The organism is Thermodesulfobacteriota bacterium, from assembly GCA_025062045.1.
Taxonomy (GTDB): Bacteria; Desulfobacterota; Syntrophorhabdia; order Syntrophorhabdales; family JANXAF01; genus JANXAF01.
In genome coordinates, this window is sequence record JANXAF010000003.1 from 1 (window position 1) to 56,094 (window position 56,094).

63 protein-coding genes, 2 tRNA genes and 1 pseudogene (1 of these 66 only partly in view) are annotated in these 56,094 nt (G+C 43.2%); 36 read left to right on the forward strand and 30 right to left on the reverse strand.

Features of this window, described 5'->3' with window-relative positions; all coding sequences use genetic code 11:
• Positions 1-145: 145 nt before the first annotated feature.
• The 5 genes from NZ583_02790 to gmd all read right to left on the reverse strand — a co-directional run bounded on the left by NZ583_02790 (position 146) and on the right by gmd (position 4,876).
• Positions 146-1,168 carry a glycosyltransferase gene (locus NZ583_02790; protein ID MCS7280542.1) on the reverse strand — a complete coding sequence of 341 codons (1,023 nt, stop codon included), beginning with the start codon at positions 1,166-1,168 and terminating at the stop codon, positions 146-148.
• 4 nt (positions 1,169-1,172) lie between these two features.
• Entirely contained in the window at positions 1,173-1,313 is a 141-nt protein-coding gene (locus NZ583_02795) for a hypothetical protein (GenBank protein ID MCS7280543.1), read from the reverse strand.
• A gap of 71 nt (positions 1,314-1,384) precedes the next feature.
• The gene (locus tag NZ583_02800; protein ID MCS7280544.1) at positions 1,385-2,311 is read right to left on the reverse strand and encodes a peptidoglycan-binding protein; all 927 of its coding nucleotides are present in this window, start codon (positions 2,309-2,311) and stop codon (positions 1,385-1,387) included.
• A 99-nt stretch (positions 2,312-2,410) separates the two neighbouring features.
• A complete protein-coding gene (locus tag NZ583_02805; GenBank protein MCS7280545.1) occupies positions 2,411-3,604 on the reverse strand; it encodes a GDP-L-fucose synthase in 1,194 nt (397 codons plus the stop codon).
• A 108-nt stretch (positions 3,605-3,712) separates the two neighbouring features.
• Positions 3,713-4,876 carry a GDP-mannose 4,6-dehydratase gene (gene gmd / locus NZ583_02810; protein MCS7280546.1) on the reverse strand — a complete coding sequence of 388 codons (1,164 nt, stop codon included), beginning with the start codon at positions 4,874-4,876 and terminating at the stop codon, positions 3,713-3,715.
• Positions 4,877-5,212: 336 nt separating this feature from the next.
• Between gmd and yihA the strand changes: the two genes are divergently transcribed.
• On the forward strand, positions 5,213-5,815 hold the full coding sequence (yihA, locus tag NZ583_02815; GenBank protein ID MCS7280547.1) for a ribosome biogenesis GTP-binding protein YihA/YsxC: 603 nt from the start codon (positions 5,213-5,215) through the stop codon (positions 5,813-5,815).
• Here yihA and pyrE read toward each other — a convergent pair.
• From pyrE to NZ583_02830, 3 genes are read right to left on the reverse strand one after another with little or no spacing between them, the layout of a single operon-like run.
• Positions 5,812-6,360: an orotate phosphoribosyltransferase gene (gene pyrE, locus NZ583_02820; protein ID MCS7280548.1), complete on the reverse strand. Its 549-nt coding sequence runs from the start codon at positions 6,358-6,360 to the stop codon at positions 5,812-5,814. The genes yihA and pyrE overlap by 4 nt on opposite strands.
• On the reverse strand, positions 6,353-6,919 hold the full coding sequence (locus NZ583_02825) for a macro domain-containing protein (protein MCS7280549.1): 567 nt from the start codon (positions 6,917-6,919) through the stop codon (positions 6,353-6,355). Before NZ583_02825 ends, pyrE begins: the two co-directional genes overlap by 8 nt.
• A gap of 9 nt (positions 6,920-6,928) precedes the next feature.
• On the reverse strand, positions 6,929-8,293 hold the full coding sequence (locus NZ583_02830; GenBank protein MCS7280550.1) for a UTP--glucose-1-phosphate uridylyltransferase: 1,365 nt from the start codon (positions 8,291-8,293) through the stop codon (positions 6,929-6,931).
• 159 nt (positions 8,294-8,452) lie between these two features.
• On the opposite strand from NZ583_02830, the gene arsB reads away from it, so the two are divergent.
• From arsB to NZ583_02875, 9 genes are read left to right on the forward strand one after another with little or no spacing between them, the layout of a single operon-like run.
• Complete coding sequence (gene arsB / locus NZ583_02835; GenBank protein ID MCS7280551.1) at positions 8,453-9,550, forward strand: ACR3 family arsenite efflux transporter; 1,098 nt, start codon at positions 8,453-8,455, stop codon at positions 9,548-9,550.
• A gap of 51 nt (positions 9,551-9,601) precedes the next feature.
• Positions 9,602-9,814: a hypothetical protein gene (locus tag NZ583_02840; protein MCS7280552.1), complete on the forward strand. Its 213-nt coding sequence runs from the start codon at positions 9,602-9,604 to the stop codon at positions 9,812-9,814.
• A gap of 15 nt (positions 9,815-9,829) precedes the next feature.
• Positions 9,830-10,897, forward strand: coding sequence for a Xaa-Pro peptidase family protein (locus tag NZ583_02845; GenBank protein MCS7280553.1), 1,068 nt, complete (start codon positions 9,830-9,832; stop codon positions 10,895-10,897).
• A 9-nt stretch (positions 10,898-10,906) separates the two neighbouring features.
• Positions 10,907-11,473, forward strand: a complete 567-nt coding sequence (efp, locus tag NZ583_02850; GenBank protein MCS7280554.1) for an elongation factor P — start codon at positions 10,907-10,909, stop codon at positions 11,471-11,473.
• The gene (tmk, locus tag NZ583_02855; protein MCS7280555.1) at positions 11,474-12,094 is read left to right on the forward strand and encodes a dTMP kinase; all 621 of its coding nucleotides are present in this window, start codon (positions 11,474-11,476) and stop codon (positions 12,092-12,094) included.
• Positions 12,063-13,037, forward strand: coding sequence for a DNA polymerase III subunit delta' (locus tag NZ583_02860; protein MCS7280556.1), 975 nt, complete (start codon positions 12,063-12,065; stop codon positions 13,035-13,037). The genes tmk and NZ583_02860 overlap by 32 nt, the downstream gene beginning before the upstream one ends.
• Positions 13,034-13,849 (forward strand): stage 0 sporulation protein, encoded by an 816-nt coding sequence (locus NZ583_02865; GenBank protein MCS7280557.1) that lies wholly within the window; start codon positions 13,034-13,036, stop codon positions 13,847-13,849. Before NZ583_02860 ends, NZ583_02865 begins: the two co-directional genes overlap by 4 nt.
• Positions 13,846-15,375, forward strand: coding sequence for a methionine--tRNA ligase (gene metG, locus NZ583_02870; GenBank protein ID MCS7280558.1), 1,530 nt, complete (start codon positions 13,846-13,848; stop codon positions 15,373-15,375). The genes NZ583_02865 and metG overlap by 4 nt, the downstream gene beginning before the upstream one ends.
• Positions 15,372-15,662, forward strand: coding sequence for a DUF721 domain-containing protein (locus tag NZ583_02875; protein ID MCS7280559.1), 291 nt, complete (start codon positions 15,372-15,374; stop codon positions 15,660-15,662). Before metG ends, NZ583_02875 begins: the two co-directional genes overlap by 4 nt.
• Before the next feature lie 7 nt (positions 15,663-15,669).
• On the opposite strand, the gene larC is transcribed toward NZ583_02875, so the two are convergent.
• The 7 genes from larC to trmD are packed head-to-tail and all read right to left on the reverse strand — an operon-like array spanning position 15,670 to position 20,148.
• Positions 15,670-16,833: a nickel pincer cofactor biosynthesis protein LarC gene (gene larC, locus NZ583_02880; GenBank protein ID MCS7280560.1), complete on the reverse strand. Its 1,164-nt coding sequence runs from the start codon at positions 16,831-16,833 to the stop codon at positions 15,670-15,672.
• Positions 16,830-17,573: a nickel pincer cofactor biosynthesis protein LarB gene (gene larB, locus NZ583_02885; protein MCS7280561.1), complete on the reverse strand. Its 744-nt coding sequence runs from the start codon at positions 17,571-17,573 to the stop codon at positions 16,830-16,832. The genes larC and larB overlap by 4 nt, the downstream gene beginning before the upstream one ends.
• Positions 17,570-17,929 carry a YraN family protein gene (locus NZ583_02890; protein MCS7280562.1) on the reverse strand — a complete coding sequence of 120 codons (360 nt, stop codon included), beginning with the start codon at positions 17,927-17,929 and terminating at the stop codon, positions 17,570-17,572. The genes larB and NZ583_02890 overlap by 4 nt, the downstream gene beginning before the upstream one ends.
• Entirely contained in the window at positions 17,926-18,504 is a 579-nt protein-coding gene (locus tag NZ583_02895) for a ribonuclease HII (GenBank protein ID MCS7280563.1), read from the reverse strand. The genes NZ583_02890 and NZ583_02895 overlap by 4 nt, the downstream gene beginning before the upstream one ends.
• A complete protein-coding gene (gene rplS, locus NZ583_02900; protein ID MCS7280564.1) occupies positions 18,504-18,851 on the reverse strand; it encodes a 50S ribosomal protein L19 in 348 nt (115 codons plus the stop codon). The genes NZ583_02895 and rplS overlap by 1 nt, the downstream gene beginning before the upstream one ends.
• On the reverse strand, positions 18,848-19,417 hold the full coding sequence (locus tag NZ583_02905) for an RNA methyltransferase (protein MCS7280565.1): 570 nt from the start codon (positions 19,415-19,417) through the stop codon (positions 18,848-18,850). Before NZ583_02905 ends, rplS begins: the two co-directional genes overlap by 4 nt.
• Positions 19,414-20,148, reverse strand: coding sequence for a tRNA (guanosine(37)-N1)-methyltransferase TrmD (trmD, locus tag NZ583_02910; GenBank protein ID MCS7280566.1), 735 nt, complete (start codon positions 20,146-20,148; stop codon positions 19,414-19,416). Before trmD ends, NZ583_02905 begins: the two co-directional genes overlap by 4 nt.
• A gap of 62 nt (positions 20,149-20,210) precedes the next feature.
• Here trmD and NZ583_02915 point away from each other — a divergent pair.
• The 5 genes from NZ583_02915 to NZ583_02935 all read left to right on the forward strand — a co-directional run bounded on the left by NZ583_02915 (position 20,211) and on the right by NZ583_02935 (position 23,168).
• A tRNA-Met gene (locus NZ583_02915) sits at positions 20,211-20,284 on the forward strand.
• 22 nt (positions 20,285-20,306) lie between these two features.
• On the forward strand, positions 20,307-20,870 hold the full coding sequence (locus tag NZ583_02920; protein ID MCS7280567.1) for a hypothetical protein: 564 nt from the start codon (positions 20,307-20,309) through the stop codon (positions 20,868-20,870).
• Positions 20,871-20,893: 23 nt separating this feature from the next.
• Positions 20,894-21,538, forward strand: a complete 645-nt coding sequence (locus tag NZ583_02925) for an MBL fold metallo-hydrolase (GenBank protein MCS7280568.1) — start codon at positions 20,894-20,896, stop codon at positions 21,536-21,538.
• 1 nt (position 21,539) lies between these two features.
• Positions 21,540-22,418, forward strand: a complete 879-nt coding sequence (locus tag NZ583_02930; protein MCS7280569.1) for a patatin-like phospholipase family protein — start codon at positions 21,540-21,542, stop codon at positions 22,416-22,418.
• Positions 22,419-23,168 carry a YdcF family protein gene (locus NZ583_02935; protein MCS7280570.1) on the forward strand — a complete coding sequence of 250 codons (750 nt, stop codon included), beginning with the start codon at positions 22,419-22,421 and terminating at the stop codon, positions 23,166-23,168. It begins immediately after the preceding gene.
• Here the strand turns inward: NZ583_02935 and epmA are convergent.
• A complete protein-coding gene (gene epmA, locus NZ583_02940; protein ID MCS7280571.1) occupies positions 23,158-24,102 on the reverse strand; it encodes an EF-P lysine aminoacylase EpmA in 945 nt (314 codons plus the stop codon). The genes NZ583_02935 and epmA overlap by 11 nt on opposite strands.
• A 45-nt stretch (positions 24,103-24,147) precedes the next feature.
• Here epmA and NZ583_02945 point away from each other — a divergent pair.
• Positions 24,148-24,239, forward strand: a tRNA-Ser gene (locus NZ583_02945).
• Here the strand turns inward: NZ583_02945 and NZ583_02950 are convergent.
• Positions 24,221-24,835, reverse strand: a complete 615-nt coding sequence (locus tag NZ583_02950; protein MCS7280572.1) for a hypothetical protein — start codon at positions 24,833-24,835, stop codon at positions 24,221-24,223. The two genes, NZ583_02945 and NZ583_02950, sit on opposite strands and share 19 nt — an antisense overlap.
• Entirely contained in the window at positions 24,810-25,583 is a 774-nt protein-coding gene (locus tag NZ583_02955) for a DUF364 domain-containing protein (protein MCS7280573.1), read from the reverse strand. The genes NZ583_02950 and NZ583_02955 overlap by 26 nt, the downstream gene beginning before the upstream one ends.
• Before the next feature lie 115 nt (positions 25,584-25,698).
• On the opposite strand from NZ583_02955, the gene NZ583_02960 reads away from it, so the two are divergent.
• The 14 genes and pseudogenes from NZ583_02960 to NZ583_03025 all read left to right on the forward strand — a co-directional run bounded on the left by NZ583_02960 (position 25,699) and on the right by NZ583_03025 (position 39,802).
• Positions 25,699-26,727 carry a radical SAM protein gene (locus NZ583_02960; protein ID MCS7280574.1) on the forward strand — a complete coding sequence of 343 codons (1,029 nt, stop codon included), beginning with the start codon at positions 25,699-25,701 and terminating at the stop codon, positions 26,725-26,727.
• Positions 26,728-26,867: 140 nt separating this feature from the next.
• Positions 26,868-27,221: an NADH-quinone oxidoreductase subunit A gene (locus tag NZ583_02965; GenBank protein ID MCS7280575.1), complete on the forward strand. Its 354-nt coding sequence runs from the start codon at positions 26,868-26,870 to the stop codon at positions 27,219-27,221.
• Positions 27,212-27,700: pseudogene (locus NZ583_02970) on the forward strand (NADH-quinone oxidoreductase subunit B). The gene NZ583_02965 and the pseudogene NZ583_02970 overlap by 10 nt, the downstream one beginning before the upstream one ends.
• Entirely contained in the window at positions 27,697-28,191 is a 495-nt protein-coding gene (locus NZ583_02975; GenBank protein MCS7280576.1) for an NADH-quinone oxidoreductase subunit C, read from the forward strand. Before NZ583_02970 ends, NZ583_02975 begins: the two are co-directional and overlap by 4 nt.
• Entirely contained in the window at positions 28,192-29,361 is a 1,170-nt protein-coding gene (gene nuoD, locus NZ583_02980) for an NADH dehydrogenase (quinone) subunit D (protein MCS7280577.1), read from the forward strand.
• Positions 29,358-31,301: an FAD-dependent oxidoreductase gene (locus NZ583_02985; protein MCS7280578.1), complete on the forward strand. Its 1,944-nt coding sequence runs from the start codon at positions 29,358-29,360 to the stop codon at positions 31,299-31,301. Before nuoD ends, NZ583_02985 begins: the two co-directional genes overlap by 4 nt.
• Before the next feature lie 54 nt (positions 31,302-31,355).
• Positions 31,356-32,342: an NADH-quinone oxidoreductase subunit NuoH gene (gene nuoH / locus NZ583_02990; GenBank protein ID MCS7280579.1), complete on the forward strand. Its 987-nt coding sequence runs from the start codon at positions 31,356-31,358 to the stop codon at positions 32,340-32,342.
• Between the two features lie 3 nt (positions 32,343-32,345).
• Entirely contained in the window at positions 32,346-32,756 is a 411-nt protein-coding gene (gene nuoI / locus NZ583_02995; protein MCS7280580.1) for an NADH-quinone oxidoreductase subunit NuoI, read from the forward strand.
• Position 32,757: 1 nt separating this feature from the next.
• Positions 32,758-33,267, forward strand: a complete 510-nt coding sequence (locus NZ583_03000; GenBank protein ID MCS7280581.1) for an NADH-quinone oxidoreductase subunit J — start codon at positions 32,758-32,760, stop codon at positions 33,265-33,267.
• Between the two features lie 2 nt (positions 33,268-33,269).
• Positions 33,270-33,578, forward strand: coding sequence for an NADH-quinone oxidoreductase subunit NuoK (gene nuoK, locus NZ583_03005; GenBank protein MCS7280582.1), 309 nt, complete (start codon positions 33,270-33,272; stop codon positions 33,576-33,578).
• A 7-nt stretch (positions 33,579-33,585) separates the two neighbouring features.
• Entirely contained in the window at positions 33,586-35,520 is a 1,935-nt protein-coding gene (gene nuoL / locus NZ583_03010; protein MCS7280583.1) for an NADH-quinone oxidoreductase subunit L, read from the forward strand.
• A 10-nt stretch (positions 35,521-35,530) separates the two neighbouring features.
• Positions 35,531-37,087: an NADH-quinone oxidoreductase subunit M gene (locus NZ583_03015; protein MCS7280584.1), complete on the forward strand. Its 1,557-nt coding sequence runs from the start codon at positions 35,531-35,533 to the stop codon at positions 37,085-37,087.
• Positions 37,087-38,535, forward strand: coding sequence for an NADH-quinone oxidoreductase subunit N (locus NZ583_03020; GenBank protein MCS7280585.1), 1,449 nt, complete (start codon positions 37,087-37,089; stop codon positions 38,533-38,535). The genes NZ583_03015 and NZ583_03020 overlap by 1 nt, the downstream gene beginning before the upstream one ends.
• A 37-nt stretch (positions 38,536-38,572) precedes the next feature.
• Complete coding sequence (locus NZ583_03025) at positions 38,573-39,802, forward strand: hypothetical protein (GenBank protein MCS7280586.1); 1,230 nt, start codon at positions 38,573-38,575, stop codon at positions 39,800-39,802.
• Between the two features lie 3 nt (positions 39,803-39,805).
• On the opposite strand, the gene NZ583_03030 is transcribed toward NZ583_03025, so the two are convergent.
• Genes NZ583_03030 through NZ583_03045 form a run of 4 tightly spaced genes read right to left on the reverse strand, consistent with a single transcriptional unit; the run spans position 39,806 to position 42,042 of the window.
• Positions 39,806-40,333 carry an isochorismatase family protein gene (locus tag NZ583_03030; GenBank protein MCS7280587.1) on the reverse strand — a complete coding sequence of 176 codons (528 nt, stop codon included), beginning with the start codon at positions 40,331-40,333 and terminating at the stop codon, positions 39,806-39,808.
• Between the two features lie 23 nt (positions 40,334-40,356).
• Positions 40,357-40,851, reverse strand: a complete 495-nt coding sequence (locus NZ583_03035) for an NAD(P)H-dependent oxidoreductase (protein ID MCS7280588.1) — start codon at positions 40,849-40,851, stop codon at positions 40,357-40,359.
• 8 nt (positions 40,852-40,859) lie between these two features.
• Positions 40,860-41,378: a hypoxanthine phosphoribosyltransferase gene (gene hpt, locus NZ583_03040; GenBank protein MCS7280589.1), complete on the reverse strand. Its 519-nt coding sequence runs from the start codon at positions 41,376-41,378 to the stop codon at positions 40,860-40,862.
• 7 nt (positions 41,379-41,385) lie between these two features.
• Positions 41,386-42,042 carry an MBL fold metallo-hydrolase gene (locus NZ583_03045; protein ID MCS7280590.1) on the reverse strand — a complete coding sequence of 219 codons (657 nt, stop codon included), beginning with the start codon at positions 42,040-42,042 and terminating at the stop codon, positions 41,386-41,388.
• 108 nt (positions 42,043-42,150) lie between these two features.
• Between NZ583_03045 and NZ583_03050 the strand changes: the two genes are divergently transcribed.
• The 3 genes from NZ583_03050 to NZ583_03060 are packed head-to-tail and all read left to right on the forward strand — an operon-like array spanning position 42,151 to position 46,389.
• Entirely contained in the window at positions 42,151-42,897 is a 747-nt protein-coding gene (locus tag NZ583_03050) for an alpha/beta hydrolase (protein MCS7280591.1), read from the forward strand.
• Positions 42,898-42,900: 3 nt separating this feature from the next.
• A complete protein-coding gene (locus NZ583_03055) occupies positions 42,901-44,406 on the forward strand; it encodes a carboxylesterase family protein (GenBank protein ID MCS7280592.1) in 1,506 nt (501 codons plus the stop codon).
• A 21-nt stretch (positions 44,407-44,427) separates the two neighbouring features.
• Entirely contained in the window at positions 44,428-46,389 is a 1,962-nt protein-coding gene (locus tag NZ583_03060; GenBank protein ID MCS7280593.1) for an acetoacetate--CoA ligase, read from the forward strand.
• A 73-nt stretch (positions 46,390-46,462) separates the two neighbouring features.
• Here the strand turns inward: NZ583_03060 and fni are convergent, their stop codons facing one another.
• The 8 genes from fni to ppcB are packed head-to-tail and all read right to left on the reverse strand — an operon-like array spanning position 46,463 to position 53,726.
• Positions 46,463-47,521 (reverse strand): type 2 isopentenyl-diphosphate Delta-isomerase, encoded by a 1,059-nt coding sequence (fni, locus tag NZ583_03065; protein ID MCS7280594.1) that lies wholly within the window; start codon positions 47,519-47,521, stop codon positions 46,463-46,465.
• Positions 47,518-48,096 carry a UbiX family flavin prenyltransferase gene (locus NZ583_03070; protein MCS7280595.1) on the reverse strand — a complete coding sequence of 193 codons (579 nt, stop codon included), beginning with the start codon at positions 48,094-48,096 and terminating at the stop codon, positions 47,518-47,520. Before NZ583_03070 ends, fni begins: the two co-directional genes overlap by 4 nt.
• The gene (locus NZ583_03075; GenBank protein ID MCS7280596.1) at positions 48,086-49,438 is read right to left on the reverse strand and encodes a UbiD family decarboxylase; all 1,353 of its coding nucleotides are present in this window, start codon (positions 49,436-49,438) and stop codon (positions 48,086-48,088) included. Before NZ583_03075 ends, NZ583_03070 begins: the two co-directional genes overlap by 11 nt.
• Positions 49,438-49,683, reverse strand: coding sequence for a phenylphosphate carboxylase subunit gamma (locus NZ583_03080; GenBank protein MCS7280597.1), 246 nt, complete (start codon positions 49,681-49,683; stop codon positions 49,438-49,440). The genes NZ583_03075 and NZ583_03080 overlap by 1 nt, the downstream gene beginning before the upstream one ends.
• Before the next feature lie 9 nt (positions 49,684-49,692).
• Complete coding sequence (gene ppcA / locus NZ583_03085) at positions 49,693-51,138, reverse strand: phenylphosphate carboxylase subunit alpha (GenBank protein MCS7280598.1); 1,446 nt, start codon at positions 51,136-51,138, stop codon at positions 49,693-49,695.
• A 21-nt stretch (positions 51,139-51,159) separates the two neighbouring features.
• The gene (locus NZ583_03090; protein MCS7280599.1) at positions 51,160-51,714 is read right to left on the reverse strand and encodes an HAD hydrolase family protein; all 555 of its coding nucleotides are present in this window, start codon (positions 51,712-51,714) and stop codon (positions 51,160-51,162) included.
• Positions 51,715-51,723: 9 nt separating this feature from the next.
• Positions 51,724-52,287: an HAD hydrolase family protein gene (locus tag NZ583_03095; protein MCS7280600.1), complete on the reverse strand. Its 564-nt coding sequence runs from the start codon at positions 52,285-52,287 to the stop codon at positions 51,724-51,726.
• 11 nt (positions 52,288-52,298) lie between these two features.
• Entirely contained in the window at positions 52,299-53,726 is a 1,428-nt protein-coding gene (gene ppcB / locus NZ583_03100) for a phenylphosphate carboxylase subunit beta (GenBank protein MCS7280601.1), read from the reverse strand.
• Between the two features lie 88 nt (positions 53,727-53,814).
• Between ppcB and NZ583_03105 the strand changes: the two genes are divergently transcribed.
• The 3 genes from NZ583_03105 to NZ583_03115 form a co-directional block, all read left to right on the forward strand.
• Positions 53,815-54,720, forward strand: coding sequence for a LysR family transcriptional regulator (locus tag NZ583_03105; GenBank protein ID MCS7280602.1), 906 nt, complete (start codon positions 53,815-53,817; stop codon positions 54,718-54,720).
• Positions 54,721-54,835: 115 nt separating this feature from the next.
• Positions 54,836-55,420 (forward strand): GPR1/FUN34/YaaH family transporter, encoded by a 585-nt coding sequence (locus tag NZ583_03110; GenBank protein MCS7280603.1) that lies wholly within the window; start codon positions 54,836-54,838, stop codon positions 55,418-55,420.
• An 11-nt stretch (positions 55,421-55,431) separates the two neighbouring features.
• Positions 55,432-56,094 carry the beginning of a PEP-utilizing enzyme gene (locus tag NZ583_03115; protein ID MCS7280604.1) on the forward strand. 1,191 nt of this gene lie beyond the right edge of the window, so only the first 663 of its 1,854 coding nucleotides appear in the window; the start codon lies at positions 55,432-55,434; the stop codon falls past the right edge of the window.

The window sequence follows — 56,094 nt, forward strand, 5'->3', positions numbered from 1 at the left end:
CAGTTCACTCCGAAAGGAAGGTAAAAAATGAGTCAAAACGATAGTGTAAAGTATCCCATCTGGCAGTTTAACACCTACACTCTCGTAGTTTGTAGAAACAAGTAGAATTTGCCGAAAAGGGAAGAATGCCTCGACAGTACCTGGATTAGAATGATCCCCACACTCTTTTGGGGCCTAACTGAAGTTTTCTAATGATTATTACCGCCCTGCGAAAAAGACGCTCGAATAGATTCAAGTACTTTTTGTTAACTATCAGCTCTTCTTCGTAGAACTGCTCGATATTTTTTCCGCTAATACCATGAGGATCGTAATCTACAAGAATTTCCGGAACAAAAAGAAATTTTTCGGATCTCAGTATCCTGGTCCAAAACTCGTAGTCCATCCGTAACCTTAATCCTGTGTCATAAAGCCCCCATTCCCTGAAGACGTCTGTCTTTATAAAGGATGCCTGATGCGAAATCATGGCCTTTCTGCAAAGGGGGGAATCATTCTCTACCGGTCTTTTGGGAATAGTACGCGAACCAAATTTAGCGAAAAAGGACAAAATCCTTTGACCACGAGTCAAATATCTTGCCACATAAGACAGAGCTTTTGGTGTAGTAAAGATATCACCGGCATTCAAAAAGTTGATATAGGTACCAAAAGAAAGTGTGATCCCTTTGTTGAAAGCATCTGCTATGCCGCTGTCCTTTTCACTGACCCAGTAATCGATGGAATGCTCATATTTGCGTATCACATCTACTGTCCCGTCTGTCGAACCCCCGTCTATGACCAGAAATTCGAAGTTTGGGTAGTCTTGAGAAAAAACGTTGAGAGCGGTCTTCTCGAAACCTTTTGCATTATTTAGTACAACCGTTACAACTGTTATTGATGGAAGCTCGTCCATTTGCGGGCCTAGCGATGACGGACCATTAGGTTCGTTCATACTTAAGGATGATGCGGCCTCTAATCTAGCGGCAAGATCCGGAGCTGCTTTGATAACCGGACATCCGTGGATATCGCAGAGATGCCAAACGCCGTCTACCTTCTTATATGAATGCTTAAAATACCCTTTTCTTCTTAACCCCCCTTCCCCTTTCCTTTTGGGATTTGGAGGAAGGAATGATCGTGTAAGAAACTTATCCTCCGGTCTCTGCCGGATGATTGGTCTTTCGGTGGTAATTAACAATCCTCTACCCCTTTTTCCATGTCTTTACAATCTTCTCAGCAGATCTTCCCACAACGTAGCCACCTATTCCAATTTCGAGAAGTGTCCACATATCAGGAGGGATCTCAAGCGAAGGAAGCCTAAAAAGAGGAGCAAATCGGAACAACCTCTTCGACGACCTTTAAAACCTTTTCAATTATTGGTCCAATAACGGCTAGTATACCAAGTAAACCCATCTTACACCTCCACCAGACGTATCATGAACTGTTCTTCCAAATCGTACCATACACCGTGTACAAACCCTCTTCCCCTTGCAATGCACATCTTTCTGTCATAAACATCAGTTTGCCACCTTGGATTTACCTGTTCTGATACCCTTTTTGCGATAAGTTCGAGCTTAATTGCCTCCTCTTGATCTTTAAGTTCAGACCTCAAATAAGCCTCAGTAGCTTTTTTTATTCCTCCACACTGAACGATGATGTCGAACATTAAAGCTATGGCCCTTTCTGTTTTGAGTCCATATTCACGGGAAAGATTTTGAGCTCTGTTGTATATTTTATTCGCGTGCCGCAACTGTATGTTCTGAAACTCCCTTGTTCTTCCAAGTTCTTTAAACATGCCACGCCATGGTTCGTATATGAAATGCCTTATGGGATGCTGAATGGAATTGGCAAACTCCATTGCGCTCTCTTTGTCTTTTAGAACCTCCTCGATAACCGTTATGTGCTCCCCGAATATTTCCTCCATCACATCTCTGTAATCTCTGAGCATGTCCTTAAGTAAGACCTGGAGCGATCCTTGACCGAAATTCCACTGGAGAGCCCCAAAACTTATACCTTGGCCGTCGAAATTACCAGTTATAGCGCTAAAACACTCAGGAGGAGGCCTTCCAGTCTCAAAAGTTCCCGTAAGCGTAAGGCACCTTAAGTCAAGGGGAAGGATCTCTGTCCTTGAAGGCTCTTCTTCGGAAAGAAGAAGAGAATATGTCTTCGGGCCGACTATTCCATCAACTTTTAAGCCGTTTTTCTTTTGGAATTTCCTTACTGCTAATTCTGTTGCTCCACCGAAAATCCCATCGATGGGCCCAGCATACAGTCCAAGATCTTTCAGTTTGGCCTGTAGTTTCCTTACGTCGTCACCGACGCTTCCGAGTCTTAGGATCACTTACTACTTTCTAGGAAGACCAGTCTATTTTTGGAAAATCTGTTAGAAGTTCGGGTACGTACGCGAGTGGGGTTACTTGAAAGTCCAAAAAGAGCCGAACTAAAAAACTTGTAACTGTGTCTGGGAGTCCAAATACCAAATATAAGTCTTCTTAATTCCTTCTTCTAGGGATATCCTCGGTTGCCACCCAAGATTCCTCATCCTACTTACATCTAAAAGCTTTCTTGGTGTTCCGTCGGGTTTTGAAAGGTCCTGATCAATCTCACCTTTAAAGCCCACAATCTCTTTTATTAGTTTTGCGAGATCCCTCACCAATAGATCTTCACCCGTTCCCACATTTACGAAATAGTCAGGAAGTTCGAAAGCCGGTTGAACAACTTTTTTATCCTTGTTTCTAGGATGAGAATAGCACATATCCCATGCATCTATCTCTTCCATTAGATAAGTGCAGGCATCCGCCAGATCATTGACATGTAAGAATTCTCGATAAACATTGCCCGACCCCCAGACAATTACCCTTACTTTATCCCTGTCCATCTTTATCCCGACCTCATCTAAGGCAGAAACGATACTCGATTTATCTTTAAAATCGATCCTTTTTTCGAGCCCGAACCCGATGGGGTACCTTTTAAGATCCCTCCTTATGCTCTCGAAGTCTCCATTCTCCAAAAGTTTTCCAAGATGGAACTTCCGGATAAGTGCGGGAATTAGATGGGACGTCTCCAAATTGAAATTATCGTTTGGACCATAAAGGTTCGTTGGCATGACGGAGATGAAGTTTGTCCCATACTGCTCGTTATAGTACCTCACGAGTTTTATCGCCGCAATTTTGGAGATCGCGTATGGTTCGTTTGTGGGTTCTAAACTTCCTGTAAGAAGATACTCCTCTTTCATAGGCTGAGGCGCATGTTTTGGATAGATACAAGATGAGCCAAGGTTTAAAAGCTTTTTCACACCGGTGGTGAATGATGCGCGAATCGTATGGAGGGCAATAGCCAAATTCTCATATAGGAACTCCGCTTTGTAAGTACTATTTGCAAGGATTCCTCCTACTTTTGCGGCAGCAAGAAAGACGTAATCCGGCTTATGCCGGAAAAAGAACTCTTCCGTCTCATCCTGTCTTGTTAAATCCAATTCGAAAAAAGAGACTCTTCCTTGCAAATCGGGGTCAGGTTTTTTTGAATAATAGTTCGAAATGATGTTTCTGTAACCTTTTTCTATGAGCCTCCTTATAAGCGCACTGCCTACCATTCCTGTCCCGCCCAAAACGAGGATTTTAGATTCTTTTCCGATGGCCATTAGTTAGCCCCTTACGGGTTCTTGAAGTTTAACACATATCTGATTGCGCCTATGGAAACAAGCATTTTCCGTTTTTGGACATGTTAACAAAGATTCTCCGAATTACCCACAACCGCTATTCGGAATATATGTCAGTTCGTGTCCAGTATAGAAAAACCCTTTCTCCTGACATGCTTTTATTCCCTTACCTGGAGGATTAAGGCCAAGCAGCTTCATATCGTAATCGACCATTATCATTATGAGCTCCTCAAAAGTTGTTCGGGGTTGCCAATTTAATCTCTCTTTAGCCTTTGTTATGTCAGCCCTTAGATGGTCTACTTCGGTTGGCCTAAAGTAGCGGGGATCGATCTCTATTACTATCTGAGATGGCTTAATGGGTAGTTCACCACAGGGGGAAACCGTATCACTCACAGATTTGACGATCCCTTTTTCTTCTATGCCACAACCTTTCCACTCTATTTCTATTCCGGCGTAAAAAAACGCCTTTTCTACAAATTCTCTGACCGAGTGGCTTTCCCCTGTGCCCACAACATAGTCATCAGGGCTATCCTGTTGAAGCATAAGGTACATCATTTCGACGTACTCAGGAGCAAAACCCCAGTCCCTCTTGGCGTTTAGGTTACCGAGATATAACTTTTTTTGCTTTCCTGCAAGAATGTGGGCAATCGCCCTCGTTATCTTTCTAGATACGAATGTTTCACCCCTTCTTGGGCTTTCGTGATTGAAGAGTATCCCATTACATGCAAAGAGTCCGTAAGCCTCTCTGTAATTGACTGTCATCCAGTATGCGTAAACCTTGGCAGCTGCGTAAGGACTTCTAGGACAAAAAGGTGTCTTTTCGTTTTGGGGTGGAGGAGATGCTCCGAACATTTCTGAAGAAGATGCTTGGTAGAACCTGGTTTTTATTCCGCTTCTCCTTATTGCTTCAAGAAGTCTTGTTGTGCCTAAAGCCGTTATGTCCCCTGTGTATTCGGGCATATCGAACGAGACACGAACGTGGCTTTGGGCTGCTAGATTGTAAACTTCATCTGGGCGGATGTTATATATGAGCTCGGTGAGCTCTCCCGAATCGGATAGGTCTCCATAATGTAGGAATAGTCTTGCGCCCGGGATGTGAGGATCGACGTATATATGATCTATTCGTGATGTATTGAAAGTACTTGCGCGGCGGATAAGCCCGTGTACCTCATAACCCTTCGAGAGAAGATACTCCGCAAGGTAAGATCCGTCCTGACCAGTGATTCCTGTTATTAAGGCCTTGGGCATGGTATTTCGACCCCTAGCTTACTCATTTTTGTAGTTTAGCTACACCTCCTGGCTTTTAAAGGCGGCCTGTTTTTGCCGTACAGCACAGAGAGCGTTATTCTCAAAGGAGCTAACGATCAAAAACACGAATCCTGCCGAAACAGACTCTTTTCTGGGCTGTTTTTTGGTCTTATGAAAAATTCGTAGGCTACCGCCATTCCCACTTTTGGGCTTATCCCTCAGGGAGAAAAGTAAGAAGTACAAGCCCATAAAACAGAAAAGATTTTACCACAAGGGGGTCTGAAATCAAGTTCTTTGCTGTTGAGTCGAAGAAAAAGTTTAGATAAAAGTAATTACGTGCGAATCCTAAACGCGGAGTTTCTAAAACGTATAGTTGATCACACAGAGAGAAGGTTCTGTCAAATGTTAGAGGTCGGATTTATAGGAAGATCAAACGTTGGCAAATCTTCCCTCATAAATTGTCTACTTTTGAGAAAGCTGGCGCGGACGAGCTCTTCTCCGGGTGCCACAAAAACTATAAACCTTTACAAGGCAGAGTACGAGTATAGAGGGAAAAAAAGCGTGATGATAATTTCAGATTTTCCGGGATTCGGATACACACGGATCTCAAAGAGTATATACGAGGGATGGGAAAGGATGATTGACTCTTACGTACAAAATAATCCCCTGTTAAAAAGGCTCATATGGGTTTTTGATGTTAGGCGAAACTTCGATGAACTCGACAGTCTGGCACTTAGTTGGCTCAATTTGAGAAATATCCCTTTCTCTTTTGCGGTCAATAAGATAGACAAGGTTTCTAAAAGCGAACTGGCGATAAGGAGAAGAGAATTTGAAAAGTTACTAGGTACTGTTCCAGTTTTTTTCGTTTCGGCCAAAGACAGGACAGGCAGGAAAGAGCTTTTATATCACATAGGGGATGTTATAAGTAGACCCTCTTAACTTTTGAGATCCTTTATAGTAAAGACGCTTCGAAACCCATAGCCTCTCGATTCGATTTCTTCTTTTCCACCTTCCTCCCTATCTATAAGTGCAATGATACCTTTTACTAGGAGGCCTTCTTTTTCGGCTATCTCCGCTGCCCTTACCGACGAACCACCTGTCGTTACAACGTCCTCAAGTATAACGACCTTTTCTCCTTTGACTAAATTTTTTCCCCCCTCTATCCATAGATTTTTGCCGTAACCTTTTGGTTCCTTTCTTATGAAAAAACCTTTAATAGGATCTCCCTTTGAATAAGCGTAAAGAACGGTTGCGCAAACCAAGGGATCTGCCCCTACACTCACACCACCAACAGCTGAGACATCACCCATTCTTTTTACCTCCTCGTACAGTATAAGACCCGTAAGGTACATTCCCTCAGGATTGAGAGTAGTTTCTCTCGCATCAATGTAATAGGTGCTTTTTTTTCCGCTTTTTAAGATGAACTCGCCCTCTTCATAGGATAAGGTTTTTAAAATTTCTAGTAGTCTTCTTTTTTCATCCATCTTTCTTCCCCATTAAAGTCTTTTCTAAACTCTCAAACTCGGAGAGGAAATGGTTGATTATCTCCTCATCCATGAGGTACACATTAATCTCTTTTAGGCTTACCCTTTTTTCCCGTACGAAGTTCCATATCTCTTCCGTTATGATCTTTGCGCACTCATCTTTTGGAAATCCAAATATTCCTGCACTTATTGCAGGCATCGATATCGATTTTAAGCCTCTGTCCTCTGCCATTTCGAGTGCACTTCTTACTGCGCTTCTTAGCTTGTTATGTTCATCCCCCTCCCCCCATCTTGGACCTACCGCATGGATCACATATTTTGCCTTGAGATTTCCCGCCGATGTTATTGCGCAAGAGCCGACAGGTACGTAACCGATTCTATCGCTCTCTTCTTGTATTATCTTTCCACCCTTTCTCACAATAGCTGCTGCAACTCCTCCTCCATGTTTGAGGTAAGAATTCGCGGCATTCACTATGGCATCTACGCTACTCTCTGTGATATCACCTTTTATTATCCTAAGGGTAGTATCCTTATAGGTTAGCTGCTTTATTACTTCCATTTAGACCTCCTATCCAATGTATGTATCCTTTTCTATCCTTAGATGTTTGCCTTTCAATTTTTCCGAGCACTCTTCAAAATCGAGGGCAAAAAGAGGGCTTATCTCAACGTAAACATCGCTTCTCACTTCAATCCCTATAGATTGTAACCACTTTTTATATAGATCAGACATCGCTTTCCTTGCAGCATGGGGCGATGATGGGCCATCTTTATCTTTTACAGGAGAGAATTCCTCTTCCCTTAAGACTTCCAAAGCGCAAACTTTATCTGCCCATCTGAAAGAATCGAAGACGAAGGTTTCAAATTTGACGACATCCATGTACCGTCCATCGATAAGTACTTTTTTTTCCGCTAAATGATAAGGTAGGTCGGAAAGATTCTCCTTAATCCTCCGTATGAATTCGATGGAAAATACATGCATGGCGGTATTTCCGGCCCAAAACTTTAATTCACCGTTTTCATCCCGCACTGAAGATAGATAGGGGCTGAGCTCAGAATACTCAATCACTGCGGGTTTTCCCGCAACCTTTAAATAGACTCCCATCTTTTCTCCTTCTCTTCTCCTTACAACCTTTATAGACACATCCGCACCATACATCCTGTGGTATCCCAAAAAAACAGGATCTGCAATCTTTACAAGGGGGTTGTCAACCTGAAAGTAGAAGAGATATTCGAATCCCTCATCACGGAGGGTATCCACGATTCCTAGCTCGCAGAGCTTTTTTATAGAGTTTCCGTGGCCATTGGGGCTAAAAAGCACCTCTGTCTCATTTTTTAAAACTATTTTCCCATCCCTCGTTAGGACGGGTAACATATCTTGCTCGAAGATGATGAGATCATCTTTTTCTAGCCCAAAAAACTTGTTATCTTCGAAGAAACGGTAGACCTCTACCGAGCTTTCAGGATTAGTCATGACAAGGAAAGGAATCCTCGTTTCATACTTTTTTGAGATGGCAAAAATTCTCTCGGCGAAAAGTTGGAAGAAAGTCTTGTTCTTAACCGGAGTTATAGAAAAAAAACCCTTTGGTGAATTAAGACCGAGTCTTGTTGCTTGTCCTCCCGCAACTAAAAGACAGGCTACTTTTTTTTGCTTCAAAAGCTCTTCTCCTAAAACCCTTGCCCTCCTTTCAGTGGCTCTTTCTTCGTCCTTTGAGGGACGTTTTATAACTTCTGGAGGCATTAGGTCTTTTAGACTTAGAGGTTCTTTTCTTTTCGATTTCTCCTCAGAGTAAATCTTATTTATGAAAGCAAAATCAACGCGTTTTAGGTTCTCCAAAAGTAGCTCTCTTTTTTTACCTGGAAGGGTAATTAAGTGATCTATTATGTGGGTCTGTCCATACTTTTCAAGGAGCCTTAAAATTCCACTCCCTTCCATAGGTACAAATAGATTATACCAGAGTCCCGTTCTTCTCAAAAAAAGAAAAAAATGGTGTTGACGCGGAAAGTTTGCACATGGTATCCGTCTATCCGAAAAGGTAGCCTCAACCCCGATCGCTTTTTATGATAGTGGCGAATCGAAAAAGGCGGAGGAGATATGGGGAATGAAGACTTGACAAAGAAACTTTCTCTCCTTGACAGATACCTTACGGTTTGGATATTTTTGGCCATGTCGGGCGGTGTATTTTTTGGCTATCTATTCCCGGGAATCGCTGAGTTTTGGGATAGATTTCAAGTAGATACGACAAATATACCCATAGCGATAGGCCTCATTCTCATGATGTATCCTCCCCTTGCTAAGGTTAGGTACGAGGAGTTAAGGGAGGTCTTCAAGAATGTTAGAGTTTTGACTCTTTCACTTATCCAGAATTGGGTAGTCGGCCCGATTGTCATGTTTATCCTCGCAATCGTATTTTTGCGAAACTATCCAGAATACATGGCTGGTCTTATAATGATCGGGCTTGCGCGTTGCATCGCCATGGTGATAGTCTGGAACGAGCTTGCGCAGGGAGATACCGAGTATTGCGCTGGCCTTGTAGCTTTCAATTCCATATTTCAAGTCCTTTTTTACTCTATTTACGCTTATCTTTTTTTAACTGTGCTACCACCTCTTTTCGGGTTCAGAGGGACTCTTGTGAATATCACGATCTCTCAGATAGCAAAAAGTGTCTTTATCTATTTAGGCATCCCTTTTATTTCCGGAATAATCACTCGTTTTAGCCTCGTACGGCTCAAAGGGAAAACTTGGTACCACGAGAGATTCATCCCCAAAATTAGCCCAATAACGTTGATTGCTCTCCTTTTCACTATAGTCGTTATGTTTTCGCTCAAAGGTGAGTACATAGTGAAAATACCTTACGACGTACTGATAGTAGCCCTACCCCTTTTTGCCTACTTTATAATAATGTTCATCGTGTCCTTCTTTATGAGCGGAAAAGCCGGAGCCCACTATGCGCAGGCAGCAACCCTCTCTTTTACGGCTGCCTCCAATAACTTTGAGCTTGCCATAGCGGTTGCTGTTGCAGTTTTCGGGATAGAGTCAGGTCAGGCTTTTGCGGCTGTAATAGGGCCCCTTGTCGAGGTACCGGTGCTTATAAATCTTGTAACCCTTTCTCTGTGGATCAAAAGGAGATACTTTAGGGTAGCAAAGGAAACCCCACTTGGCATCCACTACTATTTGGACCGTAATCCATAAGTTTTTAGTTTTGCTTGATTTTTCCCCATACTTGATTTTTAATTATCGTCCGTGGGAAGGGAGATCCTCTACTCAGTTACCCTAGCCGAGATATATCTCAAGCAGGGACTAAAACAGAAAGCTTTAGAGATTTACGAATATCTTTCGGCGATGCAGCCAGAAAGGGAAGACATAAGACTAAGACTGCTGGCGCTAAAAGGGGAACTCGAAAAGAAAGGAACCATATCAAAAATCAAAGAGATCGTCACAAGAAAGGTTTTATAGTCCTCAATTCAAGACATGAAAGCTCAAAGGATTGAGAAAGTAAAAGATCTGCTCTCGAAATACGGACTTGATGGGATCCTTTTGAAAAGTCCCGAAAACATCTTTTATCTTTCTGGATTTAGGGGCTCAGAAGGACTTCTTCTCGTAACGAGAGGAGATGTCTTCCTGATTACAGATTTCAGGTACATAACTTACGCGAAAGACTCTGTACAGGGTTTAATTGTATTGGAAAAAGGAAGAGAGAAAGATCCTCTCCCGGAAATCGTAAACGATTATGGACTCAAACGTATTGGCTTTGAATCTAACTACACAAGTTATGCCATTTATGAGGAGTGGAAAAAGAAGCTTAAAGAATGCGAAATTCTCCCACTGAAAAATGAAATTGACGACATAAGAAAGATAAAAGAGCCCGAGGAGATAGACAAGATAAGAAAGGCCATTCGAATAGCGGAAGAAGCATTTATAAGAGTCTATGAGAAAATAAAAGCCGGAATAACCGAAAAGGAACTGGCCTGCGAGCTCGACTTCGAAATGCAAAGGATGGGGGCGGAAAGACCTTCTTTTGAGACCATTGTGGCATCGGGCGAAAGGACTGCCTACCCCCATGCAAGACCATCGGAAAGACGAATAAGAGAGGGAGACGTACTCATTATTGATTTCGGAGCCCAATACGAAGGGTATTGCAGCGATGAGACGTGTACGGTCTTTTTTGGGGAACCAACTAAAGTCCTCAAAGAGATAAGGCAAATAGTTTATGAGGCTAAGGAAAAAGCTATAGAGGCCTTGCAAGCGGGGGTCCCTGCAAAAAAAATAGATTCCATCGTAAGAACTTACATACGCGAAAGAGGATACGGAGATTACTTCGGACATGGAACAGGACATGGTATCGGTCTTTCCGTTCACGAACTTCCTCAAATAAACGATCTTTGCGAGTCTATCCTAGAGGAGAATATGGTTATAACCATAGAGCCCGGGATTTACATTCCAAATGTTGGGGGGGTAAGACTAGAAGATATGGTTCTTATACGGGAGGGATACCCTACCGTTCTTACTGCGCTAAGAAAAGATCTATTTTTGGTTTAGGGAGGGAAGATGCTCGTATCAACCTCTGAATTTAGAAAAGGACTTAAAATTCTAGTGAACGGAGAACCATCAGTCATAGTTGACTTTCAGCATGTGAAGCCCGGTAAGGGAGGAGCCTTCGTAAGAACCAGGGTTAAAAGCTTGATCACCGGAAATGTCCTCGATCTTACCTTCCGATCGGGAGAAAAGGTGGAGCTTCTAGAACTGGAGGAAAAGAGGATGCAGTATCTATATAAGGAAGGGACCAGGTACTACTTCATGGATCAGGATACCTTTGACCAGCTCTTCATAGATGAGGAAAATTTAGGTGAGGCGAAATACTTTCTAAGTGAGGGTCTAACTATAACGGTTTCTTTCTACAAAGGGAATCCTATAGGTGTCGAACTTCCTAACTTCGTAGATCTAAAGGTTGTTAAAACGGAACCCGGATTTAAAGGAGACACCGCCCAGAGCGCGACAAAGCCAGCAACCCTCGAGACCGGTTTCACTCTACAAGTCCCACTCTTCATAAACGAGGGGGATCTAATAAAGATAGACACGAGAACAGGTGAGTACATCGAAAGGGTTACGAAGTAAATGTCTTTTTTTGTTACGTTCGAGGGCATTGAGGGGTCGGGAAAGACCACACAAGTACGCTATCTGGAATCATATCTCAGAAAAAGGGGATTTAAGGTTGTAAAAACTAGGGAGCCCGGGGGCACAGATCTCGGCGAGAAAGTAAGATCGATACTACTTAACGGGAGACTCAAGATCTCACCCTATGCGGAACTTTTCCTTGTAATAGCCCAGAGAATACAGCACATAGAAGAAGTTATTCTGCCTTCTTTAAACCAAGGTAAAATGGTTCTGTGCGATCGTTTTACTGATGCCACATTGGCCTATCAGGGGTATGGACGGGGGATCGATTTAAACCTAATTAACTATCTCAATACCATCGCTACAAGAAATCTCAAACCGCACTTGACTTTTTTGCTTGATTGCAATGTAGATTCCAGTTTGCGGAGGAAAAGAACTCAGAATAGGTTCGAGAACGAAAAAAAGGAATTTCACGAAAAGGTTAGAAACGGTTACCTTGAGATTGCGCGTTCCGAGCCTGAGAGGTTCGTCGTACTAGACGGAGCAAAGGATAAGCATATATTAAAGGAAGAGATAAGATGCCTCATCGATGAAAGACTTAAAAAATACGGAATCTTCTGAGATCGTTGGACACGAAAAACAGAAAGCCATGCTATTCGGTTATATGGAAAACGGAAGACTACCCCACGCACTTCTTCTTTCAGGGCCATTTGGAATAGGTAAAAAGAGATTGGCTTTATGTTTCGCTAAACGTCTTATGTGCAGCTCCCAAAGGGGTGATGATAATTGCCCTTCTTGTAAGTGGATTGAGAGAGGGACCCATCCGGATCTTCTTTTACTCGGTGGGGCAAATAAGCCGATAAGTGTAGAGCACGTGAGGGAAGTCATAGAATTGGCTGAGAACCGTCCGTACCTCAGTGAGACAAGGGTTATCGTTTTTGATGACGCTCACCTTATGAGTTTCGATGCTTTAGGAGCGCTTCTTAAAACACTCGAAGAACCTAAGCAATTTAACGTCTTTATCCTTATAACCTCCCAGGAGGAAAAGATTCCTCTTACAATTAGGTCTCGGTGCACGAGAATCCCGTTTTCTCCTATAGAGGTAAGTCTTCTTAAACAGTATCTAGTGGAGAGGAGAAATCTTGACGAGAAGAAAGCGGAGATCATTTCAAATGTATCCTTTGGAAGTTTTGCCTTAGCTGAATTCTGGACAGACGAGGCAAATATAAAGAGGAGGAGAAGGCTTTTTGAATGCGTATTAGGCGTAAAGAGAAGCTCTATGGACATTAGTCTTATTTCGCAAGAGATTTCGGCCAGTGATTGCGATATCTACCTCTACTCGCTACTTGGAATACTTAGGGATCAGTTCGTGTACAGTATGACAAAAGACGTTGACCGATTATATAATAAAGACTCTGTTGATCTACTAAGGGATAGGCTTGATGGACAAAGACTGAGGGAAAAGATGGAAATGGTTATTTACACCATGCGTGCGCTAAAAAATAACGTGAATAGGTGGTTGGCCTTTGAAAATCTGATTTACTCTTTATGCGAGGAAGAATGAAGACTTGCTACGTGAAACTTAAGGGCTTTCCTTCAATTGTGGAAGTAGAGGCGAATGATGAGGTGAAAAAAGGGGATATAGTTGTCTTAGAACTTGAAAAAGGGCTCTCAATAGGGGAGATCATAACGGATGTTCGCGAAAGTGAAAAAGGAAGTGAGGAAAGTGTTCCCAAGATCGTAAAAAAGGCATCCCCTGAAGAGATTTCTGATTTTTGCGTACTTGAAGGAAGATTAGGGTACGCAATGGAGTTCTGCAGAAAAAAAATCGAGGAGTTTAAGTTACCTATGAAGCTTCTTTGCGCCGAGTATCTATTCGGTGGGACAAAGCTCATCTTCTACTTCTATTCCGAAACAAGGGTCGATTTTAGGGAACTTGTAAAAGAGCTTGCAAGGGAGTTTAGGGTAAGAATAGAGCTTAGGCAAGTTGGGGTGAGAGACCAAGCAAAAATTATAGGGGGATTGGGAAACTGTGGAGATGTGGTATGCTGCAAGAAGTTCCTAAATTCCTTTTTTACTGTTTCTATAAAGATGGTAAAGGAACAGAATCTTGCGCTTAACCCTTCGAAGATATCCGGGGTTTGCGGAAGGCTAATGTGTTGCCTTGCCTACGAATACGAGATGTATATGGAGTATAAAAGGGAGCTACCTAAAATCGGTAAGATGGTAACTATTGGAACTGATGTTGGAAGGATTGTTAAGCAGAACCCTCTTCTTCGCACTTTGACCGTGCAGATGGAGGATGGAAGGGAACTTACTCTTCCGGCTGAAAAAGTAAAACTAGTCGATGATCAAGAAAGGCAAGAGGAAAAATGAAAGGCAACTTTTATATCACCACTCCCATCTACTACATAAACGACGTTCCCCACATAGGACATGCCTACACAACTATTGCAGCCGACGTTATGGCGAGATTCAAAAGGATTTGCGGCTACGAAGTGTTTTTCCTCACAGGTACTGACGAACATGGACAGAAGGCTGAGAAGGCAGCTTACGCGCAGAATATGAAACCAAAGGAGCTTGCGGACAAAATGGTTATGAACTTTGTCGAACTGTGGAAGGTGCTCAACATATCGAACACGGGCTTCATAAGAACTACAGAAGAGAGGCACAAAAAGGTTGTCCAGCACATATTCCAGACTGTGTACGAAAAAGGAGACATCTACCTCGGTGAATACGAGGATTGGTACTGTGTGTACTGCGAAAGTTTCTACACGGAATTCCAGCTCGTAAACGGAAAGTGTCCGGACTGCCAAAGGGTTCCTCAAAGACTCAAAGAGGAGAGCTATTTTTTCAGACTCTCTTCCTACACTGATAGACTTTTGGACTTTCTGAAAGAGAACCCGTCCTTTGTGCTTCCTGAGATTCGATACAATGAAGTTGTAAGCTTCGTCAAAGGCGGTCTTAGAGATTTGAGTGTGAGCCGGACGAGCCTAAGCTGGGGTATACCGGTACCTTTTAACCCTAAACACACAATCTACGTTTGGTTCGATGCTCTGACAAATTATCTTACCGGGATAGGTTTCCTTGAAGATAATGAGCTTTTTAACTCGTTTTGGCCCTGTGACGTCCATCTTATCGGAAAGGATATACTCAGATTTCATGCCATATACTGGCCAATATTTCTTATGTCCTACGGTCTTCCACCTCCGAAGAGGATCTTTGCCCATGGTTGGTGGACAATAGAGGGACAGAAGATGTCGAAATCGTTGGGAAATGTTGTGGATCCCACGGAGATAGTTAAGGAATACGGGGTAGATGAGTTTAGATTTTTCCTTTTTAGAGAGGTTCCCTTCGGCTTGGATGGAGATTTTTCCAAAAAGGCAATCGTTCAAAGGATAAATGGAGATCTCGCCAATGATCTTGGAAATCTTTTAAGCAGAAGCATAACAATGATTGAAAGATATTCGAAGGGAAAGATAGAAGGCCCGGAAAAGAAAACTGGCCAAGACGAATTTTTGGAAAGTAAAATCCTTGAACTTGTAGCTCACTACGAAAAGGAGATGGAGACCCTTTCCTTTTACAGGGCCATAAAGTGTGTTTTTGAAATAACAAGCCATCTCAATAGGTACATTGATTCGGAGGCGCCATGGAGACTTGCAAAGGAGGATGACTCAAGGCTTAAGACAGTACTTTTTAACCTTTGGAACGGATTGAGACTTGTTGGGGTTTTACTCTATCCCTTTATGCCTGAGAAATCGAACGCTATATGGAGGGCAATCGGTATCCAGAATCCGATAGAAAAGACCCAATTTGATAGAGAGAAAGCATTTTTTAAACTCGACGACCTCTCAGAAATAAGAAAGATTCCGCCCCTTTTCCCGAGGATAAAAGAAGAATGAAGAATTTCACGCCAATTAGGGACGTGTTGACAAAGATATTAAAGAGAAAGAGGATCTGCGACGATATAAAGTCTCTTAAACTATTCACGGAATGGGAAAAGATCGTTGGAGAAAGGTTTGCCAGGTACGCTCACCCAATAAGGGTCAAAAAGAACGTGCTCTATGTCGAAATCGAAGATCCCGCTTACCTCTCCCATATGGAGTACATTAAAGCGAACCTGATTGAGAAAATTTCAAAAGCCACAGGAAAGATGATTTGCGACATAAAATTCACACTTTCCGAGTAAATATCTACTATTTTTCCTTGTAAAGCTCCTTTTTCACTTCATCTAGGACTATCCTATAGGGGAGACCGTACTCTTCTGAGATCCTTTTTACGTCATCGTACTCTATGTGTTCCTTAAGTACCCTATTTTGCTTTCCGTATCCCACCTTTATTCGTACTTCGCCGTACTTGCACTTCACTATCCTTTCATCTCTTCTTAGAACCCTTCTGGATTCCTCCCTTATCCTAAGTCCGAAAGTGGTACTCTCTTCAAATATTCTATCGATCAAATCCTCAAGTTTTTCTTTAGTTGCAGTTACGGAGAATCTTAAGCCCACCCTTCCCTTCTTCATGAAAACGGGAAAAGTAAGAACGTCAAGGGCACCAAGTCCTCTTAACCTCTCTGAAAGCAAGCCCGTGTACTCCATATCCATATCGTCGATATCGAATTCTATTACGTACACTTTTTCCGATAGATAAGACGCATCCTGTTCTCCTATAAACACCCTTAGGATGTCCGGTTCTTCCATCTCGTAGTTTCCAAAACCGTAACCTACTACAGAGATTCGCATCCCTGGGAATGGTTCAGTGGGATTGGCATAATACCTTACAATAGCCGCACCAGTTGGTGTTGTAAGTTCGTAAGTAGAGTTCTTGAAGATAGATGGAAATCCTTTAAGGATCTCCAAAGTGAGGGGAGGTGGATTTGGCAGAAGCCCGTGGGATGTGCGCAAAATACCAGACCCATGAGGTATACTTCCAACAAAAATTTTTTCAATTCCGAAATAAGCCACTGCCGAGGCAACGAGAAGGAAATCCAAAAGGGTGTCTATGTCCGCAAGCTCGTGGAGGTGAAGGTCTTCTTTTGCGACCCCGTGAATTTTTGCTTCAGCATCGAAAAGTACGTTTAACATGCCAGTAACGTCGGATTTAATTTTTTCATCAATAGTCGTTCGAGAAACGATGTCTAACATTTCGTCGCAAGTAAAGAAAGAATTGCTCCTTTCGATTTTTATCCGAACCCCTCTTATGGGACCCAGAACTACTTTTTCTTGGGTGATTTTGGGAGCTTTGATAGGTAAGGCACCTAAAGCCCTTTCGACCTCTTCTTGCGGAAATCCGGCGTCGATAAAAGCGGAGACAAGCATATCACCGCTAAGGCCAGATACACAGTCTATATAGAGAACCTTCATAGCCTATTTATGAGGGTCGCGAAATACGCTGCTCCAAAGCCGTTGTCGATGTTAAAAACAGCAACCGTTGCACAAGAATTTAGCATAGTAAGAAGGGCAGACAGTCCAGAAAAGCTCGCACCGTACCCAACGCTTGTCGGAACCCCTATAACAGGCACACCGACCACCCCAGCAACAACAGAGGGAAGGGCCCCTTCCATACCAGCAACCACTATTATCACTCGAGCCTTTCTTAAAAGCTCAATATTTTCGAAAAGCCTATGTATGCCTGCCACTCCAACATCGTAAAGTCTTTCAGTTTCATTCCCAAAAAAGATGGATGTTACATAGGCCTCTTCCGCAACAGGCATATCGCTCGTTCCGGCACTTATTATGAGTATGAGACCTTTTCCTGTGGTCCTTTTTTCGGTTTTTATCATAAAGCATCTAGCATCTGAAAAGTACTCTCCTTCAGGAAAGCTCTCTTTTAAAACCTTTCCTACTTTTTGAGAGATTCTCGTTGCCAGTACTTCTTCGCCTTTCTGCCTCATGGCTCGAATTATATCGATTATCTGGTTTACACTTTTCCCCTCTCCGTAAATAACTTCGGGCATTTTTTTACGGAATTCCCTATGGTGATCAACCTTTGTATGGAAGAGGTCCTGGTAAGGCAGGTCGCGTAAGCTCCTTAAAGCTTCCTCAATAGATATGGTTCCATCTTTTACACCCGTAAGGAGTCCCCTTATAATTTCTTCTTTCATGTCCAGTCCACGGTGAAGGCGTTTTTAACGATCTTTACACTTTTTTCGTCAATCCCCACAACATCAAACCGTACCTTCTTTGCCTCCTTTTTTTCCTTCTTTAAATAGTAAAGGGCGGTCATCACTATCTTTTTCTTCTTATCCTCGGTAATTGCCGACAGTGAGTTACCAAATGTCTTTGAATCCCTTCTCTTTACCTCTACAAAGACCAATACATCTCCTGATATTGCTATGATATCGATTTCTCCAAATGGACTTCTGTAGTTTCGTTCAATTATTTTGTAACCATCCTTCTTGAGGTAATTTATTGCGAGCTCCTCACCCTCCATACCTTTTTCTCTTTGCGAACCCTTCAAATATACTCCCTTACGCCGCGAAACTTCTTCCTATGGATAGGGCAAACTCCGTAAAGCTCTATGGCCCTTTTATGGGTTGGTGTAAGATAGCCTTTGTTTTTTTTAAAACCGTAAAGGGGATAGAGCTCGTTGTATAGCTTCATTATTGAATCCCTTACGACCTTTGCAACAATAGAAGCGCATGCAATAAAGAAACATTTTCTGTCTCCACCTATAACACATTTTCCGTTCTTAAACCGGGCTGGCTTTTTGTTACCGTCTATAAGGAGAAGATCCGCTTGAACACCCGTATTCTCAATGGCTCTCTCCATCGCCAAAAGGGTGGCATTTTGGATGTTGAGCATTTCTATCTCTTCGATCGAGGAAATTCCTATCCCGACTCTATAAGCATTTCTCAGTATCCAGAAGAAAGCTTCTTCCCTTTCCTTTTCCTTCATCAATTTTGAGTCTTTTATCGTTTCGTTTTTTTTAGGAATGCAAGACCAGACAACGCAGGCAGAGACCAAGGGACCAGCAACTGGGCCCCTTCCGGCCTCATCGACGCCTGATATCAAGCCCTCGAGGCGACATTCCATCACTGCCTTTTCTCTTTTAACTTTGCGGCTTTCCCTTTGAGCTCCCTTAAGTAGTAAAGCTTTGCCCTTCTTACCTTACTCCTTCCAAGGACTTCTATCTTTTCGATAATGGGGGAATGGAAAGGGAACGTTTTCTCAACTCCAACTCCATGCGATATCTTTCTTACGGTGAAAGTTCTCCTTGTGTTTCCACCCCTCACTGATATAACTACTCCCTCGAAGACCTGAACTCTCTCTTTGTCACCTTCCTGGACCCTAGTATAAACCTTAACGTTATCACCGGGGTGGATCTCTGGAAGATCGAGCCTCATGTGCTCCTTTTCGATCATATCGACTATATCGCTCATTTTTTCCCTCCTCGGGGGTTAAATATTCTGTCGAGAATTATGCCCATCGCCACCCGCATCGAAAGATGGTTATAATTACCAAGCCCGGAGATAGGTTCCAACATCCTGTCGCACATGCTCACAGTATCGTCTGTGAGGCCCCAGCCCGTTCCAAAAAGGAGAAGGGCACTAATTTTTCTTTCTGTTAGCATTTCATAAAATTCTTCATAGGTTAGGTTTTTACTTTCCCTTCTTTTTGCAGAAGTTCCAACAACGAGCAATCCAGGATCTAACTCTTTGAGCTCTGAAAGAACCTTCTCCAATGAAGGAGCTGTCCTTACTATGCTTAGAGCCTGGGCCCTCAAAGGATTGTACTTAAACCCGTATCCCGATACCCAGTGTTCCCTCATCTTTTCTATTATCTCTCTTTGCTTTTCAAGTGGGGTTACAATATAGCACAAGTTCACGTTAAAAGTCATGCACGTGCGTGCACAGTCGTGAATCTCAATCCCAGTTACGCTTGTTGCGATGATTTCGCGATTTTTGTTATAGACAGGATAATGTATAACTGCTACTGATAGATTCAAAAAGGTATCTCCTCCATAATCTCTTTTATAAATTTTCTATCCTCCTCGGTAGGTACGAAGCGCTCCATGAGGTCGGGACGCCTAAGGATAGTCTTTCTTATCGACTCCTTCCGCCTCCACTTTCTTATCTCCTCATGGTTTCCGGAAAGAAGAACGGGAGGGACTCTCAAACCCATGAAATTTTCGGGTCTTGTGTACTGGGGGTGTTCAAGAAGATATTCCCGAAAACTCTCAGTAACTTTAGAATCCTCATTTCCTAGAACTTTCGGCAAAAGTCTAACAACGGCATCTATAACTACGATTGCCGCGGGCTCTCCCCCGGAAAGAATATAGTCTCCAATAGATATTTCATCATCTACAAATTCCAAGATCCTTTCATCCACACCCTCGTATCTCCCGCATATGAGACAAATATGGTCTAAGCTGGCCAATTTCTCGCAGACTTCCCAAGTGAGCAATCTTCCTTGGGGTGTAAGAAGAATGAACCTAGCCTCTCCAAAATTCGTCTTTACGTACTCTATTGCCCTATATAGAGGTTCTATCTTCATGACCATCCCAGGCCCGCCTCCGTACGGGTAATCGTCGCAGGTCCTGTGGGGGTCCGTTGCAAAGTCCCTGATATTTATGATGTTAAAACTCACAAGCCTTTTTTCCTTCGCTTTCCTTATTATGCTCTCGTTGAGTGGAGACTCGAAAATCCGTGGGAAAAGGGTAAGGACCGAAATGAGCATACCTTCCTTTTTTGCCGTAAAGATTGATTTTAAGACGCGGTTATTATAACATATACCCAATAGGCGGTGTAGCTCAGTTGGCTAGAGCATGCGGCTCATATCCGCAGAGTCCGGGGTTCGAGGCCCTGCACCGCCACTTACTTTGAGGAAAGCTCCTTTTGGAGAAAAGATCAGGCTTTCAATTCGTTCTCATATTTGCCATCCTCTTTGTTCTCCTTGCAAATCTCTCATTCGGAGCCCAAAGGAAAGTAAAGACTCCACCTCCAAAGAAACCCCAAACTACAATACAGGCCATAACGGACGAGAATGTCGAAGCGAATCTCAAGTTGGCTGAGGAATATTTAAAAAAAAACCTGGATGCAGAGGCTTTAGAGATATCTAGTAGAGTCTATGAATACGCAAAAGGTGTTATTGAGCTAATTGAGGCAGTTGAAAAGAAAGAGAGAGAGATGATGGATAAAGCGATAAGTCAAAACATACAGGAATCCCTTCTTTGGAAATTTAAAAGGCGGGAGATTTTAAAAAATCGCTACATGGAATACATTGCAAAGGCGGCATTTTTTTGCGGTTACATACACGCAAAGCGGAATGAGACCGAAACTGCCGTGAAATATCTTTTGGAAGCAGTAAGAAATGCCCGTTTTTCTGAAAGTTTCGATTCAATCTACGTAAAGTCCAAAAATCTCCTCGCCACTCTTTACTCCCTAGAGGGAGAATTGTAAAACCGTAGCTTAAGGAGGCAAATATGTTCATCAAGCAGATGGAAGTTGGATCGTTTGCTGTATTTGCCTACATCGTCGGCTGCCAAAGAACGAAGGAAGCGCTCGTTATTGACCCCGCATCAGACTGTGAAAGGATCCTTGACGAGGCAGAAAGCAGAAATTACCGAATAAGATATATCGTGAATACTCACTCGCACGTAGATCATATAATGGGGAATAGGAGAATGAAGGAACTTACAAACGCAAAAATCATAATTCACGAAAAAGAGGCTTACTCCCTTATCCATCAGTCTCCTTACATGCTCAGTATGTTCGGGGCTGAACCTTCGCCACCAGCTGACATAACGGTAAGAGACGGGGATCGGATTATTGTGGGAGATGTCTCTTTAAGGGTCATCCATACCCCCGGGCATTCTCCAGGTAGCATATGCCTGTACACGGACGGAATTGTGTTTACGGGTGATACGCTTTTTGTTGGAAGCGTTGGAAGGACAGACCTTGCGGGTGGCTCCTGGCATGAGCTTGTCACATCTATAAAGAGAAGACTATTTGTTTTACCAGATGACACAATCGTTGCACCTGGGCATAACTATGGTGAGACACCCAAAAGCACGATAGGGAAAGAAAAACTTTACAATCCGTTTGTGGGTCAAAGGAGTGGGTACTGAGATGAGAAGGAGAATTATCTACTGGATTTTTACGAGCTTTATTGCGCTTTGTGTGGCATCATGTGCTACCGCTCCTGAGACTAAAAGAGCAAAAGAACCGAAAATAGCGCTCGTACTCAGCGGAGGCTCAGCAAAGGGGTTCGCTCACGTGGGTGTGATACGAGTTTTGGAGCAGGAAAAGATACCGATCCACATGATCGTAGGTACGAGTGTTGGAAGTTTAATCGGTGGTCTTTATGCAGCAAATCCGGACAGTTTCCAGCTCGAATGGACAGCCTTCAAAATTGAAAGATCGGATATTTTAGACTTTTCACTCCTTGATCCGAAGCTTGGCCTTGTTAAAGGTCAGAAACTTGAAAGCTTTGTTGAAAGAGAGGCAAAGGTAAAAAGGATAGAAGAGACAAAGATCCCTTTCTTTGCTATTACAACTGATCTCAATACCGGGGAAACCGTAATTCTTGACCGGGGTCCTCTGGCACGGGCAATAAGGGCATCATGTGCTATTCCTGGGATCTTTGCTCCCGTGAATTTTGCAGGAAGAACCCTTGTGGATGGGGGACTGACAAATAACATCCCCTGTGATATCGCAAAAAGGAAGGGTGCTGACATAGTGATAGCGGTGAATCTTTTAAGTAGCGTAAAGAACCATGAGATAGATTCGATTGTGGATATCATCGGCCAGTCCATCTCAATCATGATGTTTGAACAGGCCAAAGAGAAACTGAGATATGCGGATGTGATAATAGAACCTGATGTTAGAAACGTATCCTTATTCGATTTCTCGAAAAAGAAAGAGCTCATGGAGGAAGGTATAAAAGCCGCAAAAAGCCAAATCCCAAAGATAAAGGAACTGATTACCCGATTTAGAGGAGAGAACTGATTGTTCCTTTTTAAAAAGTTCATAACGGCTTTTTTGTTGCCGCCCGGTCTTTTTATCCTTTTATGTATCATCGCCTTCTTCCTTGTAAAAAAAAGGACAAAGATCCTTTGTGCATCTTTTGCACTCCTTATCTATTTCTTTTCCATTGAGCCGACAAAAAACCTGTTTCTTAAACCTTTAGAGAGTGCCCACCCTTTTCCCTCCATAGAGAGCATAAAGAATTGTGAGGCTTATATTGTCTTGGGAGGGGGCTTACGAGAGGGTGTACCCGAGTTATCGGGAGTTGGGGAGCTTTCTCATGAGGCTTATCAAAGGACTGTAACTGCCTTTAGGGTTTATAAGATAAAAAAAAGGCCCATAATTCTTACGGGTGGTTCTATCTTTAAGAGGGAAGCTGAGTCCCATTACGCAAGAAAGCTTCTTTTGAGTCTCGGAGTAAAAGAAGAGCACATATTTTTGGAAGCTAAAAGTAGAGACACTTATGAGAACGCGAAATCCGCAAAAGAAATAGCCGAAAGAGAAAAGATAAAGCGGGTGCTACTTATAACGAACGCTTACCATGCAAAGAGAGCAAACCTCATATTCTCCAGATATTTCGATGTTATAGTCTTGCCTATAGGATACAAAACCTCAAAGAGGCCCTATGATATACTTTCCTTTCTTCCGGACGCGACCAACACAGAGTCAATATCATGCGCTTTGAAAGAATATTTGGGGATTATCCACTTTAAGACCTTTTTTAAAGACTGAATGGGCTTACACTATCTATCGTCCTTTCGCCAGTAAGGACCATAATGAGTCTCTCGATCCCCAAAGCCACCCCAGAACAATCGATAGGTATTCGGGAAAGGGAAGAGATAAAATCCTCGTCGATGGGTATCTCATCTTTCCCAAGGTACTTTCGTAATTCGTTATCTTTCTCAAACCTCTTTCTTTGTTCTTCTGGGTCTAGTAACTCGGAGTACCCATTTGCTATCTCTATTCCGTCTATATAAAGCTCAAATCTTTCCGCCCTCCCATTTCTTTCCTTTGCCATGCTCGATGTTGCCAAGGGCCAGCCCACCAAAAAATAAGGCACCGATTTATCAATATGAGGTTCTATTTTTTCGAAAAAGACCTTAAAGAACATCTCATCCCAAGTATCCTCCTCCCTTACAGTCAAAAACCCCCTTTCTTTTAACACACGGAAAAGGCTAGTTCGGTCGAATTCGAAAGGATTTATGCCGACTCTTTCGAGGAAGAGAGCTTCCATCTCGAGCACGGAAAAAGGAGAAAAGAATCGTTTTTTTATTGAAAATTCCTCATGAAGGGAGGATGAAAGAAAAAGGACGAGATCTTCAGCTTCCTTAAGTGTATCCATGTATGTCCCGTCTCTGTACCACTCAAGCATAGTGAACTCAATTCTGTGGAGGCTATCGACACTTTCAACCCTAAAGACCCTACATATCTGGAATATCCTCCTTAGCCCCTTTGAGAGGAGTTTCTTCATGTGGATCTCAGGGGACGTGTGTAAGTAATAAGGCCCTTTTCCTGAGATATACACACAGACAGGATCTATATGCGGGTCTGGTGGGACACTTCTTACAAGGTATGGGGTTTCAACTTCAATATAACCTCTTTCAAGGAAGAATTCCCTCATCTTTCTTAACAGATACTGCCTTATAACAAATTGATACTCAAGCATCGGCGGTTGATTTTTATAAGTCAAACAAGTATACTTTGTCAAAACGGAGAGGTGACCGAGTTGGTCTAAGGTGCTCGCCTGCTAAGCGAGTGTCCCGCCTAATAGCGGGACCAAGGGTTCAAATCCCTTCCTCTCCGCTAAAAGGTGTATTCCAGGTTCTCCCGAGATTCGCCATCTCCGAAACTTTTTCAAATCCGTAGAGCATCTTTTCAAGACTTTGAATAACTTCTTCCAGTCTTTTCCAGTTGATCACCGCCATCTTCTTCTTCCACATTTCGTGTGGACCGAAAAGAACTTCATATGGATGGGAGCAGCCTCTTGAGGTCTTTATCTCAAACGGTACAGTAAGCGAACTACAGATACTTAGCACCTTGGGCTCAATATCTTTAAGTCTTTCTACGTTCTGATCCAAATGGAAGACAACGACTTTGGTTGGCTTCTTCTTATCTCCAGTTCCAAACTTTCCGTAAACGTATTCGTTGGGGAAGAGTTCGGAAAAGAGTTCCAAAAGCCTCATACAATCGTCATAGGAAGGAAGTATGACACTGAGCTTCCAACATTCCATAGGTATTTCGAGACTAACTTCGTGAGGTGATCTCTTTAAGGCTTTTAAAAGATCACTTAAGCACGGAACACACCGTTCATAGATACGTTTTTTTGTAATCCTCAAAGTAGGGTCGGTCTCAAAACTCCTCCAGGAATCTTCGTTACCCCTTCTTCCAACAAAAATCATAAGAAGCCCAAATCTTTCCCTTGATCTTCTCTTTAAAGTCGGAGACGTGAAAGTATATCTTTCTCGATGCGAAAAAGACATCTTCACATCCTTTCTCAGAAGAAAAGAGAACTTTATCATCTAGTACCTCAACTCCGCCAACTACTGTGGCACCCCTTCTAAAGAAGGGTTCTGGATGCATGCTCGATGTGGGACCTAAAACTAAAACCTCTTCGGCATTTTGGCTCAATTGGAGATACTCCTCCATACCTCCGTAAAGAATGGCAGATCCCGTAATAATAACTATTTGGGCACCATCTAGAGCTTCTTTTGGCTCGAAAAGCTGGACACCTTCGATTTTATGATTTCTCTCTACGACCCTTATCTCTTTTGCCATATGCCCAAACTTTTTCACAACGGGATGGAAATAACCGATCATACCAACAACTTTCCCTTTCCAGTCGATGGCATCCAGTGGGTCGCCGTATCTTATGTAAGGTGGATGTTCTATAAGGGCATTTATTGCGGCAATACCTATCGCTTTTTCTGAAATTTTCTCACTCATTGCCATCTTTGCGATCTCAATTGCGGGCTTACCGATTACCGTGTCAAGGGGAGGAAAGGGAGCTTCCTCTTGCGGCCTATAAGATACGGCGCATCTTCCGGAATTGAGCTTTATGGCCAAGTACCTCTTCCCTATACCTATCGCTTCTACTTTTGCGTTCGATTGGGGAAGTAAAAGCAACTGTTCCTCTATGATCGTACTCATAGTTATATTTTTGCACATTTTTTTAGGTCGTACTATATGCTTTCTCTTTTTGATAGGGGTAAAATAACTGTGGGCAGCATCAATGGAAGAAAATTCACATTCTAGAATCTGCAGGATGAAAGAAGAAGGCTTTGAACAGGGAAAGTGCCAAACTTTTTATAACGGATCTCTCAAAAAAAGTGATGTCGCATGCCGAGTGACATTGAAATGGGAAAATCATACCCCGTATCGTCTTATCACGGCTTCTTTACTTTCTCGGCCGGAGGACTATCTTTCAATATATCAGTCCGGTTGTAATCTATCCTGTCTCAAATGCCATTCTTGGGAATTTACAAAGTTCAAAAAAGGAAGATGGACAAGTCCCGATGATGTTGCCGAGTGGGCAAAAAGATACGCAGAAATAGTCACAGTAAGAGAACCAAGAGATAGAGCTACATCATTTCATGCCCATGATCTTTGCCATCATTGCGGGACATGTGTGAGATCCAATAAGCGTTCTGCGATTTGTCCCAATAGACTAGAACCGAACCAGATACTCCTATCATTCCAGGGTTATGGGCCTGCAAGAAACATCGTTTCTTTTACAGGAGGAGACTTGGCATGTAATCCAGAATGGTACTTATTAGCCGCGGAAAGAATAAAAGAGATGGATCTTGGACTTTGGGTTCTTTTTGAAACGAATGGCTACGGGCTAACCAGAGGCAATTTAGACAAAATGAGACGATCAGGAATAGACTCTTTTTGGCTTGATATAAAAGCTTACGATCCAGAAGTTCACAAAAAACTAACTGGAGTAGACAATAGATGGATCCTTAGGCTTCCGGAGGAGATTCTCGCGAGAGGATTCGTACTTGAGGTACTAACCCTCTTTATTCCAGGATGGGTGGAGATTGACGAGATTAAGATGATAAGCAAACATCTATCAAAAATCGATCCTCGTATCCCTTTTACCATTCTCGCCTTCTTTGGAGAGTACAAACTCAAAAATAACCCGAGCCCCACCTTCGAACAGATGATCCTCGCCTACAAAGTGGCAAAGGATGCAGGGCTCGTAAATGTAAGACTGGGAAATTTAGGTCAGTTTGTGAGAAACCAAAAAGAGTACATGACAGTTCTTAAGCTCAATGCAGAAACCTTTTGTTGATCCATTTCGAGCGTCTTAAATTTAAAAATAAATTTTAAAAGTAGCTTTTTGCAGACGAGCAATCGTCCTTAAAGATTATTCTTGACAAACCACTTAAGTTGTGAAATAAAAATTCAAGAACTTTTTTTCACAAGCCGCGCATGAAAGAGTATTTCGGTATTCTCGTAATTTTTGTGATTGCAAGTTTTATAGCGATTCTAATCGTTGGGCTCTCCCATTTCTTAGGAGAAAGAAAGATAAAGAAAGTTAAACTTTCGCCTTATGAATGTGGGATGACAACCATAGGTCCCGCAAGACGGAGGATAAGTGTCAAATACTACATCTTCGCCATGCTCTTTCTCATCTTCGATATAGAGGTTCTATTTATGTATCCATGGGCTGTAATAGCAAAGGGTCTTAAGCTCTTCGGCTTCATAGAGATGCTCGTCTTTATCTTTATACTTTTTGCAGGGTATGCTTACGTTTGGAAGAAAGGAGCGCTAGAATGGGAGTAGAATTAGAGAGGAACGTCCTTGTAACCTCTCTTGAAAAACTCGTAAACTGGGGAAGAAAATACTCTGTCTGGCCTTTGACATTCGGCCTTGCCTGATGCGCCCTTGAATTCATTGTTGCTGGTTCAGCAACAGTAGATATGGCAAGGTTCGGTTCGGAAGTGGCCCGGCCGTCACCTAGGCAGGCAGATCTTATGCTTGTGGCCGGTACACTCACAAAAAAGATGGCTCCCATGGTCAAAAGGATATATGAGCAGATGGCAGAGCCTAAATGGGTTATAGCTTTTGGGTCCTGTGCTTGTACAGGGGGAATATTTAAGTCCTACAATGTGGTACAGGGTGTTGATCAGATCCTTCCCGTTGATGTGTACGTGCCTGGCTGTCCTCCTAGACCTGAAAGTTTTTTAACAGCCCTGATGAAGCTCCAAGAGAAGATTGAAAGGGAAACCGTAAAAGATAGGAAACTCATAACGATTCCATGAAACAGGAAAAATTGGAAAGGCTTTTAGAGAAATTTAAGGACCATATCGTGAACGTAAAAAAGGAAAAGGGTGAGACTACAATCGCTGTAAAACTCGAAGGTCAGAAAGAGGTCCTTAAGTTTTTGAGACATGACAACGATCTCCACTATGACATGCTTGTGGATCTGTGCGGGGTGGATTACTTCGGTGAAAATTTGCGTTTTGAAGTGGTCTACTTTCTGCGATCTATGAGGGACGGAGATAGAGTAAGAATAAAGGTCAGACTCGGAGAAGGAGAGGAAATAGAGAGTGTAAGCGATCTTTGGCTTGCGGCAGATTGGCTGGAAAGGGAAACATACGATATGTTCGGAATAAGGTTTAAAAACCATCCTAACCTAAAAAGGATATTGCTTCCGGAAGACTTTAATGGGCATCCTTTGAGAAAAGATTTTCCCCCTGAGGGATACGACTTCGAAAAACCTTATCAAGTCAAACTGGAAGAGGAAGAGTAAATGGAAACCACCTATCTCGCCATCAACATGGGGCCTCAGCATCCGGCGACACATGGGGTTCTGAGGCTACTTTTAGAGCTAGATGGTGAGACGATTGTCAAAGCTACCCCCCACATCGGTTATCTTCATAGAGGAGTGGAAAAGCTTGCTGAGACAAAAACGTATCATCAGGCACTCGTCTTCACCGACAGGCTCGATTACACGAATGGACTATCTAATAATCTTGCCTACTGCTTAGCGGTTGAAAAATTAGCAGAGATAGAGGTTCCAAAGAGGGCCCAGTATATAAGGGTTATCCTCTGTGAACTACAGAGGATCGCAGCTCATCTACTCTGGCTTGGAACGCACGCGCTTGATATCGGAGCGATGACGGTTCTCTTTTACGCGTTCAGGGAGAGAGAAAAGGTTCTCGATATTATAGAGTACATAACAGGAGCGAGACTCACCCCCAGTTTTATAAGGATAGGCGGGGTCGCAAGGGATATAGATTCCGAATTCGCAAAGAAGGTTAAAGAGTTTGTGGAGGACTTTCCGAAAAGGGTTGAGGAGTACGAAACCTTGCTTACGGAGAACATTATATGGAGGAAAAGGACCGTAGGGATCGGGGCTATATCAAAAGAAGAGGCTATAAGTTACGGAGTTACAGGTCCGGTACTTAGGGCATGCGGTGTTTATTATGACGTGAGGAAGGCCCATCCTTACTCAAGTTATGAGGATTTTGACTTCATAGTGCCTCTTGGAAAGAATGGAGATGTCTATGATCGATACCTTGTACGTATTGAGGAGCTTAGGCAGTCTACAAGAATTATATCCCAGGCCATAGAAGGAGTGCCTTCCGGTCCGTACAAAGCGAATTTTCCAAAAGCTGTTTTTCCCGAAAAGGACGAGGTTATGACCGATGTAGCTGCGCTCATTAGGCAGTTTAAGATCGCAATTGGGGGATTTAGGCCCGAAAAAGCGGAAGTTTACGCATCCGTTGAAGCACCAAAAGGGGAGCTTGGTTTCTACATAGTGAGTGATGGCACAGAAAAGCCTTTCAGATTCAGGATAAGGCCTCCATCGTTTCTCAATCTGAGCGCCCTTCCAAAGATGATAGAAGGACAGATGGTTGCTGATGTAATCGCAACCATAGGTAGTGTGGACATCGTTCTTGGAGAGATAGATCGATGAGAGCAATCTTTAGTTCTTGGCAAGGACACATACTGGATAATAGAAACAAAACAGAAACGGAGTACATTTCATCAAAGATTCGTCTACCCGAAGAATTTTTTAAAGGGGAAAAGATTAAAGCGTTTTTCGGTTGGGATGGTATAGTCATTTTTGAGGAAGATTTAGATTTAATCGATATGCTTGTCGCTTACCTTGAAGCGGTGCAGAAGGAGTCGTGCGGAAGATGTGTACCATGTAGCAAAGGTACGTACGTTGTTGTAGAGGCACTAAAGAAGATTGCCGAAGGAAAGGGTAAAAGGGAAGATCTTGATTTGGCAATAAGGGTTGCAGAGTACATAAGGGATAGCTCCAAATGTTCAATAGGCCAGACCGGGCTTAAACCATTCTTTGATATACTCAAATACTTCAGTCATCAGATTGAAAAATGTCTTTCGGGTGAAAGAGTAGGAAAAAAAGCGACATATAGATACTCTGTTACGGCACCGTGTATGAGCGCATGCCCAAGTGGCCTTGACATACCGAAATACGTGGAAGAGATAAGGGAAGGGAAGTTCGTAGAGTCTTTAATGACCATAAGGAATAAGACATGCCTTCCTGGAACCCTGGGAAGGGTATGCGTGAGACCATGCGAGGAGAATTGCAGAAGAGCTCTTGTGGACGAACCGGTTTCAATAAAATGGCTTAAGAGATTTGCAGCCGATTATGAGATCGAGACGAACAAAGAGCCTTTGATAAACAAGAATCCGACAAACGGGAAAAGAATTGCCGTTATAGGAGCAGGCCCTGCCGGGCTTTCGTGCGCCTACTACCTTGCCATAAGGGGATACAGAGTAAAAATCTTTGAGAGACTCAATGAAGCTGGAGGAATGGCTGCCTTTGGGATCCCAGATTACAGGTTGCCAAGGGAGATTCTAAGACGGGAAGTAGATATTATTAGGAGGCAGGGTGTAGAGATAGAGTACAACGTGACGGTCGGTAAAGATGTAACGATTTCAGAACTGAAGAAAGAGTTTGATGCGATTTTCATAGGGGTCGGCGCACAGACGAGTACGAAGATGGGCGTTGAGGGAGAGGACAGGGGGCTTAAAGGTTTTATTCCGGGAATAAAGTATCTCTATGACATAAACTGCGGTATCGACCCTTATCCTGAGGGAAAAAAAGTGGTTGTTGTGGGCGGCGGTAATGTGGCGATAGACTGTGTGAGAACTTCATTCAGGATTGGTAAAACCGATGTAAATTTGGTCTACAGAAGGTCAAGAGCAGAGATGCCCGCCGATCCTCATGAAATAAAAGATGCTGAGGCTGAGGGTGTTAAATTCCACTTTCTTTGTAATCCAGTGCGGATTCTCGAAAGAGATGGAAGGGTCACAGGGGTTGAGCTCATAAGAATGGAACTTGGCGAACCTGACGAAAGTGGCAGGCGAAGACCTGTTCCGGTACCAGGTTCCGAATTCGTCATAGAAACCGACATCCTTATTCCTGCCATAGGTCAGGCAATCGATCTTTCATTCCTAGACGAAAAGGATGGTGTAAATGTAACGAAAAGGGGCACAATCTACGCGGATCCTGAAACCTTTCTCACAACAAGAGAAGGTGTTTTTGCGGCAGGAGATTGTGTGACGGGTCCGGATGTTCTTGTTCGAGCAGCCGGTAATGGCAGAAGGGCAGCGGAGATGATAGATCTTTATCTTAGAGGAAAAGAACTCCGCCTTTCAGAGGAAGAAAGGTTCGTTAGGCTATTTGCTGATCTAAAGGTCTTCGATAAGGACGAAAAACTAGAGATCCCAGCAAAGATGAAGAGGATTCACCTAAGGGCTCTCGATCCAGAGGTTCGCAAATGGGTTTTCGATGAGGTTGAGGAGGGTTATAGACCGGATGAAGCTCTCTACGAGTCCATGAGATGCCTAAGGTGTTACAGGATTGGAATGGTTGCGGTCTAGATTTCATCTGGACGAGATGATAGGCGAATTCGATTAGCTTAGGGAAGGTCAAATATGGAGAGTTTGTATTTTGTCCTGGAAGTTGTCTTAAAGAATGTGATTGTTGTTGCGCTACTTATGCTTTTCGCGGCCTATCTTACGCTTTTCGAAAGGAAAGTTCTTGCCCGGATCCAGATAAGATACGGTCCCAACAGAGCCGGTCCCTTTGGTATACTTCAGCCTCTTGCGGATGGCATCAAATCGTTCTTCAAAGAGGACATTATTCCTGAAAGGGCAGATAAGCCTTTGTATATCATTGCTCCTATGATAGTCATTACAGCCGCGATAGCTATGGTGGCTGTGATCCCGTTCGGAGACCGTATTTGGCTTTTCGGAAGAGAGATAAAGCTTGTTATCGCAGATGTGGATATTGGGCTTCTCTACCTTTTTGCCGTCGCGTCACTGGGTGAATATGGAATCGTTCTTGGTGGGTGGTCCTCTGGAAATAAATATGGGGTTTTGGGAGCACTTCGTGCCGCAGCCCAGATGATAAGTTATGAAGTATCGTTGGGCCTTGCCATAATAGGAGTTCTCATCCTTTCTGGATCGCTCAGACTTACTGAGATAGTGGCCGCCCAAAAGGATATGTGGTTTGTCGTTTATCAGCCCTTCGCATTTATTCTCTATATGATTTGCGCCTTCGCCGAGCTTAACAGAGCACCTTTCGATATGCCAGAGGCGGAAAGTGAGTTAGCCTGCGGATTTAACATAGAGTATAGCAGTATGAAGTTTGCCCTCTTTTTCTTTGCAGAATACACCCATATGATAGCTGTAGCAGCTTTGGCGACTACTCTTTTTTTGGGTGGATGGCACGGACCTTTACTTCCCGGACCTGTGTGGTTCCTCATAAAGGTTTTTTTGATAATCTTTGTCTTTGTGTGGGTTCGAGCTACATATCCTAGAGTCAGGTACGACCATGTCATGAAACTGGGCTGGAAGGTTCTTATTCCTCTCACGATCTTGAATATAGTCGTGACCTCCTTCGTCGTTGCCGTGAGGTGAGCTATGATAATACCTCTTGTGAAAGGTCTTTTACTCACACTGAGTAGGTTCTTTTCAAAGCCAATTACGATCCAGTATCCGGAGGAAAAAAGAACGCCCTATCCGACATGGAGAGGGATACACTACTTTATGACCAACGAGAAGGGGGAAACGATCTGTGTGGCTTGTGGCCTATGTGTAGCGTACTGTCCGTCCCAGTGCATAACGTTAGAGATCGGTGAAAGAGAAGACGGTTCCAGGTACCCGATAACTTACGAGATAGATGCCCTAAGATGCATATATTGCGGATTCTGTCAGGAGGTCTGTCCCGTAAATGCGATAAGGATGAGTACGAATTACGAGTACGTGCATTACGATAAAGCAAACTTTATACTGACGAAGGAAAAGTTAATATCTTTAAAGGAAAAGGTGTAGGATGGCAGCCATCGTATTAAAGTGGGTAGTATTTATCCTGGCATCGATTCTTGCAATATTTTCCTCGATAATGATGGTTACGAGAAGAAACCCTGTACACAGTGCCCTCTGGCTCGTTGTAACCTTCATATCATTGGCCGTTCTTTACTTCCTATTAAACGCGACTTTCATAGCTATCTCCCAAGTTATAGTTTACGCAGGCGCAATAATGATGCTTTTTCTCTTCGTAATTATGCTTATCCACGTAGAGAGAGGCCCCGAAGCGCTAGGAAAGCTTAAACCGTCCAACATTTTTGCCATAGTTCTCACAATGCTCCTCTTTATCGAGGTTGCTATCGGTATCTATTATTACAGAGTAATTGAATTTAAACCTGGAGCAATCCCTTCTGGGGACGTAAAGTCAGTGGGATCGCTTCTTTACACAAAGTATTTATTTCCGTTCGAAATTGCATCCATACTTTTGCTCGTTGGCATTGTTGGGGCAGTTGTCCTGGCTAAAAGGAGGAAGTAATAATGGTGGAGACAGCTTATGATTGTTATCTTCTTTTGAGTGCAGTCCTCTTCACAATAGGGGCCATTGGAGTTATAACGAGGAGGAACGGAATAGTAATCTTTATGTGTATCGAGCTTATGCTTAATGCGGCTAACTTAGCATTCATTTCCGCAACTGGGATTCATAAGAGTCTAGAAGGGATGATCTTCGTTTTCTTCGTGATGACTGTTGCTGCAGCTGAAGCAGCGGTCGGACTCGCCATATTTGTGATGATACATAGGCTAAAAGGAACTATAAGTGTGGATGAAATGAATCTACTTAAGGGATGAGGTGGAGATGACAGAACACATATGGTTGATTCCATCGTTTCCAGCTATTGGATTCTTAATAAATGGACTTTTGGGTAAAAGGATTCCAAAAAGTGTAGTATCCTGGGTTGGATGCCTTTCCGTATTCCTCTCTTTCTGTGTATCAGTTTTGATCTTTATTGAGCTTCTTAAGCTTCCTCCGCAGGCACGGTTCATCGAAAAGGATATCTTCGACTGGATAGTTTCGGGAGAATTCGTAACAAAGGTTGGTTTTCGGATAGATCCTCTATCGATCGTCATGTGCCTTATTGTCACAGGGGTCGGTTTTTTAATTCACGTGTACTCGGTTGGGTACATGCACGACGATCCCGGATACTCTAGGTATTTCACCTATCTCAATCTCTTCGTCTTCATGATGCTAATACTTGTTACGGGAAATAACGTTCTTCTTATGTTTGTCGGATGGGAAGGTGTGGGTCTGTGTTCGTATCTCCTCATCGGTTTTTGGTACGAAAAAGATTCTGCTTCAAACGCAGGTAAAAAGGCGTTTATTGTGAATAGAATAGGTGATTACGGCTTTCTTTTAGGAATATTCCTCCTTTTCCTTTCACTTGGGGAAAAGGGGGTCTGGACACTCAACTTTTCAGAGATCGAAAAGAATGTGACTCTCCTTGACAGGAACGTAGTTGCCCTAATTACTCTCCTCTTTTTCATTGGCGCAACGGGAAAGTCGGCCCAAATTCCCCTCTACGTGTGGCTTCCCGATGCCATGGAAGGTCCAACTCCAGTAAGTGCCCTCATACATGCAGCAACTATGGTTACGGCTGGAGTCTACATGATTGCGAGACTCAACTTTCTGTACAGTATGGCTCCTGAAATCATGTCTTTAGTTGCAATAGTTGGAGTTCTAACCGCCATGTTTGCAGCGTCTATCGGATTTGCCCAGTACGACATAAAACGGGTTTTGGCTTACTCCACAATAAGTCAGTTAGGATACATGTTTTTGGGAGTAGGAGTTGGCGCATATGCCGCAGGAATATTTCATCTCATGACGCACGCTTTCTTTAAGGCACTCCTCTTTCTGGGAGCCGGAAGTGTCATGCATGCGCTAGCAGGTGAACTCGATATGAGAAAGATGGGAGGGCTAAAAAGGTATTTACCGACAACATATTGGACGTTCCTCGTTGCCTGTCTTGCCATTGCAGGGATTCCCGGATTCTCTGGCTTTTTCTCGAAGGACGAGATTCTGTGGAAAGCTCTTTCGTCACCCCATGGGGGGATCTTTGTGTACGCAATTGCCCTTGTCACCGCTGGAATGACGGCTTTTTATATGTTTAGGCTCCTCTTTAACGTCTTTTACGGAAGAGAAAGGATGGACGAAGAATTGAAGCACCATGTACACGAGTCACCCAAAATAATGACGGTTCCCCTCGTCATTCTTGCGATTCTTTCGATAATCGGTGGCTATGTCGGCATCCCCCATGTTTTGGGAGGCGGAGCCCACTTTGAGCATTTCCTCGAACCGGTATTCAAATCTGCCAAAGCGCATGAGCCTCTCTACCACTCTGCGGCCTTAGAGATTGGCCTTATGGTTCTTTCGGTAATTGTGGCTCTTATAGGTATATACGTGGCGTACACTTACTATCTCAAAAAACCGGAGCTCTCAGAGGATTTTGCGAAAAGACACCAGACCCTTTACAAGACTATCCACAACAAGTACTACGTGGACGAGGTATACGGTTATCTATTTGTGAGGAACCTTTTGAGGCTTGGAACCTTTCTGAAGAACTTCATTGATGAGGCGATAATCGATGGCATTGTTAATGGACTAGGGTACATTTTGAGAGGCCTCGGAAGCCTTTTGAGATTTTTACAGTCAGGGTACGTGCAGGCTTACGCATTTTCGATGATAATCGGTGCCATTGTGGTTATGGGTTATCTTCTAGTAAAAGTCATACCGTAAGGAGCGCTGTATGATGGATTTGCCAATCCTTAGTATTCTCATTTTCTTACCGCTTATTGGGGCTGTCACACTGCTTTTTGTTCCAAGGGAAAAGGAATTGGCTATAAAAACAACTGCCCTCATTTTTTCGGTGGTGGAGTTCTTCGTTTCACTCCCCCTCTTCTTTGAGTTTGACGAAACAAAGAGAGGAATGCAGTTTATAGAAAAGTACCCTTGGTTTCCTGAATGGGGTATCGCTTACCACCTGGGGATAGACGGAATCAGTCTCCTTCTTATACTGCTTACCACGTTCCTTACCGTTCTTTGCGTACTTTGCTCATGGACTGACATAAAGGACAAGATCAAGGAGTATTACATATCTTTCCTCTTTCTAGAGACTGCGATGGTTGGAACCCTCTGTGCCCTGGACCTCGTTCTTTTTTACGTTTTTTGGGAACTCATGCTTGTGCCAATGTACCTCCTTATTGGGGTTTGGGGTGGCCCAAGGCGGATTTATGCGGCAGTTAAGTTTTTCCTATACACTATGGCAGGAAGTGTACTTATGCTTCTTGCCATTTTTGCGCTTTACTATCTTTATTTTAAAGAGAAAGGAATCTTTACATTCGATCTTCTGGAGCTTTACACAGCCCATATCCCTATTTCTGTACAATATGTCCTCTTTGCTGCATTCAGCATCTCCTTCGCTATTAAGGTTCCAATGTTTCCATTCCACACGTGGCTTCCCGATGCTCATACGGAAGCTCCCACGGCGGGTAGTGTGATACTGGCTGGCGTTCTTCTAAAAATGGGAACTTACGGATTTATCAGGTTTGCCATTCCGCTTTTTCCAAAGGCGGCCTACGATGCCATTCCGCTCATGTCTGTGCTTGCCATAATTGGCATAATTTACGGGGCAATAGTGAGCATGATGCAACCGGATCTCAAAAGGCTTATAGCATTTTCGAGCGTTAGCCACTTAGGATACGTTATGCTTGGTATGTTCGCCTTTAACATGCAGGGTGTGGAAGGAAGCATTTATCAGATGTTAAACCACGGAATCTCAACCGGTGGGCTGTTCCTCCTTGTGGGTATGCTTTATGAGAGGAGACACACGAGGATGATCGCTGACTTCGGTGGACTATCCTCAGTCATGCCGGTTTATGCTGTGTTCTTCATGATAGTAACCCTTTCTTCCATCGCCTTGCCCGGCACGAACGGATTTGTTGGGGAATTTTTAATTCTTCTTGGTGCGTTTAAAGCTAAAAAAATATACGGGATACTCGGAGCTACGGGAGTTATACTGGGCGCTGTCTACATGCTATGGATGTTTAGAAGGGTTATGTTTGGGGTGTTAACTCACGAGGAGAATAAGCATCTTAAAGATCTCTCCAAAAGAGAGATCTTCATAATGTCCTGCATAGTTTTTTTCATAATCCTTATGGGGGTGTATCCAAAGGCCTTCTTTAAAAAGATGGACGTAAGCGTTGAAGAGTTTTTAAGGTTTGTGAATGAGAGAAATGCATACTACTCGAAAGTCGAACAAACCTCCACATTACCGACGATCATAACTTTTAAGGGAGAGAAGTGATGGAAGTGAGATTTCCAGTGGAAGAGCTATTACTTGTGATGCCTGAAATAATAATTTGTGGCTTTGGCCTTCTTACGCTTCTTCTCGAAGCCTTCACAAGACAAAAGTCGAGATCCTTTCTTGGGATCTTGACGCTTGTTGGGGCGGTATTGGCCCTCATATTTTTACTCAAAATTTCTGGCCTTTGGTGCGATATCTTTTTCGGGCTATACACAGTGGATAGCCTTGGAAGCTTCACAAAAGGTCTCTCACTTGTAGTACTCATCCTCATTACCATCATTTCTCTGGGGTATCTTGAAAGAGAGCAGGCCATATCAGGCGAATACTACTCGCTTCTTCTTTTTGCGACTCTGGGCATGATGATAATGGTATCATCTAATAATCTTCTTACGATTTTTATTGGACTTGAGGTTATGTCTATTTCGGTATACATCCTTTGTGGACTTTTTAGGGAAAATGCAAAATCGGCTGAGGCATCCCTTAAATACTTCCTTCTAGGTGCCTTTTCGAGTGCCTTTTTTGTTTATGGAGTTGCTCTTCTTTACGGAAGTACAGGCTCTCTAGATATTGCGGGATACGCTGATTTTGTCTCGAAGGGGAACTATTCAACGGTCTTAATGCTCGGGGTTGCTCTTTTGATCGTCGGGTTTGCGTTTAAGATCGCCCTTGTGCCATTTCATATGTGGACACCCGACGTATACGAGGGTGCTCCCACCTCGATAACCGCGTTTATGGCGGCGGGGGTCAAAAGTGCGGCTTTTGTCACCTTCCTTAGGGTTTTTTATAAGGCCTTCCTTCCGCTCATAGAGGAATGGGGTGACATTTTGTGGCTTATTGCGGCTTTTACCATGAGCTACGCGAATATTACGGCATTGGTCCAGGACAACGTAAAACGGATGCTTGCGTATTCCAGTATAGCCCACGCAGGGTACGTCCTCATCGCTTTCGTTACGGGGCAGAAGACTTTGTCCTCTAGTATCGTTTACTATCTTATGGCGTATACATTCATGAACATAGGGGCATTCGCCTGCGTGATCCTACTTGGTAGGAAAGGAGAGGAGAATCTGGACATAAATAGCTACGCTGGTCTTTCGGGAAGACACCCCTTTGTCGCTCTTTGTCTTACCATATTCCTTCTTTCTCTCACTGGCATTCCGCCACTTGCCGGGTTTATGGCAAAATTCTACGTGTTTTCAGCTGCTATTAAAGCTGGGTACGTGTGGCTCGCAATAATAGGTGTTCTAAATAGCGTGGTTGCCGCTTACTACTATTTACGGGTCATCATGTACATGTACTTTAAGGAACCTGTAAAAGACATAGGCGAGATCGATTTGTCCTCGCCTTATATCCTTGTATCCCTCATATGCATCTTTTTCCTGATCTATATGGGAATCTTTCCGAGAATGTTTATGATTATGGCCCAAAAGGCTGTCTCAACTCTAATTTGATTTGACATAGACAGTCTGCCTAAATTATAATCAGCCCATGGGAAAGGCCATTCTTTTTACTCTCATAATCTCAATTGTTTGTGGTTCCTGTACATACGCTCCCTTCGGCAAAAAGAAAGATGTAGCACAAACGCAAGTTGCGAAGGAAAGTAAGAAGGAGAAGGCTGAAAAAGTAGAGCCAGAGCAGCCCAAGCCTGGAGATATAAAGGTAATAGACGGTGTTGAGTACATATATGTAAGAAATCGAAGGTTTGCACTTTCTCCGCAAGAGCCAGAGTACATATGGGTTAGAAGGGATCAGTACAGACCGGGTCTTGCGGACGCAATATCTGGTGCTATCGCTGGAAGGCAGGAAAGACAAGAGTTGGAAAGAAGGATAGCGAAACTCGAGGAGGAATTGAAAAAGAGAGGTCTTCAGCCTCAGGTGGTCTATCCACACCAGCTTGGAGGTTATTCTATAATTCCTCCGGTTGCCGTAAGCCCAATACCCTTTGAGTTTCCATCTCCGAGGATGAGAAGGAAGGTGGTTGTCGTACCTTTTGATGATAAAACGAATTACAAAGAAGAGAAGCTTGCCGAAATGGTAACTAGAAGGTTGATAAACCGGCTTGAAGGGACGGGAAATGTTGTCTGTGTAGAGCCTTCGAATATTGACTTAAAAGGTTCACTTACTGAGATGGCTAATATGAGGCTTCTCAACGAAATATATGGTATACAGGCTGTCGTTTCAGGTGAGATTTCCGATGTGTATATATCCACATCTAAACTCGATGGAAGAGATGACAGAGAGATATCGTTTGCAATAGCCAATGTGAACATAAACGTGTACAGTACAGAGACGGGACTTCTTCTCAAAAAGCTTTCCGGAAGGAACCCTGTATCATTATCCAGACAGAGTGGTGAATTCAGTTCTGAGAAGGCTAAGATAAGAGCCATAGATCTAGCCATAGAGATAATTATCGATGATCTCCTCCGGGCTGTACTTTCGATAGACTGGCACGCAAGGGTGGCCTCAGTGGAGAAGGATTTAATATACGTAAATGCGGGAAGGCTTTCAGGGTTGAAGGTGGGGGATATCCTTGAGGTTTACGCGCCGGGTAGTCAGGTATTTGACGAGAGAACGAGGGTTCCGATCGGGGTAAAAAAAGGAGAGTTTAAAGGGGAGCTCGAAATAAAGGAACTCTTTGGTGTCGATGCATCGGTTGCAAAAATAAGGAAGGGAGGAAACTTTTCTCCCTTCGACCTCGTCTATCTCAAAAAGGACTGAAGATCATTTAATAAGGGATAAGGCCTCTTTAAAGATCTGAGTTCCTGCCCTCTTTAATAGTTCAAACATGAATATTTCAGTCGTTGAAATTACACATCCTGCTTTCCTCATTCTCTCTATGGCTATGTTTTTATGGAAAAGGCTTCTAGATGAGACTGCATCGTAAAGGACATGGACTGAAAAGCTTTGGAGGGCATGTAGGGCCGTTTGCAAAACACAAATATGTGACTCCACACCCGCTATAACGAGGGTCCTTTTTTTGGATTTTTCAACTTCCGCCTCGAATTCCGGACATAGAAAGCTATTGAAATGGATTTTACTAACAGGTTTCACATCATAAACATCTCTCACCTCTTTTATTGTAGAGCCGAGCTTATCCTGTTCTGTAAAAAGGACGGGGATATTCATAAGCTTTGAGAATTTGAGCAATTTAACTACACTCTGGATAAGAGATTCGTTTTCCGCGACTACAGGAACGAGCCGTTCCTGCATATCTATCACAACGACTAGACAATCGTCGGGTTCAATCAAAGAATCTCTTCGATAGTATTCAATCACGCCAAAGGCACTTGTCTTAGGGCCTTTACGAGGGTAGCCACCCTTCTTCCAAGTTTTCTTGCGTTTTTTAGTGTTTCTTCGTCCGGTTTTCCCACGCAGGCAATGCCGTAGTGTCCTGTCGCATCTAGGGGGTCACCAACAACTATCATACCGTATATCAGAAGGGCCTGAAGGATAGACATGAGGGTAGTCTCCTTTCCTCCGGTTGGATCTCCAGATGTAGCAAATGCGGCACCGATTTTGTTTTCCATTCTCTTTCGGAGACCAACAAATCTGTCAAACACCTCTTTGAGCTCCGCAGCCATGGTCCCGAAATAAACGGGAGAGCCAGCGATAATCCCATACGAATTTAAGAAATCATCCTGAGTAACCTCCTTTGTTGACCTAAGCACAGGATTTACGCCTTCCACTTCACTTACCCCTGCAGCGATCTCTTGGGCGAGCCTCTTTGTATTTCCGGTCCTTGAATAGTAAAGTATCAAAACTTGCATACTCCCTCCTATTCTTCGTTTTTGAGTATGTATACCTCAGGAAGATTTCTAAACTTTTCTGCGCAATCTATGCCATAACCAACAACGAATCCGTCCTCAAATACAAAACCAGTGTAATCGCACTTTATATCAACCTGCCTACGAGCCCTTTTATCGAGAAGCACACAGATCTTAAGGTCTTTTGGCCCTTTGCTTGAAAGATAATCCCTCACGTACTTAAGGGTCAATCCGGAATCTACAATATCTTCAACCACAATGACATTTTTACCTTTTATGTCCACTTCCAGATCCTTAGTTAAAGTCACCCTTCCAGAAGAGGACATGCTATCTCCATACGAAGAAACTCTTATAAAGTCCACGATACACGGGTTATCGATGTTCCTTATAAGATCGGAAACAAAGACAAAGGAACCTTTAAGTAAACAGACAAAAACAATCTCTTCCCCGGGAAAATCTCTTTTTATTTCGGAAGCTATTCTTTTGACTATTTCTTCGATCTCTTCCTTCCTTAAAAGCGGAACGAGCATAGTGAATTCAGAGGGCGTGCTTCAGCACATATATTTCTGGAGTCTGAGGGAGCGTCTTTGATGTGATCTCTATCTCGTCCGATTCTAGGAACTTCACATTCTTTTTTCCCTGAGTGAAAGCGATGACTTCAGATATAGGAAAACCACATTTATCAGTTTTGAAGTGCATTGGAATAGTAATTTTCGGTTTTATAGACTCCATGACCTGCGTCGCCTCTTTGGCATCTATGGTGTAGTAACCGCCAACTGGAATGAGTAACACATCAACCCTTCCTATCTCTTCAAGCTTTTTATCGTCGAGAGTGTGACCTAAATCTCCGACGTGTAAGATTCTAACATCGTCAGCATCAATTAAAAACATTAAATTTTTCCCTCTTTCCCGACCTGATGAGGGATCGTGAAAGGTGGGGATTGCCTTTATTCTTACACTTTTTATCTCTCTCTCCCCTTCATCTTTTACCAATTCAAACTTACCTTTTATGTCCTTAACGTAGCCGTGATCATCATGGTCATGGCTTGTAAGAACGATGTCCGCCTCATCCTCTATCCGACCGTACGAAAGAGCGCCTCCGTAAGCTCCTGACTGGTAAGGATCTATTATGATCTTCACCCCTTTTTCAGTGGTGATCTTAAAAGCGGCGTGTCCGTACCATTTCAGTCTCATATCTTCCTCCTTTTTCCCAAATGATACAATTTACGATTCTTCTCTGTCAAGGTTCGGTAAAATCAAAAGGATTGAAAAAATTATTAGAAAACGTAAAATAGAGCGAAAGTGATACACATCGAAAGAGTAGGTAAAGGACCGAAAATCGTTTTCATACACGGATCCGGATGGAATACAAAAGTATGGAAAAACCAAAAAGAGTATCTTAAAGACCTCTTCGAGGTTATTCTCGTTGATCTTCCAGGACACGGAAATTCTAAGGGAGAAGCTCCAAGATCTGTGGAAGAATACTCGGAAGTTTTAGATAAGGTACTTTTGGAAAACTTAATCGATAAATCATATATTTGTGGGCATTCTCTCGGAGGGGCGATAGCTATGTATTTGGCCCTAAAAAGGGATGAACTAATCAAGGGATTGATTGTAATTGGAAGCGGGGCGAGGCTTAAAGTCCTTCCAGAAATCTTAAATGGTGTATTACCCGAAAAAGAAAAGACTATTCGTTTCGTTAACTCATTAGCCTTTTCTTCCAAGGCAGAGAAAGAACTAATAGAAAAAAGCGTCTCCCAGATGATGGAGTGTCCCAGTTACGTACTTTTTAACGATTTTTCCGCGTGTCATAACTTTGATGTTATGGACAAGGTTAAATACATTAAAGTTCCCACCCTTATCGTCTGTGGAGTCGACGACATGCTTACGCCCGTTAAGTATTCTCAGTACCTCCATAAGGAGATAAAAAATTCAAAGCTTGTACTTATAGAAGGCGCGGGCCATATGGTCATGATGGAGAAACCGATGGAACTAAATGTGGCCATCGAGTCCTTTGTAAAAGATCTGGAAAAAGGTTTTAGGGGCTAGATTATGGATGTTATAGTTGAGACAAAAAGAGGGAGACTAAAAGGACAAAAACTTGGTGATCTTTACGTCTTTAAAGGGGTGCCATACGCAGAACCTCCAATAGGGGATCTTCGCTGGATGCCACCAAAAATGAAAGAACCTTACGGAGACATATGGGATGCTATAGAATACGGTTCCATATGCCCTCAGCCGGAGTTGGAGCTTAAAGGACTAGCAAGTTTCAAAGAAAGACAAAGTGAAGACTGCCTATACCTCAACATTTATACACCTGGGCTTGACCCAAAAAAGAGACCGGTTATGTTTTTCATACATGGAGGCGCATTTACCGTCGGTTCTTCCTCTCACCCTTTATACAGAAAAGGAAAGATGGCATTGAGAAATGACATTGTGCTTGTAACGATAAACTACAGACTTGGTCCATTGGGATTTTTAAGACTTAAGGAGATTGGAGATGGAAGAATTAATTCCACCGGTAATGAAGGTCTTATGGATCAGATGTGTGCACTTATGTGGGTAAAAGAGAATATTGAGGCCTTTGGAGGGGATCCCGATAACATAACACTTTTTGGGGAGTCGGCGGGAGGAATATCCATTTTTTGTCTAATCTCCATGGCGAAAGACATTAACCTTTTCAGACGGATTATAGTTCAGAGCGCAAATCCCTGCGCAATCTTTGAGAGGGAAAGGGCAAATAGTTACGCGAGAAGTTTGCTCAAAATATTAAACATAGAAGAGAATAAAATCGATTTGCTAAAGGATCTTCCTTTTCACAAACTTGTCAAAGCTTCCGAAATACTTAGGGAAAGGATAGGTGAGTTGACAGTCTTTTCCCCAAATGTGGATGGGGAGTCGATTAAAGAAAAGCCCCTAAGCGTCATAAAGGAAAAGATAAGAGAAATGCCAATCCTTATCGGAACTAACGCAAACGAGTGGAATTTCTTTTGCCTTACAGATCCAAGGCTCCTAAATATAGATATGGACGAGCTTTATAGGATTTTAGGGAAGTCTTATCAAAAAAAAGGGGTCAAACTGATAATCGACTATTACCGTCAAAAGCTTGAAAGAGAAGGGTTAAAACCAGAACCTTGGCGGATCTATTCGCAGTTTATGACTGACAGTTTCTTTTTAATTCCAACCTTAAAAACGGTCGACATATGGGTCGAGAAGAAAGAACCGGTGTATCTATATTATTTTACTTGGCAATCGCCATATCTTAATGGGATATTGGGTTCATGCCATACGCTAGAGCTTGGATTTCTTTTTGGGAACTACGATGAGAGATTTTTTGGATCTGGCAGAGAGGCAAAGAGGCTTTCTCAGGTGATGCAAGACGCATGGACCTCCTTCTCAAAGGATGGAAAGCCTTTTATCCAAAATCTCGGAGCTTGGAGTGATTATGGGCATGAAAAGAAGGTTATGGTTTTAGGAAAGGAATGCTATCTAACTCAGGATCCGCACAAAGATACGAGAGATTTTTATACTACACTACTTGAGTACTCGATTAAGTGAGACTGAAAAAGGGGTGAAGATATGGCCCATATACTTTGGGAACCCACAGAGGAGAGAAAAAAGAATGCCAATATCACTAAATTTATAGAGTACGTTAATAGAAAGTACGGAAAAAACTTTAAAACATACGATGAGCTTTATGGGTGGTCGATTGAAAGTGTTGCAGATTTTTGGGGATCGGTTTGGGAATTCTGCGGGGTAAAAGCTTCAAAAAAATACTCATCTGTAGTTATAGATCCTCAAAGCTTTGATAAAGCCAAATGGTTCGTTGGAGCCGAGCTAAATTTTGCAGAAAATCTTTTGAGATGGAGAGATGATCAGATAGCATTCACGTACGTTAAAGAGGGCCTAACGGGTAAGCGAACCACAACCTATAAGGATCTTTACAAGGAAGTTGCAAAACTTGCTAACGCGTATAAGGAGGAAGGAATAGAAAGGAAAGATAGGATAGTAGCTTACATACCCAATGTCATTGAAGCCGCAGTCGGCATGCTCGCAGCCTCAACGGTCGGTGCCATTTGGGCTTCCTGTGGACCAGAGCTCGGGCCAGATGCGGTGATAGATAGATTCAAAGAGTTAGAGCCTAAAATTCTGATTACTGCTGATGCGTACATCTATAAGGGTCAGGCGTACGATCTCCTAAAAAATGTGGAAATTATAGCCAAAAACATACCCTCTTTAAAAAAGGTAGTGATTGTACGGTATCTAGAAAGATCTCCCAATATAGGTAGCATCTATAACGCAATTTTATACGACGAATTCGTAGAAGGCAAAGCAGAAGAGACAGATTTTGAACAGCTTCCCTCTGATCATCCGCACATAATACTTTTCTCATCGGGTGTCACTGGAAAGCCAAAGTGCATAGTTCACAGCCTTTCTGGTTCTCTCATTGCCCATCTTAAGACCCACATTCTTCATTTTGACATAAAAAGGGACGACAAAGTCCTTTTCCTTTCCAGTCCCACATGGATGGTCTGGAACCTAAAAATAAGCTCTCTTGCTACAGGCTGTAACATCGTTCTTTACGATGGAAATCCCTTCTACCCTGACTTTGACGTTATCTTTAGGCTCATTATGGAGGAAAAGATCACCTGTCTTGGATGTGGTGCGGCATTTATCCTTTCCCTTATGCGGAGTGGAGTGAGACCAAAAAGTAGGTACGATCTTTCTAGTTTAAAGACTATATTCCAGACCGCAGCTCCTTTGCCTCAAGAAGGATTCGAGTATGTTTATAGCTCGATTAAGGAGGATGTTTGTCTATTGTCCGGCCTTGGGGGAACTGATGTTCAATGTGGGATTATAGAAGGGAGTCCAATTCAGCCGGTCTACAAAGGGGAGATGCCCTCCGGAGCTTTAGGATTCGCTGTGAAAGTTTATGATGAAAAGGGAAGACCTGTTCTTGACGAACCAGGAGAGCTTGTTGTGGAAAAACCATTCCCGTCAACACCCCTCTATTTTTGGGGAGATGACACGAAAAAGAAATACAAAGAAACTTACTTTTCCCTTTTTCCCAATGTGTGGAGACATGGTGATTTTGCGGTTCAAAAAAGCGAAACCGGAACTTTTATAGGGCTTGGAAGGTCGGATTTTGTTCTTAAACCGAAGGGGGTTAGGATTGGGCCTGCCGAAATCTACAATGTGGTTGAAAGGATAGAAGAAATAGAGGATAGTCTAGTTGTGGGGCAGTCTTTCAAGGGAGACCAAAGGATAATCCTTTTTGTAAAGCTAAAAAGAGGATACGAATTGACGGACGAATTGAAAGCAAAAATAAAAAATGAACTTAAATTGCGAGCTTCCGCAAGACATGTGCCTGAAATGATACTTGAGGTTCCTGAGATCCCCTACACTGTTAACATGAAAAAAGTAGAAAGCGTTGTCCATAACATAGTGAACGGAAGACCCATTACTAATAGACAGACCCTCATAAATCCGGATTGCCTAGAGTACTACGAAAAACTCTATTTGGAAAAGCTAAAAGAGTAAGGTTTTTTAAACAAATGGGCTATTACAGAAAGCTACTTTTTTATTACTCTAGCAACTCTAAACCAGAAAAAACTTAAATTTTAACTTTTAACAGCCATTCCCTTGTCCTTCCAGTGATTATGAGTTTTTTTTCTTTTAAATCAGCGCACGTCTTTGAACCGGTAAGAAACATGGCCACTTTTAGCTCAAGAAAAAAATTTTCTAGAAATTCGATAGTTTGCTCCACACCATTTACGGCAGATAGTAGAAGAGGTCTTGCCATCCCCACCAAATCGGCCCCAAGTGCTATGGCTTTTGCTGCATCAAGCCCTGTTCTTATGCCTCCACTGCCTATTATTGGAATGCCTAAATCTTTCACTTCAATTATGGAGATGGGCGTTGGGATTCCCCAGAAGGCGAAAGTTTGGCAGAGTCTTTGATACGTTTTATTGTTTCTAAGTTCGGCCCTCTTTTTTTCTATTAAAGCCATACTTGTGCCACCCTTACCCCCAACGTCTATCGCCGAAACACCTATACTTTTAAGTTTAGCAGCCGTTTCTTTAGAGATTCCCGAACCCGTTTCCTTTACGATTACTGGGACAGGAAGAACACTGATAAGTCTTTCAATAGCAGAAAAGCAGCCTTTAGCGAAGGGCTCTCCTTCTATCATAACTGCTTCCTGTAGGAAGTTGAGATGGACGACAAGGGCATCCGCCTCCATCTTTTCCACGATCCTTTTTATTCTCGCTGGATTTTCAGTCGTTACCTGAACTGCACCGATGTTGAGAAATAAAGGTACGTCAGGTGATATAAGCTTCGGGATTCTGTATGTTTTCTCGTACTCGTCTGACTCGAGAAGCGGTCTTAAACTTCCCGTTTCGAGTCCTATGGAGAAGTGTTTTGCCACGAGAGCTAAGACTCTGTTTATTTCTTCAGCTCCGCTCCAGCCTCCTGTGAGTGCCGAAATTATAAAAGGGTATTTAAAGTGCCATTTGAGGAACGATACTGAAGGATCAACCTCTCTCAAATCTAATTCAGGAAGGCATTCATGTAAGATCTCTATATCCTCCCAAACAGAATGTCTAAATTCCACATCTTCTTTTAGAGCTATCTCTACGTGTTCTGACTTCCTTTCTGACGTATCTTTTGTCACCTTTTATGGTTCCCCCATCTTTCAAAGAGGCGGGCATCTATGCCGAACATATCTAGAACCTTACCAACGGTCTGGTCGATGATGTCCTCTATTGATTTAGGTTTATGGTAGAATGAGGGGACAGGAGGCATAATAATTCCACCCATCCGAGTCACCCTGAGCATAAGTCTCAAGTGTCCTTCATGTAGAGGGGTTTCTCTCACAACAAGAACGAGCCTTCTTCTCTCTTTGAGGGTGACATCTGCGGCCCTGACTAAGAGATTGTGATTGAAGGAGTTAGCTATTGCCGAAAGTGTCTTAATGGTGCATGGTATCACTATCATCCCATCCATTATGCATGAACCACTGGCAATCGGGGCTGTAAGATCATCTATATCGTAAACCCTTTGGGCCATGGCTTTTACGTCCTCAAGCTTGAATGGCGTCTCTATTTCGATGTTTTTTATTCCTGCATCAGTTATGATTAAGTGAACCTCTTGCCCCTTTTTATGGAGGATTTCTAGTGTCCTTATCCCGTATACAACCCCGGTTGCACCGGTTATTCCTAGTATAATCTTCTTTTTTTCATGAGCCATATTTTTTCACTATACTTTCTACGAGTTCCTTTTCCCCTTTCTTTACAACAGCCCTTCCCTCCATTTCCTTCCCGTAAGTTGTAGCATTTATTCCAATTTTCGTTACGCCTCCCATTATTTTTGCCTCAGGATCTATTGGTTGACCCTGCATAGAAAAAAGCAGGATGAGATCATCTTTGGCAAAACATCTGGTAACAATTGCCCACTCAATCTCCTGCAAATCGTAAGGATCGACATCGCTATCTACAATAACAGCTTTTTTTATCATGGGAAAAGAAAGGACGAAGTGTAAAAGGTTATTTATCCTCTTCCTCTCCGTAGGGCTTGTGGTTATGACTATCGATGAGCCAAAAGTCCTTTCGAGAAAAACGATCTCATGTACAAAGGGAAATAGTCTTTTTACGTTTCCTTCCATGTGGGCCTTACTCACAAATGTAAGGTACATATCAGCTTCCAAGCTTGTGGGAAGTAACGCGTGATATATGGGGTCTTTCCTGTACGAAATCCTATTTATATGGACAGTAGGTGTCCTTTCAATCGTCATATAGTACCCACTTATCTCTCCTAGAGGGCCGTCTTTTTCTTCCTCCTCCAGGTGTATTACCCCTTCAAGTATAAACTCCGTTCCGTACGGCACATCTATATCAGAGTCGAAGGACCTAATAACTGCTATGCTTTCCCCTCGAAGGGAGCCTGCAACTTCAATTTTGTCCACGTTGTTAGGGATCTTAAGAGCCATAGCCATAAAAGTTAGAGGATCCACACCAATAGATACGGAAACGGGCATTTTTTTATTCTCGAGCTTGTATTTTTCCTTGATATCGGCAAGGGGAGGGTTGACAAGGGAGATACCGAACCTATTTTTTCCTCTATACTCCATCCTGTGGATCCCTCGCCCAACGACCTTCGTTTCAGGATCATAGGAGGATACAATAGCTGTAGTTATGTAAGGCGCCGAATCACTTTCATAGTGTTTCAGAATCGGTATTGTCGTAAGGACATCGTCATTTTCGGTCACATTGATAGATATGTAATCGCCTCTTTCTTGAACGAAGGTCTTTTTTAAAATCCCAGAACTTCTTTCTACAAAGGCAGAGTAAGGATCATTTTCTCCTGGAAAGAGAAGATTGAAAACCTTCTGCGAGGGTACAAGGTTAGCAACAACTCGACAATCGTAACCGTCCAAACTTTCAAAAAGTAGGGCTTTGCCAGTCCTCGATAGTCTTTGTATGATTTCTGGCAAAGCCTCCTTTTTGACCTTATCTCGGATCGAGATAAGAAGGTTTTCTCTTTTTAGCAGATCGAGATACTCACGAAGCGATCGAATAATTCCTTTTTCCATCAGAAGGGTTTCACTTCTTCAAGTATCATTACCGAACACGGTTTGTCCACAAGCTGCCCTCTCCCAAGCCTTACCCACAAAGTGTTAGGGTATTTAGCTGGATCTTTGGATATCCGAAATTTAGCGTATATGCCTTTGTATTTGGTTTTTCCAGGGCTTAGATCTCTTAAAACGCCCGTTATTTCCTCGTCCTCTTTGAGTTCTTCAAAGTCCTTTGTTATGAAAGTGTCGTAGACTTTACCCATATTTCCCTCCTAATCTTTGAATCCATAGTCCTTCCAATTTTTTATAACCTTCTCTTGTACATCTTTGGGATAAACTTCTCTGAAGCTTACCTTTGTCGGAAGGAAAGCTTTTGGCCACTCCAAAGGAAAGGTGCAATCAAGCACAACCTTAGGAGACTTCTGAGAAAAGCGTTCTTCCGGACTAGCAAAGGGGTTAAGTGGGGTTCCGGCACCAAAAGGCATAAGTATTGTTCCCCTTACCGGATGCCACTTGGTGCATATGGAATGGATGACTTCTTCTAAGCTGTATATGTCCGTAGTGTCGTCCACAACGACAACAATGTGAAACCAGGCGGCCGCTTTGCTTCCAAGAACGAGGGATGCAACCTGTTGAGCTATTCCAGAATAAACAGGCTTTACGCCCACAACTAGAAGGTGATGGGTCGATTCTGGCCACATATAAACACCAGTTATGGGCAGTCCCTGGCTTTTGAGAAGAAGTTCCATGTCCATCGCGAGTGTGAAAGATCTAAGTAGCTGTCCTTCGTCTACCGGAACTCCCATGTTTGAAACGGTCATAATCGCGTTTTTTCTCATTGTAATACATTTGACTCTGTAAACGCACCTTTTGTCCCTTGGGCTCGTTCTATACCCGGTATATTCGCCGAATGGCGCCTCTTCAAGTCTAGCGTTTGGTAAAACCTCGCCCTCTATCACTATCTCGGCAGTTGCAGGAACGTAAAGATCGTTAGTTTCACACTTGACGAGCTTTACTGGCTCGCCCATAAGCTGCCCTGTGAATTCCGCCTCAGGCAAAGGAGTAGGAGCTAAACTCGCCAAAGCAGACAAAGGATCGGGCCCAATAACTGTGGCAAAAGGCATAGGCTTTCCTTTGGCTTCGTACTTTGTGTAGAAGATCTTCCCCATGTCGGAAAAAGGAAGGACAGGTCCAACCATCGTCTTTTCATCGAATATCATCTGCCTATACATACCCCAGTTTACAAATCCCGTCTCTTCATCTTTTGCCACAATAAAATGCCAAGTGCCTATGTATCGTCCCCCATCGCCGTCGTGAACCATAGGGGCAGGCAAATCAAATAGGCTTATATCATCTCCATCCAATATTATCTCTTTGCAAGGAGCATCCTTTTTGTCTACAATCTCGGGCTTATGACAAGGCCCGGATGTTCTCCTCCTCCACTCGTCCACAATTCCAGATATGGGTGTCTCGGGTGGAAGACCAAGGACTACAGCCAATCTTCTCCATGTCGCAATTGGAGCTCCGAAGGCAGAAAACCCAGGATAGTCTTTAATCTTGTGAAAATAAGGAGCCGGGCCCTTTTTTTCACAGGTCCTTCGGACTATCGCACCAAGTTCCAAATCCCAGTCTACCTCCTCGTGGATGTCGACGAGATCACCCGACTTTCTAAGTGCCTCTACATATTCTCTGTTATCGATAAAATACTTGTAAGCCATACGTTCCCCCCTCTTCTGAATTTACAAACTCAAACTGTTTAAAACCTCATCCCATTTTCCCTGTGCCCTAAGTATAAATTCCGCAACCTCCCTTACTACACCTTGGCCGCCCTTTGCCTCTGTAACCAGATCGGCTATCTCTTTTGCTTCCTTTGAAGCGTCTTGAGGAGCAACGGAGAATCCAGCCCTTCTCATCATTCCAAGGTCTATCATCTCGTCCCCTATATAACACATCTCTTCATCTCTGAAGCCGTATTTATTTTGCATCTCGGTTGTAAGAGCCATCTTCTGTGAACTTCCCCACAAAAATTCCTCTGGAACTCCGTAGATCTTTGAGACGGCCTGATCTGCACGGGATATCTTACTTGTGAGGAATGCGGTACGGATTCCCGCTTCATGAAGCAGCTTAAAACCGATTCTATCCCTTAGAGAGAATCGCTCAGATTTTATACCTTCGGGAGTGTAATATAGGGTGTTGTCGGTTAAGACTCCGTGAATGTCGATGACCACGAAAGTGACTTTTTTTGCCTTCTCTATCGCTCCTTCTTTTACTTTTGCATTTTCTCTTAACTTCATAGCGACCCCCTATTTGTAACCCATCTTTGTCACTTTATCGACCCATTCATCCCATATCCCTTTTGCTCTTAAAATGAACTCGCATATTTCTCTCATAGCGCCCCTTCCGCCAGGAACAGATGTTACGTAGACTGCCAGCTCTTTTACCTCATCTGCCGCGTCACTAGTGGCCACAGGAAATCCAACTTTTTTCATAAAGGGTATGTCGAATAGCTCGTATCCCAAATAACCTATCTCTTCGTCCAGAACACCGAATTCCTTCTTTAGTTCTTCCAACTTTGCCATTTTCTCCTTTGGGGTTACCTTGTAATAGTATTTTTCAAGTTTCAACTCTTTTGCCCTGTGTAAGCCTTCGTTATCGATTGAAGTGCTATCGAGAAAGATAGGAATAATCCCATTTGCCGAAAGGGAAAGATCACCGAATCCGTCCATGTGCCAGAAATCGTATCTCCTTTGTCCTTCTTGGTCACAATAGACAGAATCGGTGGTTAGCACACCGTGGATATCGTGGACGAAGACTCTTACCCTTTTTGCCCTCTCTTCGGCTTCTTTTAGGTTTTTTTCGTGTCTCATGATGCCCCCCTTTAAATATCACTTAGACCGAGCTCATCCCAACGGGATTTTACATTCTTTAAAACCTCCTCATTAAGTCTCACTTCCACAGGCTTCTGGGTCCACTCGTAAGGAATCGTTGCATTTATAAGAATACGGGGAGTGATAAACTTGTTATCTTCAGGCCCCAATGACGGATCAAGTGGAGTGGACCTCCCCCTCTGTATTATCTGTGTCCCCCGCAGCGGATTATAACGTACCCCCAATGCCCACCACACCCTTGGAAGGTCATCGGCCTCAATATCATCATCAACTACTATCACACCCTTCACTCCATACATTCCTGTATTGGAAGCTATGACGGCATGGGCTACCTGCTCGGCATGACCTGGATACATCTGTCTTACAGAGACGATGACCCAGAATCTGCCCGCCGCCTCGGGAAGAGTGTAGACAGACTGGATCCCGGGTATCTTCATGCTTTCAAGCTCAGTCCAAAGGGCGGCATTCCTGGCGAAGGCGTAAAGCATGTGTTGGTCACCAACCGGTCTACCGACTGTAGTTGCAACAAGTATGGGGTTTGTTCTAAAGTATATCCTCTTAATCTCTATTACAGGTTTGGGAAGGGGCTTGAAGAGTTCTTCAGTGTAATATCCCGTATACTCGCCAAATGGCCCTTCTTCCTTCATCACACTGGGATCTATCTCCCCTTCTATTGCTATCTCCGCATCTGCAGGAAATGGCAATCCTGTAAGTTCACCTTTAACTAGATTCAGCGGTTCTCCCCTCAGTGTGCTTACTGCGTCGTACGCGCTTTTGACACCGGGCAAAGTAGCGGCGCTTGCTATCATTAGCAACGGATCCCCCCCCATAACGACACATACTGGCATCTTCTTTCTTGCCTTTGCGTATCTTTGAAGTATCCTGTCTGTCGTCTTTCCTTTAAGGATCTGGACGCCTAAGTGTCTTTCGTCATGGACACCCATCCTAAAGGTACCGAGATTTATTCTGCCAGTTTCTGGATCCTGACTAACCATATAGACGGCAGTTCCAAAATAGCGATGTCCATCCTTTTCGTAGTATTTGGGGACCGGAAAATCTAGAACACTGGCCTTATCCCCGTCTTTTACATTTTCAAATATCGGCCCCGTTGATACCTCTTTTGACTCAAGTTGTGCTTTTGGCTGGGTGAGCGTCTTCATCCATTCCCTCGTAAGCTCAACTAAAGAGGCAGTTCCAGGTTTTCCCATTATGTCCGAGAGTCTCCTTACTGTGGCATACAATCCAGTTATTACCGGGCTCGAATAGCCCTTTACGTTTTCGAAAAGCAAGGATGGACCGTTTCTTTCTTCAACGAGTTTAGCCACGTGGGAGAGTTCGAGGTTCCAATCAACAGGAGCCTTTATCCTTCTTAATTGGCCTTCTTTTTCCCATTTCTGGATGAAGTATCTAAGGTCCATAGCTTAACCCCCCCTTTTTGTTATCAATTATCAGTGGAATAACCGTGATTGTCAATTCAGTTATCCTTATGATATATAACTAAAGGTTATGCTCTCTTTCTCCCTCAACTCCCTTCTCGTCTTCTGCGCTGTCGCAAAATTTGGTAGCTTCTCTAAGGCAGCGGAAGCGCTTTTTATGACACAGCCGGGTGTTTCTAATCACGTAAAGCAGTTGGAAGCTCAGATAGGAAAAAAGCTCATAGTGAGAGGTAAAAACGGTATACATTTGACGGGTGAGGGAAAAACCGTTTTTAAGTATGCGGAAAGGATCGATAGCCTCGCAGAAGAACTGGAAAGGTACATAAGGAATGTAAAAAAAGAAGAGAGTGTGGTTTTAAGGATCGCCATAACTACTGTATATTCAAAAGTTTTGATACCCACGCTCCTAGGTAGCTTTATAAGGAACTACCCTAATGTCACCATAAAGTTGGATCTAGCCAATACCCAAGAGATGTTAGGAAAAGTTTTAAAAGGTGAAGTTGACTGTGCAATCTTGGCCAATGCTAAAAGATCCAAAAGGATAGAAGTGGTACCACTTGTGCGAGAGGAACTGGTTCTCATTACAGACAAGGCACATCCGCTCAGTGCGTATGAAACGGTCTCTTTAAAAGAGATCGCAAAATTTCCGCTCATTATGAGGGAGGAAGGATCTGCCACAAGAAAGGTCGTTCTTCAGGCCTTTGAATCTCTGCGGATCAAACCTTCCATAGTATTCGAGGTAAAAAGTACTGAGTTTATAAAGGAATGGGTGATGGAGGGAAGAGGGATTTCAATTCTCATAAATAGAGCCATTTCTGAGGAAGAGAAGAAACACATGAACGTCATAAAGATTGAAGAGCCCCTGTACCTTGAGGTTTCAATAGTTTTTTTAAAATCGAATAGGACAAACCACGCAATAGAAAGATTTGTAAACCATATAGAGGAGCTCAAATCGAAATCCCTTCTTTGTTCGTGAAGGACGATAAGTTTTCATTATAATCAATAAGATAATGTGATTTGACCTTTTTTCTCTTTTTTCACAAAGATAACAATAGCTACACTGTAGAGTAAGCCATAAGGGGGGGTAAATTATGGGACAGAAAGATTGGGCTAATCCTGCGCCATGGGCTATCCAGTCCGTGGCTGTTCTTACGGCCTGTGCAGGTTTTGTTTTTGCTGGACTTGTGCCTGAATCTAGCGTACCACTTATAATTGGGATTCTACTTTCCTGCGTAATTCCACAGCTAATAGGAGGCATAATCCTATTCAGAAGAAATGAAATCCTTCTAGGTACCATCTGTGCTCTTTTCGGCACAGTGATAACGATGGGGGCTGCCTTTACCCTTTACGAGATCGTGTTTATGGCTCCGAAAGCGGGTGCTTTTACCCCGGAACTCTTGGGAGTGTTTTGGTTCGTGCTTTTTATAATAACTGAGGTTTTTGCCATCGGTTTCGGAAGGGCAAGCTGGTTTTTACTTCTTGGAATAGCTGAAGTGGGAGTGGCATTCCTCTTTTTGAGCATCAACGCATGGACGGGTTCCCAGATTGCTGGAATTATCGGAGGCTGGCTCCTTATTTTATTTTCTGCTTTTTGCATCTATGCTTCTTCGGCTCTTCTTCTTGCCGAGCATTTTGAAAAACCTATCTTACCGATAGGAAGGCCTATATTCAAATAAAGGGGGGAACTATGAGACATACCACGAAATTTCCTGACCCACACGAATATTTAAAAGAGATACCAGAAGAACTCTCCGGCTGGGAGGAGATGTACCCGCCCCACTTCCTCTTCGGAAAAGAAAGAGAGGAGTGGGAAAAAAGACAATTCTGGTATTTGGACAAGATACATGCTCCGAACCCGATGCCACCACTCGATCACATATTCCAGCAAGCTTGGCAGATCTCACTCTCCCAGCACACTACAAGAGTTTTCTGTATTCCTCCTGCCCAAGGCGTAGCCCACAGAATAGTTGGGTGCTACCAGTACATCTGTGCAGTTGAGCCGCCACCTGAGGAAATAGTTGCCGAAAAGGCGGTCTTTTTCAAAGAGAGGGCCCATTACCCTGTTGAGCACTATGATGAACTATGGGATGAGTGGCTGAAAAGGTTCAGAGCCCTGGGAGAAGAATTACGAAACATTAAGGTACCGGAGCTATTACCGAAGTATCTTTCCCGGGAAGAGGTTTATCCCAACGACTACAGAGGTTACACTCAGGCGTACGAACTTATAGAAGCCTTCGACAGAATGGTTGACCTTTTGTACAAGGGGTGGCAGTACCACTTCAATCTTTTAAACCTTTGTTACCTTTACTATCTTATGTTTTATGACCTCGCAAGGAAGCTATTTCCGGGA

Bases quoted from the DNA above. Each gene is read 5' to 3' on its own strand.
- gmd (MCS7280546.1), bottom strand. From the start codon at position 4,876: ATGCCCAAGGCCTTAATAACAGGAATCACTGGTCAGGACGGATCTTAC.
- pyrE (MCS7280548.1), bottom strand. From the start codon at position 6,360: ATGGATGAAAAAAGAAGACTACTAGAAATTTTAAAAACCTTATCCTAT.
- NZ583_02825 (MCS7280549.1), bottom strand. From the start codon at position 6,919: ATGGAAGTAATAAAGCAGCTAACCTATAAGGATACTACCCTTAGGATA.
- NZ583_02830 (MCS7280550.1), bottom strand. From the start codon at position 8,293: ATGGAAGGGAGTGGAATTTTAAGGCTCCTTGAAAAGTATGGACAGACC.
- arsB (MCS7280551.1), top strand. From the start codon at position 8,453: ATGGGGAATGAAGACTTGACAAAGAAACTTTCTCTCCTTGACAGATAC.
- NZ583_02845 (MCS7280553.1), top strand. From the start codon at position 9,830: ATGAAAGCTCAAAGGATTGAGAAAGTAAAAGATCTGCTCTCGAAATAC.
- efp (MCS7280554.1), top strand. From the start codon at position 10,907: ATGCTCGTATCAACCTCTGAATTTAGAAAAGGACTTAAAATTCTAGTG.
- tmk (MCS7280555.1), top strand. From the start codon at position 11,474: ATGTCTTTTTTTGTTACGTTCGAGGGCATTGAGGGGTCGGGAAAGACC.
- NZ583_02860 (MCS7280556.1), top strand. From the start codon at position 12,063: ATGAAAGACTTAAAAAATACGGAATCTTCTGAGATCGTTGGACACGAA.
- NZ583_02865 (MCS7280557.1), top strand. From the start codon at position 13,034: ATGAAGACTTGCTACGTGAAACTTAAGGGCTTTCCTTCAATTGTGGAA.
- metG (MCS7280558.1), top strand. From the start codon at position 13,846: ATGAAAGGCAACTTTTATATCACCACTCCCATCTACTACATAAACGAC.
- NZ583_02875 (MCS7280559.1), top strand. From the start codon at position 15,372: ATGAAGAATTTCACGCCAATTAGGGACGTGTTGACAAAGATATTAAAG.
- larC (MCS7280560.1), bottom strand. From the start codon at position 16,833: ATGAAGGTTCTCTATATAGACTGTGTATCTGGCCTTAGCGGTGATATG.
- larB (MCS7280561.1), bottom strand. From the start codon at position 17,573: ATGAAAGAAGAAATTATAAGGGGACTCCTTACGGGTGTAAAAGATGGA.
- NZ583_02895 (MCS7280563.1), bottom strand. From the start codon at position 18,504: ATGGAATGTCGCCTCGAGGGCTTGATATCAGGCGTCGATGAGGCCGGA.
- rplS (MCS7280564.1), bottom strand. From the start codon at position 18,851: ATGAGCGATATAGTCGATATGATCGAAAAGGAGCACATGAGGCTCGAT.
- trmD (MCS7280566.1), bottom strand. From the start codon at position 20,148: ATGCTCATTTCGGTCCTTACCCTTTTCCCACGGATTTTCGAGTCTCCA.
- NZ583_02925 (MCS7280568.1), top strand. From the start codon at position 20,894: ATGTTCATCAAGCAGATGGAAGTTGGATCGTTTGCTGTATTTGCCTAC.
- NZ583_02930 (MCS7280569.1), top strand. From the start codon at position 21,540: ATGAGAAGGAGAATTATCTACTGGATTTTTACGAGCTTTATTGCGCTT.
- epmA (MCS7280571.1), bottom strand. From the start codon at position 24,102: ATGCTTGAGTATCAATTTGTTATAAGGCAGTATCTGTTAAGAAAGATG.
- NZ583_02950 (MCS7280572.1), bottom strand. From the start codon at position 24,835: ATGATTTTTGTTGGAAGAAGGGGTAACGAAGATTCCTGGAGGAGTTTT.
- NZ583_02955 (MCS7280573.1), bottom strand. From the start codon at position 25,583: ATGAGTACGATCATAGAGGAACAGTTGCTTTTACTTCCCCAATCGAAC.
- NZ583_02960 (MCS7280574.1), top strand. From the start codon at position 25,699: ATGAAAGAAGAAGGCTTTGAACAGGGAAAGTGCCAAACTTTTTATAAC.
- NZ583_02965 (MCS7280575.1), top strand. From the start codon at position 26,868: ATGAAAGAGTATTTCGGTATTCTCGTAATTTTTGTGATTGCAAGTTTT.
- NZ583_02975 (MCS7280576.1), top strand. From the start codon at position 27,697: ATGAAACAGGAAAAATTGGAAAGGCTTTTAGAGAAATTTAAGGACCAT.
- nuoD (MCS7280577.1), top strand. From the start codon at position 28,192: ATGGAAACCACCTATCTCGCCATCAACATGGGGCCTCAGCATCCGGCG.
- NZ583_02985 (MCS7280578.1), top strand. From the start codon at position 29,358: ATGAGAGCAATCTTTAGTTCTTGGCAAGGACACATACTGGATAATAGA.
- nuoH (MCS7280579.1), top strand. From the start codon at position 31,356: ATGGAGAGTTTGTATTTTGTCCTGGAAGTTGTCTTAAAGAATGTGATT.
- nuoI (MCS7280580.1), top strand. From the start codon at position 32,346: ATGATAATACCTCTTGTGAAAGGTCTTTTACTCACACTGAGTAGGTTC.
- NZ583_03000 (MCS7280581.1), top strand. From the start codon at position 32,758: ATGGCAGCCATCGTATTAAAGTGGGTAGTATTTATCCTGGCATCGATT.
- nuoK (MCS7280582.1), top strand. From the start codon at position 33,270: ATGGTGGAGACAGCTTATGATTGTTATCTTCTTTTGAGTGCAGTCCTC.
- nuoL (MCS7280583.1), top strand. From the start codon at position 33,586: ATGACAGAACACATATGGTTGATTCCATCGTTTCCAGCTATTGGATTC.
- NZ583_03015 (MCS7280584.1), top strand. From the start codon at position 35,531: ATGATGGATTTGCCAATCCTTAGTATTCTCATTTTCTTACCGCTTATT.
- NZ583_03020 (MCS7280585.1), top strand. From the start codon at position 37,087: ATGGAAGTGAGATTTCCAGTGGAAGAGCTATTACTTGTGATGCCTGAA.
- NZ583_03025 (MCS7280586.1), top strand. From the start codon at position 38,573: ATGGGAAAGGCCATTCTTTTTACTCTCATAATCTCAATTGTTTGTGGT.
- NZ583_03035 (MCS7280588.1), bottom strand. From the start codon at position 40,851: ATGCAAGTTTTGATACTTTACTATTCAAGGACCGGAAATACAAAGAGG.
- hpt (MCS7280589.1), bottom strand. From the start codon at position 41,378: ATGCTCGTTCCGCTTTTAAGGAAGGAAGAGATCGAAGAAATAGTCAAA.
- NZ583_03045 (MCS7280590.1), bottom strand. From the start codon at position 42,042: ATGAGACTGAAATGGTACGGACACGCCGCTTTTAAGATCACCACTGAA.
- NZ583_03055 (MCS7280592.1), top strand. From the start codon at position 42,901: ATGGATGTTATAGTTGAGACAAAAAGAGGGAGACTAAAAGGACAAAAA.
- NZ583_03060 (MCS7280593.1), top strand. From the start codon at position 44,428: ATGGCCCATATACTTTGGGAACCCACAGAGGAGAGAAAAAAGAATGCC.
- NZ583_03070 (MCS7280595.1), bottom strand. From the start codon at position 48,096: ATGGCTCATGAAAAAAAGAAGATTATACTAGGAATAACCGGTGCAACC.
- NZ583_03075 (MCS7280596.1), bottom strand. From the start codon at position 49,438: ATGGAAAAAGGAATTATTCGATCGCTTCGTGAGTATCTCGATCTGCTA.
- NZ583_03080 (MCS7280597.1), bottom strand. From the start codon at position 49,683: ATGGGTAAAGTCTACGACACTTTCATAACAAAGGACTTTGAAGAACTC.
- ppcA (MCS7280598.1), bottom strand. From the start codon at position 51,138: ATGGCTTACAAGTATTTTATCGATAACAGAGAATATGTAGAGGCACTT.
- NZ583_03090 (MCS7280599.1), bottom strand. From the start codon at position 51,714: ATGAAGTTAAGAGAAAATGCAAAAGTAAAAGAAGGAGCGATAGAGAAG.
- NZ583_03095 (MCS7280600.1), bottom strand. From the start codon at position 52,287: ATGAGACACGAAAAAAACCTAAAAGAAGCCGAAGAGAGGGCAAAAAGG.
- ppcB (MCS7280601.1), bottom strand. From the start codon at position 53,726: ATGGACCTTAGATACTTCATCCAGAAATGGGAAAAAGAAGGCCAATTA.
- NZ583_03105 (MCS7280602.1), top strand. From the start codon at position 53,815: ATGCTCTCTTTCTCCCTCAACTCCCTTCTCGTCTTCTGCGCTGTCGCA.
- NZ583_03110 (MCS7280603.1), top strand. From the start codon at position 54,836: ATGGGACAGAAAGATTGGGCTAATCCTGCGCCATGGGCTATCCAGTCC.